General features: G+C 70.6%; 51 protein-coding genes and 1 tRNA gene (1 of these 52 running past the window's edge). 29 read left to right on the forward strand and 23 right to left on the reverse strand.

Translation table 11 applies throughout. The features are described from left to right. Positions 1 to 64: 64 nt before the first annotated feature. Together WME82_RS32695 and WME82_RS32700 are read left to right on the forward strand one after the other, a co-directional pair. Positions 65 to 1,144: a hypothetical protein gene (locus WME82_RS32695; protein WP_438038498.1), complete on the forward strand. Its 1,080-nt coding sequence runs from the start codon at positions 65 to 67 to the stop codon at positions 1,142 to 1,144. Between the two features lie 228 nt (positions 1,145 to 1,372). Next, a complete protein-coding gene (locus WME82_RS32700; protein WP_438038499.1) occupies positions 1,373 to 2,092 on the forward strand; it encodes a hypothetical protein in 720 nt (239 codons plus the stop codon). A gap of 3 nt (positions 2,093 to 2,095) precedes the next feature. Here WME82_RS32700 and WME82_RS32705 read toward each other — a convergent pair whose 3' ends face one another. Then, positions 2,096 to 2,452, reverse strand: a complete 357-nt coding sequence (locus WME82_RS32705) for a Spx/MgsR family RNA polymerase-binding regulatory protein (RefSeq protein WP_438038500.1) — start codon at positions 2,450 to 2,452, stop codon at positions 2,096 to 2,098. Between the two features lie 271 nt (positions 2,453 to 2,723). On the opposite strand from WME82_RS32705, the gene abc-f reads away from it, so the two are divergent. From abc-f to WME82_RS32720, 3 genes are all read left to right on the forward strand, one after another. Next, positions 2,724 to 4,346: a ribosomal protection-like ABC-F family protein gene (abc-f, locus tag WME82_RS32710; protein WP_438038501.1), complete on the forward strand. Its 1,623-nt coding sequence runs from the start codon at positions 2,724 to 2,726 to the stop codon at positions 4,344 to 4,346. Positions 4,347 to 4,481: 135 nt separating this feature from the next. Continuing rightward, positions 4,482 to 7,052 carry an ATP-binding protein gene (locus tag WME82_RS32715; RefSeq protein WP_438038502.1) on the forward strand — a complete coding sequence of 857 codons (2,571 nt, stop codon included), beginning with the start codon at positions 4,482 to 4,484 and terminating at the stop codon, positions 7,050 to 7,052. Between the two features lie 92 nt (positions 7,053 to 7,144). Further along, positions 7,145 to 7,402: a hypothetical protein gene (locus tag WME82_RS32720; RefSeq protein WP_437740417.1), complete on the forward strand. Its 258-nt coding sequence runs from the start codon at positions 7,145 to 7,147 to the stop codon at positions 7,400 to 7,402. Positions 7,403 to 7,524: 122 nt separating this feature from the next. On the opposite strand, the gene WME82_RS32725 is transcribed toward WME82_RS32720, so the two are convergent. Both WME82_RS32725 and WME82_RS32730 read right to left on the reverse strand, forming a co-directional pair. Then, positions 7,525 to 7,908: a hypothetical protein gene (locus WME82_RS32725; protein ID WP_437851417.1), complete on the reverse strand. Its 384-nt coding sequence runs from the start codon at positions 7,906 to 7,908 to the stop codon at positions 7,525 to 7,527. A gap of 164 nt (positions 7,909 to 8,072) precedes the next feature. Then, on the reverse strand, positions 8,073 to 8,708 hold the full coding sequence (locus tag WME82_RS32730) for a hypothetical protein (protein WP_437740419.1): 636 nt from the start codon (positions 8,706 to 8,708) through the stop codon (positions 8,073 to 8,075). A gap of 329 nt (positions 8,709 to 9,037) precedes the next feature. On the opposite strand from WME82_RS32730, the gene WME82_RS32735 reads away from it, so the two are divergent. The 7 genes from WME82_RS32735 to WME82_RS32765 all read left to right on the forward strand — a co-directional run bounded on the left by WME82_RS32735 (position 9,038) and on the right by WME82_RS32765 (position 15,166). Next, the gene (locus tag WME82_RS32735) at positions 9,038 to 9,877 is read left to right on the forward strand and encodes a hypothetical protein (RefSeq protein ID WP_438038503.1); all 840 of its coding nucleotides are present in this window, start codon (positions 9,038 to 9,040) and stop codon (positions 9,875 to 9,877) included. Between the two features lie 176 nt (positions 9,878 to 10,053). Continuing rightward, positions 10,054 to 10,473 carry a hypothetical protein gene (locus WME82_RS32740; protein WP_437851422.1) on the forward strand — a complete coding sequence of 140 codons (420 nt, stop codon included), beginning with the start codon at positions 10,054 to 10,056 and terminating at the stop codon, positions 10,471 to 10,473. A 32-nt stretch (positions 10,474 to 10,505) separates the two neighbouring features. After that, positions 10,506 to 11,387, forward strand: coding sequence for a DUF692 domain-containing protein (locus WME82_RS32745; RefSeq protein WP_438038504.1), 882 nt, complete (start codon positions 10,506 to 10,508; stop codon positions 11,385 to 11,387). After that, positions 11,384 to 12,358: an HvfC/BufC N-terminal domain-containing protein gene (locus tag WME82_RS32750; protein WP_438038505.1), complete on the forward strand. Its 975-nt coding sequence runs from the start codon at positions 11,384 to 11,386 to the stop codon at positions 12,356 to 12,358. The genes WME82_RS32745 and WME82_RS32750 overlap by 4 nt, the downstream gene beginning before the upstream one ends. A gap of 38 nt (positions 12,359 to 12,396) precedes the next feature. Next, positions 12,397 to 13,038 carry an RNA polymerase sigma factor gene (locus tag WME82_RS32755; RefSeq protein ID WP_437740424.1) on the forward strand — a complete coding sequence of 214 codons (642 nt, stop codon included), beginning with the start codon at positions 12,397 to 12,399 and terminating at the stop codon, positions 13,036 to 13,038. Beyond that, positions 13,028 to 13,708: an NrsF family protein gene (locus WME82_RS32760; RefSeq protein ID WP_438038506.1), complete on the forward strand. Its 681-nt coding sequence runs from the start codon at positions 13,028 to 13,030 to the stop codon at positions 13,706 to 13,708. Before WME82_RS32755 ends, WME82_RS32760 begins: the two co-directional genes overlap by 11 nt. 156 nt (positions 13,709 to 13,864) lie before the next feature. Next, entirely contained in the window at positions 13,865 to 15,166 is a 1,302-nt protein-coding gene (locus WME82_RS32765; protein ID WP_438038507.1) for a lactonase family protein, read from the forward strand. On the opposite strand, the gene WME82_RS32770 is transcribed toward WME82_RS32765, so the two are convergent. The 3 genes from WME82_RS32770 to WME82_RS32780 all read right to left on the reverse strand — a co-directional run bounded on the left by WME82_RS32770 (position 15,133) and on the right by WME82_RS32780 (position 17,746). Continuing rightward, a complete protein-coding gene (locus tag WME82_RS32770) occupies positions 15,133 to 16,308 on the reverse strand; it encodes a small-conductance mechanosensitive channel (protein WP_438038508.1) in 1,176 nt (391 codons plus the stop codon). The genes WME82_RS32765 and WME82_RS32770 overlap by 34 nt on opposite strands. Positions 16,309 to 16,469: 161 nt before the next feature. Beyond that, a complete protein-coding gene (rsmG, locus tag WME82_RS32775) occupies positions 16,470 to 17,189 on the reverse strand; it encodes a 16S rRNA (guanine(527)-N(7))-methyltransferase RsmG (protein ID WP_437851438.1) in 720 nt (239 codons plus the stop codon). Between the two features lie 98 nt (positions 17,190 to 17,287). Next, the gene (locus WME82_RS32780) at positions 17,288 to 17,746 is read right to left on the reverse strand and encodes a VOC family protein (protein WP_437740429.1); all 459 of its coding nucleotides are present in this window, start codon (positions 17,744 to 17,746) and stop codon (positions 17,288 to 17,290) included. Positions 17,747 to 18,005: 259 nt separating this feature from the next. Between WME82_RS32780 and WME82_RS32785 the strand changes: the two genes are divergently transcribed. From WME82_RS32785 to WME82_RS32805, 5 genes are all read left to right on the forward strand, one after another. Next, positions 18,006 to 18,383, forward strand: coding sequence for an ArsR/SmtB family transcription factor (locus WME82_RS32785; RefSeq protein WP_438044950.1), 378 nt, complete (start codon positions 18,006 to 18,008; stop codon positions 18,381 to 18,383). Then, positions 18,380 to 18,883, forward strand: coding sequence for an SRPBCC family protein (locus WME82_RS32790; RefSeq protein ID WP_438038509.1), 504 nt, complete (start codon positions 18,380 to 18,382; stop codon positions 18,881 to 18,883). Before WME82_RS32785 ends, WME82_RS32790 begins: the two co-directional genes overlap by 4 nt. 12 nt (positions 18,884 to 18,895) lie before the next feature. Continuing rightward, positions 18,896 to 19,372 (forward strand): AAA family ATPase, encoded by a 477-nt coding sequence (locus WME82_RS32795; protein ID WP_437740432.1) that lies wholly within the window; start codon positions 18,896 to 18,898, stop codon positions 19,370 to 19,372. Further along, the gene (locus WME82_RS32800; RefSeq protein WP_437851444.1) at positions 19,362 to 20,123 is read left to right on the forward strand and encodes a tRNA(His) guanylyltransferase Thg1 family protein; all 762 of its coding nucleotides are present in this window, start codon (positions 19,362 to 19,364) and stop codon (positions 20,121 to 20,123) included. The genes WME82_RS32795 and WME82_RS32800 overlap by 11 nt, the downstream gene beginning before the upstream one ends. Positions 20,124 to 20,304: 181 nt before the next feature. Next, positions 20,305 to 21,255: a DUF1731 domain-containing protein gene (locus WME82_RS32805; protein WP_438038510.1), complete on the forward strand. Its 951-nt coding sequence runs from the start codon at positions 20,305 to 20,307 to the stop codon at positions 21,253 to 21,255. Positions 21,256 to 21,348: 93 nt separating this feature from the next. Here WME82_RS32805 and WME82_RS32810 read toward each other — a convergent pair whose 3' ends face one another. Continuing rightward, complete coding sequence (locus tag WME82_RS32810; RefSeq protein WP_438038511.1) at positions 21,349 to 22,122, reverse strand: SMP-30/gluconolactonase/LRE family protein; 774 nt, start codon at positions 22,120 to 22,122, stop codon at positions 21,349 to 21,351. Here WME82_RS32810 and WME82_RS32815 point away from each other — a divergent pair. Further along, positions 22,103 to 22,516, forward strand: coding sequence for a hypothetical protein (locus tag WME82_RS32815; RefSeq protein ID WP_438038512.1), 414 nt, complete (start codon positions 22,103 to 22,105; stop codon positions 22,514 to 22,516). The genes WME82_RS32810 and WME82_RS32815 overlap by 20 nt on opposite strands. A 4-nt stretch (positions 22,517 to 22,520) precedes the next feature. On the opposite strand, the gene WME82_RS32820 is transcribed toward WME82_RS32815, so the two are convergent. Next, the gene (locus tag WME82_RS32820) at positions 22,521 to 23,519 is read right to left on the reverse strand and encodes a HupE/UreJ family protein (protein WP_438038513.1); all 999 of its coding nucleotides are present in this window, start codon (positions 23,517 to 23,519) and stop codon (positions 22,521 to 22,523) included. Continuing rightward, positions 23,516 to 24,415, reverse strand: a complete 900-nt coding sequence (locus tag WME82_RS32825; protein WP_438038514.1) for a peptidyl-prolyl cis-trans isomerase — start codon at positions 24,413 to 24,415, stop codon at positions 23,516 to 23,518. Before WME82_RS32825 ends, WME82_RS32820 begins: the two co-directional genes overlap by 4 nt. 256 nt (positions 24,416 to 24,671) lie before the next feature. Between WME82_RS32825 and WME82_RS32830 the strand changes: the two genes are divergently transcribed. Next, the gene (locus tag WME82_RS32830; protein WP_438038515.1) at positions 24,672 to 26,879 is read left to right on the forward strand and encodes a metallophosphoesterase; all 2,208 of its coding nucleotides are present in this window, start codon (positions 24,672 to 24,674) and stop codon (positions 26,877 to 26,879) included. A gap of 190 nt (positions 26,880 to 27,069) precedes the next feature. Here WME82_RS32830 and WME82_RS32835 read toward each other — a convergent pair whose 3' ends face one another. Further along, a complete protein-coding gene (locus WME82_RS32835; RefSeq protein WP_438038516.1) occupies positions 27,070 to 28,515 on the reverse strand; it encodes a porin in 1,446 nt (481 codons plus the stop codon). Between the two features lie 495 nt (positions 28,516 to 29,010). Between WME82_RS32835 and WME82_RS32840 the strand changes: the two genes are divergently transcribed. Together WME82_RS32840 and WME82_RS32845 are read left to right on the forward strand one after the other, a co-directional pair. Next, positions 29,011 to 31,212, forward strand: a complete 2,202-nt coding sequence (locus tag WME82_RS32840; protein ID WP_438038517.1) for an SUMF1/EgtB/PvdO family nonheme iron enzyme — start codon at positions 29,011 to 29,013, stop codon at positions 31,210 to 31,212. 2 nt (positions 31,213 to 31,214) lie between these two features. After that, on the forward strand, positions 31,215 to 32,723 hold the full coding sequence (locus WME82_RS32845) for a hypothetical protein (protein WP_438038518.1): 1,509 nt from the start codon (positions 31,215 to 31,217) through the stop codon (positions 32,721 to 32,723). Positions 32,724 to 32,995: 272 nt separating this feature from the next. Here WME82_RS32845 and WME82_RS32850 read toward each other — a convergent pair whose 3' ends face one another. From WME82_RS32850 to WME82_RS32865, 4 genes are all read right to left on the reverse strand, one after another. Beyond that, the gene (locus WME82_RS32850) at positions 32,996 to 33,751 is read right to left on the reverse strand and encodes an SAM-dependent methyltransferase (RefSeq protein WP_438038519.1); all 756 of its coding nucleotides are present in this window, start codon (positions 33,749 to 33,751) and stop codon (positions 32,996 to 32,998) included. Between the two features lie 35 nt (positions 33,752 to 33,786). Then, positions 33,787 to 34,659 carry an STAS domain-containing protein gene (locus WME82_RS32855; RefSeq protein WP_438038520.1) on the reverse strand — a complete coding sequence of 291 codons (873 nt, stop codon included), beginning with the start codon at positions 34,657 to 34,659 and terminating at the stop codon, positions 33,787 to 33,789. 374 nt (positions 34,660 to 35,033) lie between these two features. Further along, complete coding sequence (locus WME82_RS32860; protein ID WP_438038521.1) at positions 35,034 to 35,621, reverse strand: thioredoxin family protein; 588 nt, start codon at positions 35,619 to 35,621, stop codon at positions 35,034 to 35,036. A gap of 207 nt (positions 35,622 to 35,828) precedes the next feature. Beyond that, complete coding sequence (locus WME82_RS32865) at positions 35,829 to 37,064, reverse strand: glycosyl hydrolase family 18 protein (protein ID WP_438038522.1); 1,236 nt, start codon at positions 37,062 to 37,064, stop codon at positions 35,829 to 35,831. 379 nt (positions 37,065 to 37,443) lie between these two features. Between WME82_RS32865 and WME82_RS32870 the strand changes: the two genes are divergently transcribed. Then, on the forward strand, positions 37,444 to 39,300 hold the full coding sequence (locus WME82_RS32870) for a HEAT repeat domain-containing protein (protein WP_438038523.1): 1,857 nt from the start codon (positions 37,444 to 37,446) through the stop codon (positions 39,298 to 39,300). Between the two features lie 581 nt (positions 39,301 to 39,881). On the opposite strand, the gene WME82_RS32875 is transcribed toward WME82_RS32870, so the two are convergent. Continuing rightward, the gene (locus tag WME82_RS32875) at positions 39,882 to 40,799 is read right to left on the reverse strand and encodes a TIGR01777 family oxidoreductase (protein ID WP_438038524.1); all 918 of its coding nucleotides are present in this window, start codon (positions 40,797 to 40,799) and stop codon (positions 39,882 to 39,884) included. A 128-nt stretch (positions 40,800 to 40,927) separates the two neighbouring features. On the opposite strand from WME82_RS32875, the gene WME82_RS32880 reads away from it, so the two are divergent. Next, positions 40,928 to 42,022: a hypothetical protein gene (locus WME82_RS32880; protein ID WP_438038525.1), complete on the forward strand. Its 1,095-nt coding sequence runs from the start codon at positions 40,928 to 40,930 to the stop codon at positions 42,020 to 42,022. 82 nt (positions 42,023 to 42,104) lie between these two features. On the opposite strand, the gene WME82_RS32885 is transcribed toward WME82_RS32880, so the two are convergent. Next, positions 42,105 to 42,878, reverse strand: coding sequence for an acyl-CoA desaturase (locus WME82_RS32885; RefSeq protein ID WP_437740447.1), 774 nt, complete (start codon positions 42,876 to 42,878; stop codon positions 42,105 to 42,107). Positions 42,879 to 43,048: 170 nt separating this feature from the next. On the opposite strand from WME82_RS32885, the gene WME82_RS32890 reads away from it, so the two are divergent. Next, positions 43,049 to 43,825, forward strand: coding sequence for an NTP transferase domain-containing protein (locus WME82_RS32890; RefSeq protein WP_438038526.1), 777 nt, complete (start codon positions 43,049 to 43,051; stop codon positions 43,823 to 43,825). 15 nt (positions 43,826 to 43,840) lie between these two features. Here WME82_RS32890 and WME82_RS32895 read toward each other — a convergent pair whose 3' ends face one another. Then, positions 43,841 to 44,830: a D-cysteine desulfhydrase family protein gene (locus WME82_RS32895; protein WP_438038527.1), complete on the reverse strand. Its 990-nt coding sequence runs from the start codon at positions 44,828 to 44,830 to the stop codon at positions 43,841 to 43,843. Between the two features lie 143 nt (positions 44,831 to 44,973). After that, on the reverse strand, positions 44,974 to 46,746 hold the full coding sequence (locus WME82_RS32900) for a hypothetical protein (protein WP_438038528.1): 1,773 nt from the start codon (positions 46,744 to 46,746) through the stop codon (positions 44,974 to 44,976). Between the two features lie 228 nt (positions 46,747 to 46,974). Here WME82_RS32900 and hutH point away from each other — a divergent pair, with 228 nt between their 5' ends. Further along, the gene (gene hutH, locus WME82_RS32905; protein ID WP_438038529.1) at positions 46,975 to 48,519 is read left to right on the forward strand and encodes a histidine ammonia-lyase; all 1,545 of its coding nucleotides are present in this window, start codon (positions 46,975 to 46,977) and stop codon (positions 48,517 to 48,519) included. Positions 48,520 to 48,626: 107 nt separating this feature from the next. Then, positions 48,627 to 48,974, forward strand: a complete 348-nt coding sequence (locus tag WME82_RS32910; protein WP_231864341.1) for a hypothetical protein — start codon at positions 48,627 to 48,629, stop codon at positions 48,972 to 48,974. Positions 48,975 to 49,210: 236 nt separating this feature from the next. Here the strand turns inward: WME82_RS32910 and WME82_RS32915 are convergent, their stop codons facing one another. Further along, positions 49,211 to 49,411, reverse strand: a complete 201-nt coding sequence (locus WME82_RS32915) for a hypothetical protein (RefSeq protein WP_438038530.1) — start codon at positions 49,409 to 49,411, stop codon at positions 49,211 to 49,213. 436 nt (positions 49,412 to 49,847) lie between these two features. Further along, positions 49,848 to 49,930: transfer RNA gene (locus tag WME82_RS32920), tRNA-Leu, on the reverse strand. Between the two features lie 262 nt (positions 49,931 to 50,192). Here WME82_RS32920 and WME82_RS32925 point away from each other — a divergent pair. Further along, positions 50,193 to 50,537 (forward strand): hypothetical protein, encoded by a 345-nt coding sequence (locus WME82_RS32925; RefSeq protein ID WP_437740451.1) that lies wholly within the window; start codon positions 50,193 to 50,195, stop codon positions 50,535 to 50,537. Between the two features lie 378 nt (positions 50,538 to 50,915). On the opposite strand, the gene WME82_RS32930 is transcribed toward WME82_RS32925, so the two are convergent. Then, complete coding sequence (locus WME82_RS32930; RefSeq protein WP_438038531.1) at positions 50,916 to 51,200, reverse strand: hypothetical protein; 285 nt, start codon at positions 51,198 to 51,200, stop codon at positions 50,916 to 50,918. Positions 51,201 to 51,466: 266 nt separating this feature from the next. Further along, positions 51,467 to 52,381, reverse strand: coding sequence for a LysR substrate-binding domain-containing protein (locus WME82_RS32935; RefSeq protein ID WP_438038532.1), 915 nt, complete (start codon positions 52,379 to 52,381; stop codon positions 51,467 to 51,469). An 88-nt stretch (positions 52,382 to 52,469) separates the two neighbouring features. On the opposite strand from WME82_RS32935, the gene WME82_RS32940 reads away from it, so the two are divergent. After that, a complete protein-coding gene (locus tag WME82_RS32940; protein ID WP_438038533.1) occupies positions 52,470 to 53,561 on the forward strand; it encodes a peroxiredoxin-like family protein in 1,092 nt (363 codons plus the stop codon). A 331-nt stretch (positions 53,562 to 53,892) separates the two neighbouring features. On the opposite strand, the gene WME82_RS32945 is transcribed toward WME82_RS32940, so the two are convergent. Next, positions 53,893 to 54,918 carry a hypothetical protein gene (locus WME82_RS32945; protein ID WP_438038534.1) on the reverse strand — a complete coding sequence of 342 codons (1,026 nt, stop codon included), beginning with the start codon at positions 54,916 to 54,918 and terminating at the stop codon, positions 53,893 to 53,895. Positions 54,919 to 55,920: 1,002 nt separating this feature from the next. On the opposite strand from WME82_RS32945, the gene WME82_RS32950 reads away from it, so the two are divergent. Continuing rightward, positions 55,921 to 56,242: the 5' portion of a hypothetical protein gene (locus WME82_RS32950; RefSeq protein ID WP_438038535.1), read on the forward strand. It continues 212 nt past the right edge of the window; 322 of the gene's 534 nt are visible here — the first part of the coding sequence; the start codon lies at positions 55,921 to 55,923; its stop codon lies beyond the right edge, outside the window.

Here is a 56,242-nt window from a genome sequence, read left to right on the forward strand (position 1 = left end):
GGGGCGGTCCCAAAGGAGGTATCTCATGTTACCTCCGATGCGAACCTTCTGGCCCGGGTCCGTCTTGAGCGGACTACTGTGCATTGCTGTCACCGCGCCGGCGAACGCGCAGCCTGACGCCGTGGCCGTGGCCGAGTCGCTCTTCAACCGCGGCCTCGCGGACATGCTGGCAGGGAAGTTCCAGACCGGATGCCCTGCCCTCACCGAGAGCTACCGGCTCGATCCTCGCGCAGGGCGGCTGTTCACGCTCGCCGAGTGCGAGGCCAAGTGGGGGCGCACCGCGACCGCGGTCGCGCGCTACAACGACTTCCTTTCGCTCTACTCCCGCCTATCCGAGTCCGAGCAGCTCAAGCAGTACGATCGCTACAAGCTCGTGCTCGAGCAGCGCGACGCGCTCGTGCCGCTCGTGCCACAGCTCACGCTGTCGCTGCCGGCCGACGCGCCCGCCGGGACGGTGGTCCAGCGCGACGGCATCACGCTGGAGGGGCCTTCGCTCGGGATCGCGCTCCCCGTCAACCCGGGCGAGCACGTCGTGACGACGAAGGCGCCGGGCGGGCCCACCCACGAGGTGCGGTTCACGATCGAGAAGTCGGAGGAGAAGACGATCGAGCTCGAGGTGAAGCTCCCGGAGGCGCCGCCCCCCGCGACGCCGGCGGATCAGCCGCCCCAGCAGTCCGCCCCGCCGCCGTCGCAGCACGACGAGGGCGCGTCGCGGACGCCGGCGCCGACCGGGACCAGCGGCCGGCGCGTGCTGACGTACGTGACGGGCGGGCTCGCCTTGGGCGGGCTGATCGCCGGGGGAGTGACGGGAGCCATGGCGCTCAGCGAGGGCCGCCACGCGGAGGAGGACTGCGACGACGTCGGCTCCGGCAGGGCGGTATGCAAGACCGCCGAAGGGAAGGCCGCTGGAAAGCGCGCGAAGGACCTGGGGCTGGTGAGCACGATCGGCTTCGGCGCCGGGGCGGCGCTGGCCGGCACCGCGCTCGTGCTCTTCCTGACGGAGCCCTCCTCGTCCGGTTCGCAGGCCAGCGCGACGACCGGCGCGCAGGCCGGCGCCGCGCCCTACCACCCAGCAGGCGCGATGAGCTGGTCGCTGCTCGCGGGACCGACCGGCGGCGGCGTCGTGGTGCGCAGCCAGTGGTGAACCAGCCCGCGCCTGTCGCCGCCTTCGCGCGCGCACGGTAGCGCGGCGCACGCTCACGCCGCCTCGAAGCCGCGTTGCGATGCGACGTCCAAGGGAAATCCACGACCGCCTCGCCGCGCACCGTCGGAACCTTGCGCCTCGTCCTGGGGCGCGGCCGAGCGTAGTATCCCATGGAAAACTACAGGCCGACGCGCCCTGGCGGGTGAGGCGGTGAGGAAAGGGCAACTCATGATCACGAAGACCACGATGGCCATGTTCGGGGTCGCAGCCGCCGGTCTGCTCGCAGGCTGCACGGAGACGCTCGATTCGCAGCAGATCAAGACCGGAGGGATCTCGGCGACCCTGGAGGCGATCGCCGAGAGCGCGTCGTCGACGACCCTGCGGGCCACCCTCAAGGCCGGCGGCGACGAGAGCAACACGTACGTCATCCTGAGCGCGGGAGATCGGATCTCGGCGACCGTGGACGGCGAGGCGGTCGCGATGTCCGCCGAGAGCGATGGGGTCTACGAGGCCGGCGTCGACGTCGGCGCAGGAGGCACCGAGATCAAGGTGCTGCTGGACCGCGACGACGAGGACGACGACGACGCGACGAACAACGTGGGGACGCTCCCCGATCCGTTCGACCTCGAGGCGCTGCCCAGAGAGCCAGTCCCGCGCGGCGAGGACCTCACGATCACCTGGTCGCCGAGCGCGTCCGGGGACGACATGGTGATCGACGTGAAGGGCGACTGCATCTTCTCCAAGACGTTCGATGTGGGGGGCGACCCGGGGACGTACACCATCGACGCGGGCGAGCTGGAGGCGACCAGCTCACAGGAGCCCGAGAGCTGCGACGTGGACGTCGTGATCCGCCGCTCGCGCAGCGGCACGACGGACAACAACCTGGACCCGGAGAGCTCGTTCGAGCTGAGCCAGGTCCGGGGAGGCCGCTTCACCTCGGCCCCCTGAGGCTCAGCCGAACAGCGCGGCGTAGTCGTCCTCGCGGAAGCCCACGAGCACCCGGTTTCCCTTCACCAGCACAGGCCGCTTCACGAGCTTCCCGTCCTCGGTGAGCCACCGCGTGACGTCGTCGTCGCTCGCGGCGTCCACCCGCGCCTTGCCGAGCGCGCGGTAGCTCTGCCCGCTCGTGTTGAGCCACCGGCGCACCGAGAGCCCGCTCGCTGGGATCCACCGGGCGAGCTCTGCGGCCGTCGGCGGCTCATCGACGATGGGGCGCACGGCGACGTCGACGCCGCGCTCGCCGAGCCACTTCAGCGCTCGCTTGCAGGTGCTGCAGCCGGCATAAGAGAGGATCTGGACCTTGCTCATGCCGGGCCTTCTGCCCCCTCGACCGCGCGACATCAAGCGCGGATGAGCGCGAAAAAGGAGATGGAAAGCGCGCGCATAGCAGGAGAGAAAAAAAAGGGCTCCTGTGCAATGCGCCCGGAATGCGCCCGAAGACGAGCAATGCACCGATTGACCGCGGGCGGTTCATGGCGCGCGCCGGCGCCGACGGCGGCGGACGAAATGCCGCATCGCGCGACGGGCCGTCTGGTATAGGGGGCGCGGAAAGGAGCCGCCCCCAGCGGCAGCGCCCCTCGTGATCCGTCTCGATTCCATCAGCAAGCAGCACGGCAAGCAGATCCTCTTCCTCGAGGCCTCCGCGGCGGTGAACCGCGGCGAGAAGGTCGGCCTGGTGGGGCCCAACGGCTCGGGCAAGACGACCATCTTCCGGATGATCACCAAGGAGGAGGCGCCCGACGGCGGCCAGGTCGCCATCGATCGCGGCGTCACCGTCGGCTACTTCAGCCAGGACGTCGGCGAGATGAAGGGCAGGAGCGCCGTCGCCGAGACCATGGACGGCGCCGGCCCGGTCTCCGACGTCGCCGCGGAGCTCCGCGAGCTCGAGGCCGCGCTCGCCGACCCCGAGCGGATGGATGAAATGGAGAGCTTGATCGAGCGCTTCGGGCAGGCCCAGGCCCGCTACGAAGAGCTCGGCGGCTACGCGCTCGACGCCAAGGCGCGCGAGATCCTCGCCGGGCTCGGCTTCAGCCAGGCCGTGATGGACGGCGACGTGGGCGCCCTCTCGGGCGGGTGGAAGATGCGCGTCGCGCTCGCCCGCATCCTCCTCATGAGGCCCGACGCGCTCCTGCTCGATGAGCCGACGAACCACCTCGACATCGAGTCGATCATCTGGCTCGAAGGGTACCTGAAGCAGTATGCCGGGGCGCTCGTCATGACCTCGCACGACCGAGAGTTCATGAACCGCATCGTCACCAAGATCATCGAGATCGACGGCGGCGAGCTCACCAGCTACTCCGGCAACTACGAGTTCTACGAGCAGCAGCGCGCCATCAACGAGCAGCAGGCCGAGGCGCAGTACGAGCGCCAGCAGGCGATGCTCGCGAAGGAGATGCGCTTCATCGAGCGCTTCAAGGCCCAGGCCGCCAAGGCGGCGCAGGTCCAGTCGCGCGTGAAGAAGCTGGAGAAGATCGACAAGGTCGAGCCGCCGAAGCGCAGGAGGACGATCCGCTTCGAGTTCAAGCCCGCGCCGCGCTCGGGCGACGACGTGGCGCGGCTCAGCGGGGTGAAGAAGTCCTTCGGCGGGCGCTCCATCTACGACGGATTCGACCTCCTGATCCGCCGCCGCGAGCGCTGGTGTGTGATGGGCGTAAACGGCGCCGGCAAATCCACCCTTCTCAAGCTCGTCGCGGGGGCATCCGCCCCGGACGCAGGCGGGGTGAACGTCGGCGCGAGTGTGAAGCTGGGGTATTTCGCGCAGCACGCGATGGAGCTCCTCGACCCGACCCGCTCCGTCTGGGAGTCCATCGTGGCGAGCTTCCCGCAGGCCTCGATCGGCTCGCTCCGCACGCTCGCCGGCGCGTTCGGCTTCTCGGGCGACGACATCGACAAGCCCTGTCGCATCCTGTCCGGCGGCGAGAAGGCGCGCCTCGTGCTCGCGATCATGCTCTATGATCCGCCCAACTTCCTCGTGCTCGACGAGCCGACGAACCACCTCGACATGGCGACCAAGGAGATGCTCGTCGCGGCGCTCGCCTCGTTCGAGGGCACCATGCTGTTCGTCTCGCACGATCGCCGCTTCCTCGCCGCGCTGTCCAACCGCGTCCTGGAGCTCCTGCCCGACGGGCCGCGCGTGTATGGCGGGGGATACCTGGAGTATGTCGCCCAGAGCGGACACGAGGCGCCAGGCATCCGGAGCTGACCCGCGCCGACGTGGCGCTCGCGCGGCGTGCGGCGCGCGCGGCGAGCAAGCTCCGCCTGGGAGCGGCGCTCTCTCGTCGATTTCGTCGATTCGAGTCGGTGCTAGGTGAACACGCGCTCAAGGATTCGCGCTATCGTGAGGTCCCCGATGGATCTGCTCGGTAGACCGAACCCAAAGCGGCTCTCCGACTTCATCCAGCGCCACCACGACGCGCTCCTGGATGCCTGGAAGTACCGAGTCCAGGCGCTCAGCCCGGCGCGGCGGCTGCCGGCGCCGAGGCCGACCGATCACCTCCCGGACATCCTCGCCTACATCGCCGAGGGCACGCGCAGCGCGGGCACGGCGGCGGCGGCCTACCGGAAGCACCGGGGGCTCCCCGGGCTCCACGCGTTGAGCCGGCTCGCCCACGGGTACGATCTCGCCGACGTCGTGATGGAGTACGCGGCGCTCCGCGTCGTGATCCTGGAGCTCTGGGAGCGGGACGGCGGCGGGGACGGGGGGCGTGAGGTCATCCAGCTGAACGGGACGATCGACGAGGCGATCGCCGACGCGGTGTCCCGTTACCAGGCGGCGCGCGTGCGCCTGCTCCAGGCGCTCGACGCCATCTCGACGGCCGCGCTCGGAAGCAGCGATCTGGACACCTTCCTGAAGGCGCTGCTCCGTGCCACCCGGGAGGCGGCGGCCGCCGTGGACGTGGCGATCGTCCTGCTCGGGGACGGAGACGCCCTCGAGGTCCACGCGACCGCGGGCATCGACGACGGGCCGCTGCCCGGGCCACCGCTCGAGGCGGCGCGGGAGTTCGCCCGCGCGGTCCTCGCGCTGCGCGGGCCCACGTCGCTCGACGCCGCGGCCGGCGGCTTGCCCGTCACCGCGCGGGAAATCCGGGCGAGGGGGCTGCGCGCCGTCTACGGCGTGCCGCTGATCCACGAGGGGCACTCCATCGGCGTCGCGATCCTCGGCTCCCGCAACGCCGAGGAGTTCTCCGAGGACGACGCGCTGATGCTGCGCACGATGACCAGCCGGGCGACCGGCATCATCGTGCAGGCGCAGCTCGTCGCGAAGGAGCGCGCGGCGCGGCGCCAGGCGGACGACGCCCGCGCCCTGCTCGCGACCGTGGTCGAGCAGATGCCGGCGGGGCTCGTCATCGCCGAGCCGCCGACGGGGCGCGTCCTCCTCTCGAACCCCCAGGCCGGGGCGATCTTCGGGCTGCCGCTCCTGGACATCCACGACATCGATGGATACGCCGTCTGCCGGGGCTTCGACGCTCGGTCGGGCAGGCCGTACGAGGCCCGGGATTGGCCTCTCGCGCGGACGATCACGACCGGCGAGGTCGTGATCGACGAGGAGATCGACATCGTCCGCGACGACGGCGCGCAGGGGCGGATCCTCGTGCGCTCGGCGCCGGTCCGGGATCCGGTCGGGCGCGTGATGGCGGCCGTCGTGACCTTCTTCGACATCACGGAGCGGACGCGCGTCGAGCGGGGAGAGCGCTTCCTGGCCGCCGCGAGCGCCGCCCTCAGCGACACCCTCGACTTCCAGGGCACGCTCGACCGGGTGGGGCACCTGACGGTCCCCGAGCTGGCAGACTGGTGCGTCATCCAGACGCTCCCGGACCTCGAGCAGGCGCGCGGGATCACGGTGACCCACACGCGCCCGGAGGAGCTCCAGCGGGCGCGCGCGCTCTTCCGCGAGCTGGATCCCCCGCCGCCGCTGATGGCGCTGCTGGAGCGGGCCCTCTGCCGCGAGCGCCCGGAGCTCGTCAGGGATCTGTCGCACCCGCTGGTCGCCTCGCTCGACGAGAACGGCGCCCTCCGCCGGTTCGCCCGGGCGCTCGGGATCACGTCGGCCCTGGTGGTCCCGATGGTCGCGCGGGGCCGCACCTTCGGCTGCATCACGCTGGCGACGGCAGGGTCCGGCCGGGTCTACGACGAGGCGGACCTCGCGGTGGCGCACGACCTGGCGCAGCGGGCGGCGCTCGCCGCGGACAACGCCCGCCTGTACGAGGCGGCGCAACGCGCGATCGAGCTCCGGGACAACGTGCTCGCCACGGTGTCCCACGACCTCAGGAACCCCCTGAGCGCGATCCTCACGGCGGCCGCCGTGATGACGAAGCGCGCGGCGACGCGGGGAGAGAAGGGCGACACGAAGGCGATCCAGGCGATCCAGCGCTCGGCGCACCGGATGGATCGGCTGCTCCACGACCTGCTCGACTTCGCGAGCCTGCGCGCCGGCCGGCTGGCGCTGCGCCGGCAGCCGCAGGATCCGCGGGAGATCGGCAGGGAGGCGGTGGAGACGTTCGAGTCGCAGGCCCTGGAGAAGGGGGTCCAGCTAGGGGTCGTGGCGGCCGACGACGTCCCGCTCGTCACGTGTGATCGCGATCGGGTGCTCCAGGTGCTCACCAACCTCCTGAGCAACGCGCTCCAGGTCACGGGCGCCCAGGGGGCGATCACGCTGCGGTGCGAGCGCGGGGAGGAGCACGTCGTCTTCTCGGTGGCCGACACGGGGCCCGGGATCCCGGAGGACGAGCTGCCCCACCTCTTCGAGCGGTTCTGGCGCGGCCAGCGGAACGGCTACAAGGGCACCGGGCTCGGGCTGGCCATCGCCCGGGAGCTCGTGGCGGCCCACGGGGGGACGATCCACGTGGAGAGCCGCGTGGGCGTGGGGACGACGTTCAGGTTCACGATCCCCGTCATGGACGAGGGGTGAGCCGGGGACGGCGGGCAGACGGGACAGCCGCCGCAGGGGAGGAGTGGACGATCGAGCGCGCCGGTCCCAGGAGCCCTCGGGAAGGAGGAGACATGGGAGTCGATACCACGCACGATCCGCCGGGCGACCCGCGCCTCGCACACGAGGTCAGCGAGGAGAAGCGGCCTCTCCCGCAGGCGGATGTCCCGGGCGTCCGCGGGCCGATCACGCCGTCTGGCGAGCTCGAGGACACTCCGCCCGACGAGGTCGATAGCTGGGGCAGCGAAGGCGGCGCCGGCTCGTACGCGGGGGGGCCGATCATCTCGAATACGAAGATCTCCGCGCCGAGGTCGCCCCGCGCGTCGGGGTAGCGGGGAAGTAGGGTTGATCCGTCCGGCCGGCGGGCGCGACACAAGGGCGACCGGTGAGCGCTGCAGACAGCGAGAAGAAGTCAGGTCGACCCCTGAACTTTTAAGACGACGACCGCGCCACCTCACGGCAGCTGCGCGGACCTGGGCGCGCACCGCTGCATGTAGGCCGGCTCGGGGCAGCCGTCGTGCGTCAGGATCTCGCCGTCCAGGCACTTCACGAGCGCCGCCCGGATGTCGAGGCACCTCCCCCGCCCCGCGTCCACACAGCGATGCTCCGTGGTGGTCCCGTTGGCGCAGCCGTCGAGCTGGCCCTCGGGGCACTCGAGGAGCGGCCCAGTCGAACAGCCGTTCTCCCGCTGCTCGCCCGCCGCAACCGTCGACGTCCCCTGGGTCGCCGGCTGCTTGCTGGAGCAAGCCGCGCTCGAGACGAGCGCGAGCCCCGTGAAGAAGAGCCCCGTGAAGAAGAGGCTCAGGCCCCGACGGGGCGAGTCGCTGCGCGTGTTCATACCGTCGTTCTCCGTGGATCAAGCCCGGCCGCGGGACCCCGAAGGCAGGTCGCCGCCCGAGCGGGCGGCAGCGTACTCCACTCCACGTCCACGGGACGACAGGGTCCCGGCCCACGCTCGCCTCGCCCCGCAGGCGCGGCCCAGGTCAAGACCCGATGGCCAGGTCAAAACGCGCCGCCGCCGTGCGCGAGCAGCGCCCACGTGTCGCCGCCCGTCTGGGTCGTCGCGCCGCCGAGGCTCAGGTCGTCGAAGAACGCAGGACGGAAGTTGAACCGAGCGCCCAGCTTGACGTTGCGCGTGACGAGCCGCTCCACGCCCGCGGTGAGCGGCACCGACAGCGCGAACGCGTCGCCGCCGCGGCCCGCCCAGCCCACGTAGCCCACGCCCGCGACAACGAACGGCTGCACGATCGCCTCGTCAGCGCGCAGGATGTTGTAGCGCAGACCCGCGTCGAGCGAGGTCATCACCAGCGATTTCCCCACGATCGCGCGCTCGTTCACCGAGCCGGTGTAGTTGGCCTCGACGGCCACGCGCGGCGACATGCTCCCGGTCACCCGAACGTTCCAGCTCGGCCCGACGCCCGCGGCGCCGCCCAGGAAGCCCAGCACGCCGAGGCCGCCCTCCACAGCGACAGTGGGCTCCGGGATGCGCCGGATGAGCGGTTGATCCGCCGGAGGGAGGTTGCCTGTCGGCCGGACCTGCTGATCCCGGCCCGCCGCGCCCTGCGCCTCCGCCGCGCCGGCGAGCGCCATCATTCCGGCGGCGGTCATGGCGGCCGCCGCGAGTCGTCGCGTGCTCATTGCAGTTGTCTCCGGTTGGCTCGTTCCGTCTTCGACGACCGCCTCGTGCACACCGCAGGCCACACGCGGCTGTGCAGCGCAGGTCCGGCGGGCTCCACCTTGCGCCGCGCAGCCGGGCGCCGCCGAAACCGCGGCGCCACCGAAACCGCGGCGCCGCTCGCACGTATCCCGGACATGGAATTCATGGAACCGAGGCGCAGAGCGGGCGGGCGAGCAATGGCGATGACCCCGATCTCCCTTTCCGGGCGCCGGCCTTCCTGTTCAAGTGGAGACCGCCGCGCGCCCTCGTGCGCGGGCGCGCAACAACCCGAGGGATCCAGGAGGCGAGCGTGAAGACGATCCGGACAAGGACCTTGCTCCTCCTCGCGCTCGCGGCCGCCGGCCTGGGCGCGGCCGCGTGCCAGGGGGAGCAGCCGAGCCTCGCGCCCGCCGCGACCGAGCTCAAGGCGCCGGAGCCGAAGGCGCCCGCCGCGGCGACCTTCGCGATCGACCGCGCGGGCAGCAAGGTCGAGCTCGTGATGGATGCGCCGCAGGAGAAGATCCGCGGGCGGATCGCGGGCGCCGCCGCGGGGACGCTCCAGGTCGACCCCGCCGACATCACGAGGACGACGGGCCTCATCACGGTCGACCTCTCCACGATCGAGCTCTTCCAGACCGCCGTGGGCGACGACGGCAAGCCCGGTGAGGAGAAGAAGAGCGACCTGCAGAACCAGCACGCGCGCACCTGGCTCGAGATCTCGAAGGACACGCCCGACGACGTCCGCGCGAAGAACGAGAAGGCCCAGTTCGCGATCCGGTCGATCTCGACCTCCGGCGAGAAGGACCTCTCGAAGCTGTCCGGCGCGGAGCGGACGGTGACCGTCACGGCGTCGGGCGACCTGCTGCTGCACCAGCGGCAGTCCCCGAGGACCGTGGAGCTCATCGCCACGTTCAGGTACGAGGGCGAAAGGCCCGCGAGCGTCACCGTGAAGACGGCGAAGCCGTTCCCGGTGGGGCTCGCCGAGCACGACGTCCGCCCGCGGGAGGCGTTCGGCAAGCTCGCCCAGAAGACGCTCGAGGTGCTCTCGCCCAAGGTCGCCAAGGAGGCGATGGTGACGCTCGAGCTGACCGCGACCGCCGGCGCGGCCCCCACGGCGCCGGCGGCGGCAGCGGACGGCGGCGCGCGGTGAGCGCGGCGCGCCGCCCGAAAGTGGGCCGTTGCGGCGACGCAGCGGCTCTGAGATGACACGGCGGTCCGGAAGCCGCCGGAAGCCGGATCACGCCTCGCCCGCCGGAGGGCGCAGGCCCGTCGAGACGACAACGGCGGGCGCAGGCCCGTCGAGACGAGAACCAGAGGAGCCACACGATGCTGTCGAAGAAGAGCATTTACGAGACCCTCGCCGCGCTGAGCGCCGGCGCCATGGTGATGAGCGGCTGCGCCGGCGCGCAGGCGCCGGTCAACGCGAGCGAGGTCCCCGCAGAGCAGGCCGCCCCCGCCGCCCCGGCCGAGCCCGCGCCGGCGCCCGCGCCCGCGCCGGCCGAGACCGCCACCGGCGACGCCGCCGCGGGCGCGAACGTCCCCGCCGCCCCGGCCGAGCCCGCGCCGCCGAGCGACGCGCAGTCCGCCGCGACCTCGCCGAAGGTCGCCCCCACGGCCACCCCGGCGGCCACGGCCGCGCCGCCCACGCCGCCCACCGGCGCCCCGGCGAAGCCCGCCGCCAAGAAGACGGGCGCCGCCGCGAAGAAGCCCGGCCACGCGGGCTGCGGCCAGGGCACCTGCGGCTGATCGCGGCCTCCCGCGCCCTTCCCCGTACCCCCATGACCGGCAGCGCGCTCACCGGCGTCGGCCTCGGGCTCCGATGGGAGTTCCTCGACGAGGTGCTCGCGGCGCTCGACGCGCCCGATCACGTCGCGCGCGACGCGGCGCTGCCCGTCCCCTTCTTCGAGCTCTCCCCCGAGAACTACATGCGGCGCGGCGGCTACTTCCCCGCCGCGATCGAGCGCGTCCGGGAGCACCGCCCGATCCTGACGCACGGGCTCACCCTGTCCGTCGGCGGGCTCGATCCGCTCGACGCCGGCTACCTGCGCGCGCTCGGGGGGTTCCTGGCGCGGCTCGATCCCCCCTTCCACAGCGACCACCTCTGCTTCTCCGGGGTCGACGGCGCGTTCCTCCACGACCTCCTGCCGCTCCCGCACACGTCCGCGGCCGCCGCCCACGCCGCGGCCCGCATCCGCGAGGCGGAGGAGCGGCTCGAGCGCCCGATGGCGATCGAGAACATCACCTACTACCTGGTCCCGGGCCGCGCCTCGCTCGACGAGGCCGACTTCCTCGTCGAGGTGCTCGAGCGCGCCGGCTGCCGGCTCCTGCTCGACGTGAACAACGTCTACGTCAACGCCCGGAACCACGGCTTCGACCCGGTCGCGTTCCTGGAGAAGATCCCTCCCGAGCGCGTGGCCGCGATGCACGTCGCGGGGCACGCGTGGCGCGACGACGCGGAGGTCCTCGTCGACACGCACGGCGCGCCGGCGATCGCCCCGGTGCTCGACCTGCTCGCCCGCGCGGTCGCGCGGACCGGGCCGGTGCCGGTCGTGATCGAGCGGGACAACGACGTGCCGCCGCTCGGCGCGTTGCTCGCCGAGCTCGCCGAGGTCGACGCGGCGTACCGGCGCGGGCTCGCCGCGCGGGAGGCGCGAGCGTGAGCGGGGCGCGCGGGGTGGGCGAGGCGGGCGAGACGCGCGAGACGTGCGAGACACGCGAGACGTCGAACACGCCGCCGCCGGAGCTCGCGGCGCTGGCGCGGGCGCTCCAGCGGAGCGTGACCGCGCCGGACGGCGAGGCGATCGCGGCCGATCCGCGCGCGTGGCTCGCCCGCGCCGGGCTCGAGGGGCCGGACCTCGAGGCGATGGCGGCGCTCCCGCCGAAGCGGCTGCTGCTCTACCGGAGCCTCATCCGCCGCGGGCTGACGGGCGCGATCCGCGCCGGGATCCCGCGGACCGCGGCGCGGCTCGGCGCGCGGTTCGAGGCGGACGTGGAGCGCTTCATCGAAGCGGAGCCGCCCCGGTCGCGCTACCTCCGCGACATCGCGTTCGAGTTCGTGGGGTTCGCCGCGCCGCGCTGGGCCGGGGATCCGGAGGTCCCCGCGTACCTCGCGGATCTCGCGCGCCACGAGCTGGCCGCCTTCGCGGCGGCGTGCGCCGAGCAGGACGAGGAGGCCGGCGCGGGCGGGGCGTCAGGGCCGCTCGGCGACGAGGCACCAGCGACACCGGGCAACGAGGCGCCGGGACCGCCGGGCAACGAGGCGCCGGGGCCCCTGGGCGAAGCGCTGTCGCTCGACCGGGGGGCGCGCTTCCAGCGGGCCGCGGCGCTCGTGCGCTACGAGCACGCGGTCCACAGGCTGCAGGGCGACGCGTCGGCGCGCGACGTGCCGGCCCGCGAGCCCACCCGCCTGCTCGTGTACCGCGACGCCGCGCACGACGTGCGCTTCCTCGAGCTCACGCCGCTCGCGGCCGAGATCCTGGGCCGCCTCCTCGCGGGCGCCGCGCTCGGGGAGGCCGTGGTCGCGGGCTGCGCCGCGCTGGGATACCCGGTCGACGGGCCGGTGCTGGAGAGCACCGCGGCCCTGCTGAGCGACCTCGCCGAGCGCGGGGCGCTCCTCGGGCCGTCGCGATGATCGCCGGGGCGCAGACGGTGTATGCCGTCAGGACCGCCATGGATGAGCTCGCCCTGAACGAAGCGATGGACCGGTACGCGTGCGGCGACGCGCGCGCGTTTCCGGAGCTGCACCGCGCGCTCGCGGCGCGCCTCCTCGCGTACCTCACCCGCATGAGCGGCTCGGAGACGCTCGCGGGCGACCTGACGCAGGAGACGTTCCTGCGGATGCACCGCGCCCGATCGAGCTTCGCCCGCGGCGGCGCCGTCGCGCCGTGGGCCTACGCCATCGCGCGCAACGTCTACCTGGATCACGCGCGCGCCCAGAAGCACCGCGGCACCGAGCGCCTCCCGAGCGATCCGGGCGCGGAGCCGCCGGACGCGCGCGGCGCGGACGCCGAGGCGGTCGCGATCGCCTCCGAGACGGCGCGGGCGGTGGAGCGGACGCTGGCGGGCCTGCCGGCCTCGCAGCGCGAGGCGTTCATCCTGATCCGGTACGAGGGGCTCAGCGTACAGGACGCCGCGGCCGTCCTGGGGACGACCGCGAGCGCGGTGAAGCTCCGCGCGTTCCGCGCCTACGAGGCGCTGCGGGCGGCGCTCGATGATCTCAAGCGGCGGCCCGAGGCGGAACCAGGAGGCGCGGAAGAGCGCCGCCGGGGCAAGAGCCAGGGGCGCGTCCGGGGAGGTGCCAATGTCGACTGATCGCGACTTGCTGAGCGAGCTGAAGGACATCCCCGATCCCGCGGCCCACCTCGCCGCCGGCCCGCCGCCGGCCCAGGTCGAGGCGCCGGCCGAGCCGTCGCCGACGCGCCCGGCGCGCGAGCGCCGCGTCGTGGGCGCGATCCTTGCGGGGCTCGCGTGGATCCTGCTCCTGACGTGGTGGGAGGGCTTCCGCGACGACCTCGGGTCGCCCCGGGTCGCCCTCCCGCTCGTCCTCTTGGCGGCGCTCTCCGGCCTCGGCCTGCTGCTCGCGCTCTTGCCGCGCGCCCGGGGCCTGCCGGCCGGCGTGCGGGCGCTCCAGGTGCTCGTCGCCGCGGTGGCGGTCGGGTTCCTGGCCGCGGCGGTCGTCACGTCGCGTGTGGACGACGTGCTGGCGCCCCTGATCGTGCACCTCGAGTGCAGCGCGGTCGCGCTCAGCATGGCGCTCGTGCCGTTCGCGCTGGCGGCGCTCGTGCTGCGCCGCTCGTTCCTCTCGGCCCCGGCGTGGCGGGGCGCCGCGATCGGGGCCCTGTGCGGGCTCGGGGCGGCGCTCGGCATCCACGCGCACTGCTCGCTCGACGAGGTCGTCCACGTCGCCTTCGCCCACGGCGTGCCCATCGCGGCCGGCGCGCTCCTCGGCGCCGCCGCCGGGGCGCTGCGCGGGCGAGCCTGAGGCGCCGCGCGGCGTCGCGCATCCTCCCCGGCCATCACTGCGAGGCGGCGCGACCGCCGCGGACCTGCCGGCGCGCGCCGCGAAGAGGATCGTGCCGTGGCGCTTGCGCCGCGGCGCTGGCCAGGACTAACGCAGGAGGCAGGAGAAACCAGGTCGATGCGGCGCGCGCTCCTCTTTCTGGCGGCGGGACTATGGCTCGGATGCGGCAGCTCCGGCGCCGGAGCCGCGAACAACGGCGCCACGACGGGCGTGACCGCCGGCGGCGGTGAGGGCGCGAGCCAGGGCGACGCCGCGAGCGTCGGCAGCACGAGCGCCAGCAGCACGAGCGGCGGGGGCGCGGGCGGCAACGGCGCGGGCGGCGGCGGCGGCGCGGGCGGCAACGGCGCGGGCGGCGGCGGCTCGCAGGCCGAACGCGCGTTCGCGGTCTATGTCGGTGGTCACGAGGGGCTCTTCGTCTTCCGCCTGGACGACTCCGACGGCGCGCTCTCGGCCGTGCAGGGCCCGCTCGACGCCGAGATGAACCCGACCTTCCTCGCCGTCGACCCCGCGCACCAGCGCCTCTTCGCGGCGAACGAGCTGAACGAGGTGGACGGGGAGCTGTCCGGCGCCGTCAGCGCGTTCCGGATCGATCCTCAGGGCGGGACGCTCGAGCTCATCAACAGGGCTTCTTCGAAGGGCGCGGGCCCCGCCCACCTGTCCACGGATCGCTCCGGGCGCTTCGTCCTCGTCGCCAACTACGGCGGCGGGACGGCGGCGGTGCTCCCCGTGGGCCAGGACGGCGCGCTCGGCCAGGCGGTCGACGAGGAGTCCTACGGGCGCCGGGCGAGGTCGCACCAGGCCGTGACCGACCCGGCGAACCGGTTCGCGTTCGTCAGCAACCTCGGGGTCAACTCGATAGCGCAGTACACCTTCGACGCGGACACGGGCCAGATGGATCCGAACGACCCGCGAAGCCTCTCGTTGCCCACGGCCGGGACGCCTCGGCACCTCGAGTTTCACCCGAATGGCCGGTTCGCGTACCTGATCAACGAGTACGAAGACTCGATCACCACCTTGAGCTACGATCCGTCGCGCGGGACGCTCTCCGCCGTGGCGACGGTGTCGACGTTGCCGGACGGCGCGAGCGCCGAGGGAAACAACGGCGCCGAGGTCCAGGTCTCCCCGTCGGGCAAGTTCGTGTACGGGTCGAACCGCGGCCACGACAGCATCGCCATCTTCGCCGTCGATCCCGAGCGGGGCACGCTCACGCCCGCCGGCCATGCCTCGACGCAGGGCATGACGCCGCGCCATTTCCAGATCTCGCCGACAGGCAAGCTGATGCTCGTCGCGAACCAGGATTCGGGGAACATCGTCGCGTTTCGCGTGGACGAGGCGACGGGCGCCCTCGAGCCGACAGGCCGCGTCACCGAGGTCCCCGAGCCCACCTATGTCGGGATCGTGGCCTTGCCGGACCGCTGAGCGGGGCGCCCTCTCTCGGGCCCTGGCGCTGGGGGACGAGCGAGCGTCGGCCCGGCCCCTGCGACGACGTCGATCGCCGGATCGACGCCGCACAGATGCGCGTGGTGGATCCACCACACCCAGCACAGCATGCCGAACGGCAGATAGCCGAAGTACCCGAGCAACGGCATCTCGAACACGTGCAGCACGTTCACGTAGGGCACGTCGTACTTCCAGAAGTTGGGGTTCTGTGGCGTGCTGTAGAAGTTCCACATCTCGCCGACCAGGTAGTTGAGCGCGCACGCCAGGCCCATCAACACCACCGGCGCCCAGTTGCCGCTGCGGATCGCCGAGAACGGCGTCCACGCGCCCGCGAGCGACACCGCCGCGGTCAGCACCAGCAGCGGGCTCAACCACAGCAGCGGGAACAGCGGCGCGGGCCACAGCACCAGCGCGGCCAGCGACAAGAGGCCGATCCACAACAACCGCCGGACCGCCGCGCGCGACAGCGCGATCTGCGGCCCACGCTCGAAGCGAGCCCGCAGCGGCGCGATCGTCGTCAGCAATTGATAGACCACGAAGGTCGACGGCAACACCGTGGTGAAGGCCAGGCCGAACCACGCCAGGTAGCCGCACCGCGAGAAGATCGCGTCGTTGGGGTAATACCAGTTCGAGCGCGTGAAGTAATTGAGGTACTCGAAGAAGTACCAGGACACGCACGAGGTCGCCGCGATCGCCAGCACCGCCGCCGGCCGCCGCGATACCAGCGAGACCCCACCGGTGCGGCGATAGACAACGCCGTCGAGCGCGAGGATGAAGCCCCACCACTGCGGCACGAAGCTGAACGGCACCAGCGCCGCCGCCTCCAGCGGCTTGCCCCACATCAGCGCCCACGAGGCCACCGCCAGCAGCGCGCCCGGCACGCACCACGGCGGGAACGGGACCGGCCGGACGCCCGCGGGCCGGGTCGCCGCCGGCGCGGCGAACCCGAACCGCTGCGGCGCCCACAAGAAGCCGAGGGTCAGCAGCGCCAGGGCGACGCCGAGGCCGAACACGAACCAGCTGAAGCCCGGTACATCCGGGCTCTTCGGCGGTGGGAACACGCCCCACGTGTCGGGCATGTCGCCGTGGACCAGCAGGCGGGTGGCGAGCGGCGTCGCCACCAAGGCGAGCAGGCCGAGGACGAGCGGAAGCTTGCTGACCTTCGCACGCATCGTCAGTCACGATGTGTATCACAAGCGCCGAACCGGCGTAATCCCTCAGCCATTGAGCCCGACAGGCGTGCGCTCGCGCCGACCCGGCGAGAACCGAACACCGCCGGGGATCACCGCCCGAGATGGCGCTTCGGCTCCTCCCCCGACTTCCGCAGCATCACGATCTTCCCCGTCGGCGTCCCCACGGTCTTCACGAAGGTGGCCCGCTGTCGCCCGAGGACCCAGCTCGCCTCGGCGAGCTCCTCCTCGGCGCGCTGGCCCTTCACCAGCAGCACGAGCCCGTTGGGCCGCACGAAGGGCACCGTCAGGGGGATCAGCATGACCAGGCGCCCCACCGCGCGCGCCGTCACCGCGTCGAACGCGCCGCGGAGATCGCCCTTGCCGAGCTGCTCGGCGCGCTCGGCGCGCACCGACACGTTGGTGAGCCCGAGGCCCGCGGCCACCGCGACGAGGAACGAAGCCTTCTTCTGCGTCGCCTCCACCAGAGTCACCTTCAGATCGGGCCGAGCGATGGCGAGCGGAAGGCCGGGGAGGCCCCCGCCCGAGCCGATGTCGGCGAGGCGCGCCCCCGCGCTCAGCTCCTCCAGAAGCGGCACGAGCGTGAGCGAATCGAGGACGTGTTTCTCCCAGACCTCGACCGGATCCGTGATCGAGGTGAGGTTCATCAGCTCGTTCATCGCGAGCAGGCGCGCGAGGTAATCGCCGAGCTTGGCGATCACCCCGGCGTCGAGGGGGACACCGATCGCCGCGAGGCGCTCCGCGAAGCCCTCCGGAGGCGTGAGCGGAGCGGGAGCCGGCAGCGGGAGAGGAGCGCGTTCGTCAGGGAGCATGGACGTCCGCACACCCTAGCAAGCTCCCCCTCGTGAAGCGCCGCAATTCTCGCGCTCGCCCTCCCCGCCCGCTCCGGGGCCGCCCTTGTGACGGCTCGCTACATCGCCGAGAGGCGCCTCTGCAGCTCTTCGGGAGAGACGTCCTCGATCCGGCTCGCGAAGGACCAGCGATGGCCGAACGGATCGCGGAGCCAGGCCGTCCGGTCTCCGAACGGCTTGTCCTGCGGCGGGCGATCGATGGTCGCGCCTGCCGCCGCGGCCTGCGCGACGAGCGCGTCCACGTCCTCCACGTAGACGACGACGGCCGGGCTGCTGCCTCCCAGCGTCTCGGGGCTGATGGCGCCGAGCTCGGGATACTCGTCCGACAGGAAGAACCGGGCTCGGCCGATGGACAGCTCGGCGTGGCCGATCCGCCCGTCGGGCATCGGGATGCGCGAGTCCTCGCGCGCGCCGAACGCGCGCTTGTAGAACTCGATGGCTTCCGCGGCGCTCCGCGCGCTCAGGTAGGGGAAGCACGTCTGACCATCCGGGACGGGGTGGATCTTGCTCTTCGTCATCGTCGCGCTCCTTCGTGCTCGTATCGGATCATGGCCTTTCCCGGGGGAACGGCGGGAGTTGCCTTGACGGTCGAGCGGCGCGCCTCGCGCGCCCGTGCGCCAGGAGGAAGGCGAGCCTCTCCTGGCGCCCGTCGCCTCGGCGATCCGGGTTGGCGCTCATCCTGGAGCATCGCGCCGACCGCGTATTGGAAGAAATTCACCTGCGCGCTCGGCCGTGCGGCTTGACGAACGCGTAACACATCCGTTACATATCATGCCGATGGACGCTGTTGCCCAGGCGCTGGCGGATCCGATCCGGCGGGAGATCCTGCGAATGCTGCGCGATCGCACCGCCACGGCGGGCGCCATCGCCGGCGCGTTTCCGGTCAGCCGCCCGGCGGTCAGCCGGCACCTGCGCGTGCTGCGCGAGGCGGGCCTGGTGCGCGACGTCCAGTGCGGTCGCGAGCGCGAGTACCGCCTCGAGCTCGGTGCGCTCGCCGAGCTCGAGGCGTTCCTGCGCGAGTTGCACGCGGCGAGCCCGTGGCACCGCCGGTTCGACGCCCTCGAGACCGAGGTGCACCGCGTCGGGCGGGAGCGGCGCATGGCGACCGCCCACCCGTCCCGCAACGAAGCGAAACGAAGGAAGGAGACCGCATGAGCCCCCGACCCACAGGCCGCGTCCGGAGCACGGCGACAGGCGCCGATCTCATCATCACGCGCAGCTTTCGCGCCCCCATCGAGGATGTCTGGCAGAGCGTCACCGCCTCCGAGAGCACGGCGCGCTGGATCGGCCCGTGGGAGGGCGAAGCGGGGCCCGGCAAGACGGTGCGCCTTCAGATGGCGTTCGAGCAGGGGGCACCGTGGTGCGATATGTCGATCGATACATGCGAGCCGCCGCATCGCCTCGCGCTCTCGGCCAAGGACGATCACGGCGCGTGGCGGCTCGAGCTGTCGCTCGCGGCGAAGGGTGAGATCACCGAGCTCACCTTCATCCAGCGCCTCGCCGATCCAGCGCTCGCCGGCGATGTCGGGCCGGGCTGGGAGTATTACCTCGACATGCTCGTCGCCTCCAGGCTCGGCGAGCCGCTGCCCAGCTTCGCCGACTACTATCCGGCGCAGCGCGACTATTACCTCGGCGACGCGCGCACGCCCCGCTGAGGTCGCCAATCGATGGGCTCGCCGGCAGTGATCCTCTTCGTTGGCCTGCCGGCATCGGGCAAGACCACGTTCTTCCGGACCCACTTCTCCGGGACGCACGTGCATGTCAGCAAGGACAATTTTCCCAACGCGAAGAAGCGCGACGTGCGCCAGGCCCGCCTGGTGACCGAGGCCCTCTCGCGAGGGCTCTCTGTCGTCGTCGACAACACCAACCCTTCCCCGGCCGAACGGGCGCCCCTCATCACCATCGCCCGCGCCCATGGAGCGCGCGTCGTGGGGTATTATTTCTCGTCGCGCGTGGCAGACTCGATCGCCCGCAACGCGCTGCGCGAGGGGCGGGCGCGCGTCCCCGACGTGGGGGTGCTGGACGTGGCGAAGAGGCTTCGACGCCCGCATCCGAGCGAAGGCTTCGACGAGCTCTACTACGTGACGATGACGAACGATGGTTTCACGCAGGAGGTCTGGCAGGAGCAGTCGAATGAAGAGTGACGAGATGGATGCGAAGATGCGACTGGGCGAGTGCTTTCACGAGCTGCGCGCGCTGCAGGGCGCGTACATCGTCATTCGGGTGGACGGCCGATCGTTTTCGCGGCTGACGGAGCGCACCTGCGAGAAACCATTCGACACGGGGTTCCATCACAAGATGACGGACGCCGCGAAGGCCGTGCTCACCTCTCTCCACGGCTCTTACGCCCATACGCAAAGCGACGAGATCTCCATCCTGCTCCCCCACGAGACCAACGTCTTCGATCGCCAGGTAGAGAAGCTGGTCTCCATCGCCGCCAGCTCTGCCACCGCCAGCCTCTCGCTCTCGCTCAGCGCGCCGGTGGAGTTCGACGCGCGCCTGTGGCTCGGCGCCCGGCGCGGAGACGTGGTCGACTACTTTCGCTGGCGGCAGGCGGACGCGACGCGATCCGCTCTCAACAATTGGTGCTATTGGACCCTTCGAAAAGAGGGCAAGAGCGTCAAGGAAGCCACCCATGCGATGCTCGGCCTCTCCGTCGCTGGAAAGAACGAGCTGCTCTTCTCTCGTGGGATCAACTTCAACGACGTGCCCGCGTGGCAGCGCCGGGGGTCGGGCGTTTATTGGGAGACGATAGCCAAGGTAGGAAAGAACCCCAGGACCGGAGAGAGCGTCCCGGCCACCCGTCGCAGGCTTCGCGTCGACGACGATCTGCCCATGAAAGAGGCTTACGGGAAGTTCGTGCGTCAATTCCTCAAGGAGCAGGCCGAAGCATGACGAGCGCCCGCCCGCGCGTCGCCGCCTGAGGGGCTGGACGAACAGGCCACCATGCGCTCCCGGGCGCGGTCGCTCCGGCAGCGCGCCCGGGATTGGCGCGCCCTCGCCAGGCGCTGGCGCGGCGAGCTCTCGTGGTCGTGCCGGGCTGTGCATTCGCGGCGGCCCGAGGTAGGCTCGCGGCATGAAGATCATCCTTCCGGGCGGGAGCGGACAGGTAGGTCAGATCCTTGCGCGCGCCTTCGCGGCCGACGGACATGAGGTGATCGTCCTTTGCCGCAGCGCGAGCGTGCCCGCGGGGCGGGTCGTGCCGTGGGATGGACGCACGCTCGGCCCCTGGGCGAGCGAGCTCGACGGCGCCGACGTGGTGTTCAACCTCGCTGGCCGCAGCGTGAACTGCCGTTACACGGACGAGAACCTCCTCGCGATGAGGAGCTCTCGTGTGGACTCGACGCGCGCCGTCGGCGAGGCGATCGCCGCCGCCGCGCGACCGCCGCGCGTATGGCTGCAGATGAGCACGGCCACGATCTACGCGCACCGCCACGACGCGCCCAACGACGAGGCGACCGGGCTCCTCGGCGGCGACGAGCCGGACGTCCCCTCGTACTGGCGCAACAGCGTCGAGATCGCCCGAGCGTGGGAGCAGGCGCTGGACGAGGCCAGGACGCCGCACACGCGCAAGATCGCGATCCGCGCTTCCATGGTGATGAGCCCTGATCGCGGCGGCATCTTCGACGTGCTGCTCGGGCTCACCCGGCGGGGCCTTGGCGGTCCGGCCGGCGGAGGGCAGCAGTTCGTGTCGTGGATCCACGATCGCGACTTCATGCGAGCGACGAGGTTCTTGATCGAGCGGGACGACATCTCCGGGCCGGTCAACCTCGCCTCGCCGGGGCCGCTCCCCTACGGCGATTTCATGCGCGCGCTGCGCGAGGCCTGGGGGATCGGCTTCGGGTTGCCCGCGACGAAATGGATGCTGGAGGTCGGCGCGCTCGTGATGCGCACGGACACCGAGCTCGTGCTGAAGAGCCGGCGCGTCGTCCCCGGACGCCTGCGCGAGGCCGGCTTCACGTTCGCCTTCACCGAGTGGTCGTCGGCGGCGCGCGACCTCGTGGCGCGATGGCGCGCCGAGAGCTGAGGAGGTGAACAGCTCGACGCCCGTGGGGCGTCAGCATTCCATCGTCGCCTCGAGGAGGTCTTTCTCCATCGCGAAGGGTCTTTCGTCCGCAGACTACCTCAGCTCGTAGGCGTCGACCGTGTCCACCATCACATGGGGCACGAGGACGCGTCCACGCTTCGTGTCGTAACCGATGTCCGCGGGCGTCTTCTGCTCGGGAATCGCGACCTCGAAGGTTCCGCCGAGCTTCCCGCGAAGCACCGCCGACGCTTCGTGGCTGGTCACGAGGAGCGAGTCCCCGAGGGAGATCAGGCCGTCGAGGCGGCCGCCGGGCGCCGTGGTGGTCGCGTCCTGCCTGGCGCCCTTCTCGTCGAGGCGGAAGACCTCGGGAGCGCCGCTCGAGCAGACCACGAGCCCCTTGTCGGACCATGCGATGCCGTTCGGCATGCGCAGATCGGTGGTCTTCACCAGCGCCTTGGCCTTGCCCTTCTCGATGACGTACATGGCGTCGCTCGACGTGGCCTCGAGGTTGCCGGTCGCGCCGATCGTGAAGCCGGAGTCGGACACGTAGACCTTGCCGTCCGGAGCCGCCGCGACGTCGTTCAGCAACGTCGTACCGGGGATGGCGATCTCCCCCTTCGGCGCCCCGGTCTTGAGGTCGAACATCCGGACGGTCGTGAGGTCGGCGACGTAGAGCACGCCTTTCGCGATCGCCGATCCTGTCGGCGCGTCGAGCTTGACCTTGGCCTTGCCGCCCTCGATCCACTTCAGGTTCGTCACCTGGCCGTCGGGTGAGAGGACAGAGATGAAGCCGTTGTTGTCCTTGTCGTCCGGATTGCCGTTGATGTTCGAGACGAGGTAGCGGTCGTTGTCCGCGTCGTACAGCACGCTCTCCGGCTTGGCGAAGCCGGTGTACCTGGCGACAGGGCTCGGCGCCGCGAGCCTGGGCGGCTCGGGCGCCGCCGTGGACGCCGCGGGAGCAGCCGGAGCCGCAGGCGGGGGCTCGACGCTGTTCGTCGCGACGGGCGCGGTGGAAGCGGAAGCCGCCGGCGCCAGCGCGGGCGGCGGGGTCTCCCCCCCGCAGGAAAACATCGCGGCCGCAGCGGCGATGGACACGAAAATGTCGCGGGATCGTGCCACGAGAAGACCTCCGGGCGGCGAATCTACCACAATGCCGAGAGCTCTGGTTCTGGAGCCGGAGGTCGAACGCAAGCTGGCCGCCGCGTGGCCTTCCGAGGAGGACCGTGCTGCGGCGCGCGCCGCGCTCAGCCGCTACAGCTAGACGGTCAGACGTCGGGTACGAAAGCGGCGATCCGCTCAAAGAACCAGTACATCGCCAGCGTGCCCATCGCGTAGTAACCGGCGGTCGCGAGGCGGACGCCCGACGCGCGCCCGAGCCTACGCAACGCCCCGCGGAGCGCCAACAAGCCTGCGATGAACACCAGCTGCCCGATCTCCACGCCGACGTTGAAGCAGAGCAGCGCGATCGGGCGATCCGCGTTGGTGAGCTGCAGCTCAGCGAGCGCATTGGCGAAACCAAAGCCGTGCAAGAGGCCGAACGAGAACGCCACGAACCAGGGCCGCTTTCGCGTCAAGCTCGGCCGCTTCGTGCGTGCCTCGCCAGCTATCTCCACGGCGACGAACGCGATGCTGAGCGCGATGACGGCTTCGACGGGGGCGGCAGGCAGGCCGTGCAGCCCGAAGGTCGCCGCTCCCAGCGTCAAGCTATGCGCGACCGTGAACGCTGTGACGGTCTTGATCAGCACGCGCCACGAGTCCAGCAGCCAGAGCAGCCCTACCACGAACAGCAAGTGATCCAGGCCGAGCCAGATGTGCGTAATCCCGATCCAGATGAAGTTGGACACCCCGCGCAACGCCCTGGTATCGAGCCTGGACTCTGACACTCGGACGTGCGGCTGCGCGGCAGTCAGGCTCAGTATCTGTTCACCGCCATCTACCCGCCGGATCTTGATCATGCCGGAGGTAGAGAGATCGCCCAAGCCGTCGAACCCGACGCGACCTGACAGCCCGCGCGCGCCGCAATCGAGGCGCGGCGCCTCGAACCGGCAGTGCTCAGGGAACACGGGCTTGAGCAAGTCGTACGCCGCGCTGACGTCCTGGATGCCCTGCGTGCGCTCCCAGCTGGCGATGAACTCGCCCGGGGAGCGCTCGTCGAGCGCCAGCACGCTCAGCGAGAGCGTGTGGGCGTGCGCAGCCCCTGCGCACAGGGAACACAGGGTGATCCACAGCACCGCCGCCGCACGCAGCCACTTCCCGCTCGTCATGGCCGCTCCGCGATCTGGACGCGCCACTGCGATGTGATGCGGCTGAGCTCCGCTTGAAACGCGCGTGCAGTCCGATCCTTGCGATAGTCCGCGCTCACCTGCTCGCGGATGGTCTCGAACGAGGGCTCCGACGCCGCGGTGCGCTCAGCGACGCGCACGATGTGAACTCCGCGACTGGACCGCAGCTCTCGCCAGCTGCCGCTCGGCAGAATCCAGAGCTCGTGTGCGAGCTCGGGGCCGTACAATGAGGCCAGCTGAGCTTCGGAGCGTTGCGAATAGTCGGTCGGAATGGGCAGCCCCGGCCCGTCGGCCGGCTCTTGTCGTTCCAACAACGACAAGAGCCGCCGCGCGTCGCCGTCGGCGTCCGGCCCGCCGCGAATCAGGTACTCGCGATAGCTGATGGTCTCAGGGACGGCGTAGTCCGAGAGATGCGCTTCATGGTAGGTTTGTAGCTCGATGTCCGTGGGCGGCTTCTGGCTGAGCTCGGCTTGCAGCATGCCGCGCACGCGGGCGATGACCTGCGCACGCAGCATCGGGTCCGTGTGCACGAGGGACAGGCGCAGGCCCTCGCGAAACAGCGCTTCATCTTCGACGTAGCGTCGGATCAGCTGCTCGCGCTCCGTGTCGTTCGGGGCCCTGCCCTGGCGTTGCTCGAACAGCTTGACGAGCTCTCGCTGCTTGGACGCCGACACGTCGAGCGTGGGCACGTCGGACGCGCGGGTCACCAGGAGATGTCCGGCGAACACGAGCGCCCCGAGCAGCGTGAAGTGAACGAAGGGCTCGGAAGCGATGCGCCGCGACAAAGCGACGAGGGTCTTGGCATCTTTGGCCGTGCGGCCCGATGCCCCCTCGAACGCGGTCGGGTCGGCGGCTCCAGGGGCGGCGGTTCGCGTCATGGCTCTCGAGAGTGCAGCGGTTCCGGCTCACGGACTGGCGAGCCCGGCGGAGGCTACCCGTGCTCCGTGGCGTCTCTGTTTCACCAGCGCGACGGCGTCGCGACTTGACGGTGGACGACGAGACCTCGCCGCGCAGCGTATGCCGAGCGGCAACGAGAGGTAACTGGAGCCGCACGGAGTTGCAACCTGCACCGCATACAAGTGCGGCAGCGAACAGAGCCAGGCTCGTCCGTCTTGGCCAGGGGAGCACCCGTACATGACAAAAACCTACCGTTTGATGCTCACTGTAGCCGCCTTCGCGTTGTGGTGTGTAGCGACACGCTCCGCGAGCGCGCAAGCCGCCTTTTCGGTCGTGTTGATCCCCGACACCCAAAACTACAGCGAGTTCTCCTCGTACGAAGTCTACGAACACCAGATGCAGTGGCTCGTCGACAACCGCGCCGCGCGCAACATCAAGTTCGCGGTGCACCTCGGCGACATCACCAATCACGACACCGCGATCGAGTACGACGTGGCGAGCGCCGCGCACACGCTGCTGGACAACGCCGGCGTGCCGTACAGCATGACGATCGGCAACCATGACATCTACCCGAGCAACCAAGCCTACAAGCGCGACTCGCTGTACTCCGATTACTTCGGCCAGCCGCGCTACGAGGGCGCGTCGTTCTACGGCGGTGCTTACGACGCATCGAACATCAACAACTACACGTACTTCGAGGCCGGCGGGCTCAAGTTCATGGTGGTGAGCCTCGAGTTCGCACCGCGCAAGGACGTCGTGACGTGGGCGAATCAGGTCATCGCGAACCACCCGGACCGCCGCGTCATCGTGGCCACGCACTGCCACATGAACAACAACGCTGAGCACGCGAGCGGCTGCGCCGACGGTTACAACCTCGAGGGCCGCGACGGCGTGGACCTCTGGGAAGAGCTGATCCAGCGCCACAGCAACGTGTTCATGTCCGTGAGCGGACACATCCAGGGGGTGTCGTATCGCCGCCGCACCGGCAACAACGGCAACATCGTGCACGAGATCCTGAATGACTTTCAGAGTGAGCCGGTCCTGGGCAACGGCCATGCGCTGGGCAACGGCTGGCTGCGCGTCCTCACGTTCGAGCCGGCGCAGAATCAGATCACGGTGGAGACGCTGAGCGTCGAGGACGGCAACTGCGCGATCTTCGCGAACTGCCAGGCGACGCTGTACCTGAACTACAACAAAGCGTCCAGCCCGACTGCGACCAAGCACAATCAACAGAACTACGCCATCAGCTACGACATGCAGTCTGCGTTGCCCGCGTACGCTTACACAGCCAACGATATCTTGTTCAAGGATCGCATGGCCAACGCGCAGCTGACGGGCAAGCACTTCGATCCCAAGATCGCGACGGCGCCGAGCGGCGACTTCGTGGTGGTCTGGGAAGATGACCACGACGACAACGGCGTCGGTCAGATCTATGCGCGCGGCTTCGACCCGGACGGCAACGCACGGTTCTCGCAGATCGCCGTGAACAGCGTGGATTCAGGTCAGCAGAGGCACCCGAACGTCGCCATCGACGACTCGGGGAGATTCGTGGTGGTGTGGGAAGACGATCAGGACGGGAACGGCGCCTATCAGATCCTGGCGCGCGGCTTCAATGCCAATGGCAGTGAGCGCTTCCACGATCTTACGGTGAACACCGTGTCGGGCGGTCAGCAGTCGAGGCCCGCGGTGGCCTGCGACGGAAGCGGCAATTTCGTCGTCGCGTGGGAAGACGATCAGGACGGGAACGGGTACTATCAGATCTTGGCGCGCGGCTTCACTGCGGCCGGCGTTCAGCGCATCGCGACCTTCACCGTCAACAGCGTCGCCGCGGGTGAGCAGTTCAATCCGGCCATCGCCATGGATTCGGATGGTGACTTCGTCGTCGCCTGGGAAGACGACCAGGACGACGACGCCAACTTCCAGATCTATCACCGAGGTTTCACCGCCACGGGCGGCAACCGCTTCGCGCAGGCAGCGGTCAATACGAACACCGCGGGGCAGCACACCATGCCGTCGATCGGCATGGCGAACAACGGGAACTTCGTGGTGGCCTGGGAGGACGATCAGGACGACAACGGCTACTACCAGATCTACGCGCGCGGGTTCACGATCACCGGCGCGGAGCGGTTCGGGGTGATGGCCGTGAACAGCGTGGCCGATGGTCAACAGCTTGCGCCTAGCGTGGGGATGCGCGGCGACGGTGCTTTTGCGGTGGCTTGGCAGGACGACCAGGACGACAACGGCGTGTATCAGATCCTGGGGCGCGACTTCACCGCCGGCGGCGCGCAGCATCGGGCGGATTTCACCATCAACAGCGACTCGAGCGGCCAGCAACGGTTGCCTGTAACTGCCATGGATGATCAGGGCCGCTTCGTGGTGGCCTGGGAGGACGACATGGACGGGAATGAGAAGGCGCTCATCCTCGTTCGCAATTTCAATTATTGAACTTTGACGCAGCGGCCTGGCAGTGCGAGGTCCCCGACGACTTCACCGCCGTGCAGCGCGCTTCGCCGGGCCGCGAACAGGCGCGCCGCTATCGCGCCGATCTCGATGCTTGCTCCCACCAGCTCGCAGAAAGCCCTAGCCTAGCCGCATCTATCTGGAGGGCGCGCTCCCCGAGCGCGGCCCTCCTCCTTCAGAACGACGCATCCAGCTGGAGCCGGCCGACGTGGCGCGCGTCCGAGCCTTCCTTGCCGAAGATGTAGAAATAATCGCCCTGGATCTTCAGCGCATATCCGTTCAGGTAAACATTGAGCCCGCCGCCGACCTGCTTGCCCTGCGCGTCGACGAGATCGACGAGCTTCGGATCGGTGCCGCGCTCCGCGAAGATCTGGTCCCAGCGCGCGGCGACCTCGACCCGCTCGGTCAGCAGGAAGCCCGACTGGACGAAGTAGCCGTAACCCGACCGGGTCCACTCCCGCACGGGCGCGCCGTCGACCTCGCCCTCGAAGGAATCCCGCTCGGCGTGGCGCACCACGGCCTCGGCCGAGAGCGAGAAGCCGGCATATTTGAAGACGAGATCCGCCGCGCCGTGCAGGTAGTCGGCCGCGCCGTGCGCGAGCGTCGTGCCATAGGTGCTGTTCTGGCGGTTGGTCTGGTGGTTGTAGCCGCCCGCGACGCCCACCGCGAGCCGGGGCTTCGCCTCGCGAGAGAGGTCGCCCTCCTGGTCGTCGTCGAACGCGCCGAACGGGCGGACCGCGAGCCGCGCCACCGCGAGCGGGCCGTGCTTCTGGCCACCGAAGCGATTGCGCCCCTCGCCGCCGCCCACGAAGAGGTTGTACGACAGCTTGCCTCCCAGGCCGAAGAGATCGGGCGATGAGAGCATCAGCCCGACGTCGCGATCGAGCGTGAACTCGCGGACGGCGATCTGGCGATCGACCAGCTGGAGGGTGAACTCGCGCGTGGTCCGCGCCCGGTCGAACGGGACGAAGAACTGGCCGACACGCACGTTGAGATCGCGGATCCCGGTGTACTCGAGGAAGGCGTCGAAGACGGGAGAGGGGCTGTCCTTCTCGAAGTCGTTGCCGCCGAAGGCGAGCTGCGCGTTGTACTTGAGATCGGGCGAGAGGACATGGCCGCTCGTCGTGAGGCGCACCGTCTTCACGTTGATCTCGTTCGTGTCGTCCTCTCCCGTGTGCGTGATGGTCTCGCGGAGCTGCACGCGGGCCCGGATCGTGGACGAGAACTTGTCGTCCGCCGTCTTGACGGTGAAGCCCTTTCCAGGAGCCGCCGTCACCTTGACGCCGCTTCCCTTGTCCTTCGCCGCCTCGGCCTGCTGCTTCGCCGCGCTGGCCCGCTCCTCGGCGGCCGCCTTGCGCTCGGCCTCGAGGCGCTCGATCAGCGCGCGCTGCTGCTGCTCGAGCTCCGCGACCCGGCGGCTCAGCGGCTCGACGCCGGCCGCCGCCCCGGTCTCCTGCGGCGCCGGGGCCGGAAGCGGCGCCGGGGCCTGGGGCGGCGCCGGGGCCTGGGGCGGCGCCGCGGGCTGCTGAGCGGACGCCAGGGAGGGGAGCGCGGCGGCGACGAGCGAGAGCGCCGCTGCCGCGCGGACCGTGTGCGACTTCTTTCCGTTGATCGATTTCAAGCGCGTTGTTCCTCGGATCAAACCAGCTGCTGACGACGCACGGCGCACGGCGCACGACGCGCCGCGCGCACGGCCGGCACCAGCCGACGGCGCGAACGCGCACCGCGCCCTCGCAGGCGGCGGACCATCGCTCCCCGGCCTGCGCTCCGCGCGCCACGCACGACGCGCAGGCGAGAGGCCGCCGTCAGGAGCACCCGGCTGGGCAGCAGCGACGCCAGCAGGGAACCACCGAATGTGTCATCCAATATAACGGATGAAGATCTCTGTCAAGAGATGGATCCTGCCCACAAGAATCCCTGAATGCGGGCTCGCTCACCATCCAACGGGCCTTGGAACATCCGCCATATCGGACGCCCGGAGCGGGCAGCGCCTCCGGATCGGCGAGGGCGCCGGATCGCGCGAAAGGGTTCCAACCGACGGCGAGACAACTAAGATGGCCCCGACGCACGCGCGAGGCGCTCCGATCGGGGCCCCGCCGCGGTGCGTAGGGATCTCATGAGCCAGAACCCGGACCGCAGCGATCCGCTCAACATCGCCGGCAGCCTGATCGCCGACAAGTACAGGATCGATCACGCCGTGGGCGAAGGCGGCTTCAGCGTCGTCTACAGGGCCGAGCACGTCATCTGGAAGCAGCCCGTCGCCGTCAAGTGCTTCACCCTCCTCGGGGGCGCGCCGGCCGAGCAGCGGGAGCAGCTGCTCCAGGCGTTCATCCAGGAGGGCAAGCTCATGACCGAGCTGTCCAGCCGCTCGGCCGCGATCGTCCAGGCCCGCGACATCGGCACGTTCAACGCGCCGGACGGCCAGTGGCTGCCCTACATGGTCCTCGAGTGGCTCGACGGCAGGCCGCTCGATCAGGCCCTCTTCGACGAGACGAGCGAGGGCGCGCCGCCGCGCGACCTGCGCGCGACGATGGCGCTGCTCGAGTCGGCCGCGATCGCGCTCGATCTCGTGCACTCGCGGAACATCGCGCACCGCGACATCAAGCCGGCGAACCTGTTCGTCATCGGCCAGCCGCGCGACGCCTCGACGTTCGTGAAGGTGCTCGATTTCGGCATCGCCAAGGTGATGGCCGATCACGCGGCGGCCGCGACGGCGCTCGCCCACACGGGCAAGGACATCACCGCGTTCACGCCGAGCTACGGCGCCCCCGAGCAGTTCAGCCGCACCCACGGCGCGACCGGGCCCTGGACCGACGTCTTCGCGATGGCGCTCATCATGATCGAGGTGATGCTCGGCGGAGCGCCGGCGCTGCAAGGCGACGACTACCTCCAGCTCGCGGTCGCGAGCCGCGATCCGTCGCGCCGGCCGACCCCGCGGACGCTCGGCCTCACGGTCAGCGACGAGGTCGAGGCGGTCTTCGCGAAGGCGCTCGCCGTCGCGCCGGCGGACCGCTTCCCCACCATGGGCCGCTTCTGGTCGGCGCTGCACCGGGCGGTCTTCCCCGAGGCCCCGGCCTGGGCGCTCTCGACGGGCGGCAGCTCGCTCGCGCCCCCGTCCGGCGCGCCGTCGCCCCGCGCGTCCTCGCCGCGGCTCCCGTCCTCGCCGCGGATCTCGCTGCAGGCGCAGACCGCGCCGACGATGGCGGCGCCCTCCACGGCCCCGGGGCCGCTGCCCGCGCTGACGTCGCAGCCGGTCGCCGTGGCCGGCTCGAGCGCCGCGAGCGACGCGGCGGCGCCGAAATCGAAGGGCCCGCTGCTCTTCGGCGGCGTCGCGCTCGCGCTCGCGGCCGGCGGCGCGATCACCTGGAGCCTGCTGCGCGGCGCGCCGCCTGCGGAAGACGCGTCGCGGAGCGCGCCGGTCGCCACCGCGTCCGCCACCGCGGCGGCGCCGACGGCGAGCGCCACCGCCGTGGCGGCCGCGCTCCCCGAGCGGCGGACCGAGTGCCCTGCAGGCATGGTGCTCGTCCCCGGCGGCAAGTTCTTCATGGGCTCCGACGAGCCGGAGTTCAAGCTGTGGCAGCCCGCGCACAAGGTGACGATCGACACGTTCTGCATCGACGTCCACGAGGTGACCGCGGGCGACTACAAGGCGTGCTCGGACAAGGGAGAGTGCAAGCGGCCCCCGGCCGCGCCCGACTTCCCGAACGCGAGCGGCGCGCCCGCCGCCGCGCACCAGAAGACGCTGACGGCCCTCGCCGAGCAGTGCACCTTCGGCAAGCCCGAGCTCGCGAAGCACCCGATCAACTGCTTGCCGTGGAGCCTCGCGAACGCCTACTGCGAGGTCCACGGCAAGCGCCTGCCGACCGAGGCGGAGTGGGAGTACGCGGCGCGCGGCTCCGACGGGCGCAAGTTCCCCTGGGGCGACAAGCCCGGCGACCAGACCTTCATGAACGCGTGCGGCACCGAGTGCACGGCGTGGGAGAAGGCGCGCGGGCTCACGCCGAGCGAGCGCATGTACGAGGCCGACGACGGCTTCTCCGGCACGTCGCCGGTCGGCTCGTTCCCGAACGGCAAGACGAGGTTCGGGGCCGACGACGTGGTCGGCAACGTGTGGGAGTGGACCGCGGACTGGTTCGAGACCTACAAGGACGAGGAGCAGGTGAACCCGAAGGGGGCGCCGGCCGGCGATCGCAAGGCGATCCGGGGCGGCGCCTACAACGGCGGCTTCGCGCTCTGGCTCAACCCGGCGTTCCGCTACCACCAGCTCGCGACGGCGAGCGCGCCGGGCATCGGCTTCCGCTGCGCCGCGCGCCTGTAGCCGTGCCGGTCCCCACGTCGCAGCTCGCGAACCCCTCCATCGCCGGCCCGCTCGGCACGCTGGCGTTCTCGCAGGTGCGCCCGCTGAGCTCGTCGCTCGCGCTGCGCGCGATCCGGTGGCACCAGAGCCTGGAGCGGCTCGGGGTGGTCCTGCCCTTCGCGCTGGTGCACGACGCGGGCCTGCTCTTCTCGACGCCGCGCGAGCAGCTGGAGCTCGGCCCGCGCTGCGACCCGAGGGAGCTCGCGGGCCGGCTCCGGGACGCGGAGCGCATCGTGGAGGGGTACCGGGCGGTGCTCCGGGAGCTCGCCGAGAGCGAGGCCGCGCGATGCGCGGCGCAGCTCCGGATGAGCGACGACCTGATCACGGTCGTGCTGTCGCGCCTCTTCGGCGCGGTCGCGGCGCGGACCCACACGCCGCCGGCCTACCGCGCGATGCTGCCCGCGGACGCGGCGCTCTTCGAGAGGATCGAGCCGCAGCTCCGCGGGCTGTTCCTGTCGGCGCGCCGCGAGTTCGAGCAGCGGGCGCTGGAGGCGCTCGACGTCTCCCGGCTGTACGTGCTCACGATGTCGGACGCGCTCGACATCGAGACGCTGCGCCTGTTCGGCATGCTGGGCTCGGAGGCGTCGGCCGGGGCGCTCGCCCAGGTCGATCTGCTCGCGGCGCTCTCGTCGCCGGAGGCGAACGACATCGTGAATTTCTCGCTGGAGATCCTGCCGAGCGTGCTCGAGACGAAGACGCGCCCGGCCGCGGGCACGACGGCGGCGCACGGCTACTCGGGGCTGGGCACGCGCGGCTCGATCGACAGCATGGTGCTGACGGAGCTCGCGTGGGACGACATGGAGCTGGCGCGCCGCATCGCGGACAACGAGGTGCTGTATTTCGCGCGCGAGCAGAGCCGGGACGAGCAGCGGCGCATCCACTACCTGCTCATCGACGCGTCGGCGTCGATGCGCGGCGATCGCCAGACGTTCGCCCGGGGGATGGCGATCGCGACGGGCAAGCGGCTGTTGCTGGAGGGCGAGGACGTGGCGTTCCGCTTCTTCGACGCGCGGCTGTACGAGCTCTACCGGGCGAAGAACGGGCAGCTGCCGACGGCGCACCTCTTGTCGTTCAAGGGGGAGCGGGGCAGGAACCCGGCGCGCGTGTTCGCGGAGCTCGCGACGGATCTCGACCTGACACGGCACCACGACCCGCGCACGCCGGTGGTGCACCTCTTCACGCACGCGGCGCTCTACATCCCGCGGGAGATGGTGCAGGCGGTGCAGAGCCACGCGCACATCTCGGCGGTGTTCATGCTGCCGTCGGGGGGGGAGCTGGACCTCGACTACCTGGATCTGCTGGACGCGCACTGGGTGGTCGACCACGCGACGGTGGCGAGCGGGGCCGCTCGGGCTAGCGCGGCCAAGGCGATCCTTGGAGAGAAAGACCGGCAAGACCGGCAGGACCGGCCCGAGGAGGGAGGTTCCGCCGCACGACGCCTGGGGGCCCCGCCGAACTCGCACGTGGCCTGAGCCTTGCCCGCTGGGCAAGGCTCAGGCCACGTGCTCAGACATCGGCCCATCCCCCAGGCGTCGTGCGGCGGAACCTCCCTCCTCGGGCCTACCGAATTGATGGGGAGATGGGGAGCGGGCCATCCCCCAGGCGCCGTACAGCGGGACCTCCCTCCTCGGGCCTACCGAATTGATGGGGAGATGGGGAGCGGGCCATCCCCCAGGCGCCGTACAGCGGGACCTCCCTCCTCGGGCCTACCGAATTGATGGGGAGATGGGGAGCGGCCTTTCCTTCAGTGATGCGCGATCAAGCCGCGCATCTCGAACGGGTTCACCTCGTACTCCTCCTCGGTAATGAAGTCGTCGATGCCGAGCCACTCCGCCAGAGGCCGGCATTCATCCGCCTTCCATGGGGCCACGAGCGCCGCGATCTCCTCGGGCGTGCGCGGGTAGACCTTGACCCCGGCGAGGGAGCCGGCGCTGCTCAGCTGGCCCGCCGCCGCGGCGCCGCGCGACATGATGAAGCTGAGCGCCAGCACGCTGCCAGGGGCACAGAACGCGTGCAGCTTCCGCAGGATGTCGCGCGAGCTCTCATCGTCCATCATGTAGAGGATGCCGATGCCGCCAACCGCGATGCGGCGTTCTGCGCCGAAGAACTGCGCCGCCGCCGCGAGCAACGGCGATGGGTCTCGCAGATCGGCCTGGATGTAGCGCATGTTCGGCTTGTCAGCCAAGATCTGCTCGCCGTAGATCACGCTGACCGGGTCGACGTCCGAAAACAGGATGCGCGCATCAGGCAGGTAGTCGTTGAGATGGCCCTGCGTCGGTAGCCCCGAGGCGAGATCAAGCACGTTCGTGATACCCGCCTCGGACCATTGCTGCCCCACGAGCTGGATGAACCAGCGGTTGAGCTTCGCATATTTCGGATAAGTGGGTACGAGCTTCATGATCGCCGTGGCAGCGACGCGATCCACCTCGTAGTTGTGGTGTCCTCCGAGAACGTAGTCGTACACCCGACCGACGTGCGGCTTGGTCGTGTCAATCTCCATGGTTTCCTCCCTAGAGTGAGTTCACTGCGCGCTCGTCAACGGCCGCGATACAACCCAGCAGCCCCTCGCTGCGGGCGCGAACTGCCACACACATCGAGCCCTTCCCGCCGCAGCGCATAGAGGATACCGCTCTGAAGATTGGCCAGGACCACGATGCCCGCGAGGTGGGCGTCCTGATCGCTCAGCGCGCGGGCGGCCTCGGGGCGGATGCCGACCAGCACCGGGTGGGTGCCGAGGAGGTCGAGCGCGCGCGCGGTGCGCACGAGCGCGTCGACGGCCTCCGCGTCCATCGCCGGCACGCCGGTCACATCGATGATCGCGGTGCGCGCTTGCCGGTCCACCACCTCCCGCAACAGGCACTCGGTGATCCTCCCCGCTCGCTCGGTATCGAGCTTTCCAATGAGCGGCAGCACCAAGATATGATCGTACACGGGCATGATCGGCGTCGAGAGCTCGATGATCACCCGGCGCAGCTCGCGCTCGCGGTTATGGATGGCGCGCTCGAGCGCGAGCTGCATCTCGTCGCGCTGGACGCCGACCTCGCGCTTCTCCTGCTCTGCCACCGCGTCCACGAGCAGCGTCAGGTAGTCGTTCACGAGCGTCACCGCCTCCCGCGCTTCGGGCGTACTTCCGGGCAGACGCGCCAGCACCTCGCGCAAGAGGACGCGGCTCAGTCCGAGGAGGGCCCGCAGCCCGAGCCCCTGCTGCCCGAGCTTTTGCCCGAGCGACATGACGGGCGCCGTGTCGCCGGCAGAGGAGAAATGGAACAGCTCGTCGAGGATCTGCTGCGCGACCTGCGGCAATCGAAAGGGTGGGAGACCGCTGCGGTTGTGTAGGGCGTTGTCCTTGAGCACCTTCGCCGCGCTCTTCGCCAGCGCCTGGCGCTCCGGGCCGATCCAGCTCTGCATAGGAGGTCCACTTCCTTGGCCTTGGCCGTGTTATGTCGTATGGGTGCTCACGAAGTAGGAGAATAGACCGCCTTCGGATCGGGTTTGTTGATCTGAGAGCCAGGCTGGAGTGGACCTCGGCCCCATGCCGCAATCCGCTCACCATGAAGGCGAATGTATGGCTTCGCGAGGAACGCGCCCCCGAGATGCGGTCTCACTCCCCCCCATGCTGTGTATCTATCGTATCAGTGTCCTGACTGTCTATGTTCCATGACAAAAGCGGCCTGCAGCGGCGCGACCACCGCACAAGGTGTGGCCCGCGCCCCTTCAGAGCCAGTTCTGCCCAGAGCGGCGCCCGACGGGAGGGCGACCGCGCCTCGTACGCCTCGGGATCGTTACGGTGTTCTGCCGTGATACGCCGGCTCGTTGCCGGGCTTCCACTTGATGTTGCAGCCGATGCTCGGGCGCTGCTCCGAGGGGACGGGGGCCGAGGAGAGCACCGCGTCGATGGCGGCGCGGAGATCGCGGCCCGTCACGGGGACGTCGTTGCCAGGGCGGCTGTCGTCGAGCTGACCACGGTAGACCAGCCGGCGATCCGGGCCGAAGAGGTAGAAATCCGGCGTGCACGCGGCCCGGTAGGCCCTGGCGACCTGCTGCGCCTCGTCGAGGAGGTAAGGGAACGTGTAGCCGACCTCGCGCGCCTCCCTCGCCATCGCCTCGGCGTTGTCCGCTGGATACGCGACGATATCGTTCGAGTTGATGGCCACGATGGCCACGTCGTCAGCACCATAATCGCGCCTCAGCCGGGCGAGCTCGTGGCGGATGTGCTTGACGAACGGACAATGATTGCAGATGAACATCACGAGGAGCGCCCGCTGCCTTTTGAAATCCGACAGCGCGACCTGCTTTCCGGTGAAGTCGGGCAGCCTGAAGTCGGGCGCCGGGGTGCCCAGCTCAAGCATCGTGGACGGGGTGCGTGCCATGACAGGATTCTCCTCTCGCTGTGACGGCGCGCACCCTACCACGCCGCGGCCCTCGCCGCTGAACACCTCCCCCGCCTCCGCGCCCGCGGCGGCCGTCCTCTGGCTCGCGCGGCTCGCGCTCCCCTGCCCTCTCCGCCGCCGAGGCACCTCCCTCGAGGTCTGAGCGCTGTCCCGACAGGGGGCCGAGGCGGCCGCAGGGCGCGGCGATCACCTCGGGAAGTGGCGCTCGATCATCGAGAAGAACGCCGCCCCGCCCGGCTCGCCGCCGATGCTCCAGTACGTCACCCCGCCGAGCCCGCCCTGCTCGGCAACGGCGACCTTCTCCTCGAGCGACGCGAGGTCCTCGAAGAAGAGGCGCTCCCCGCTCGAGAGAAGCCGGTTCGGCGCCCTCCCCGCGGCGAGCCGCCCTCCCTCGTCGTCCGGGCACCGGCTCATGTGCTCGGTGCTCGTCTCGTAGCCGTCGCCCGCAAGATCCAGGCACTTGCTGAGCGGCTCGCACCCCACCACGGCGCCCCCGCTCCCCGGCGCCTCCGGCCCGAGAAGACCGTAGTTCGGCAGCCCGAAGATGAACTTCTCGCGGCGCGCGCCGCCGTCGAGCGACCCGATGTACGAGACGGTCTCCTTCAGCCAACCGAGCGGCGCGACCGGGCCCACGTGCGCTCCGCCGTGCCAGTGGTAGTCGTAGCTCATCACGTGCACGTGATCCGCCGAGGCGCTCAGCGCCTCGTAGTCGAATACGCCGTTCGCGGACGCGACCGCCGGCACCGCGAGCGAGAGCTCCTTTCCACGCGCGTGGAGGGCGCGCGCGAGCTCGTCGACGAACGCCGAGAAGGCGGCCCGCTCGGCCCGGACGGTCTCGCCCGGCCCGAGGACGGACGAGAGGTGCTCGTAATCGATGTCGATCCCGTCGTAACCGTTCTCCATCACGAGCGCGACGACGCCCTCCACGTGCCTCGCGCGGAGCACAGGGTCGTGGAGCATGGCGTGCACCGCGACGACGTCGGGCCGGTCGATGGCGGCGATGAGGGGGATGAGCCGGGTCCGCGCGCCGCCGGCCGTCGTGCGGTCGAGGACGCGCCGGTCGTGAAAGCCGGCGAACGGCGCCTCCCGGCCGCGCGGGTGGTTCTCGAACGTGGTCGGCGAGGCGACGCGCCACCACTTCGGGTGCACGGCGTCGAACGCCCCGGCGTGGGCCGCGAAGGTGTCATATCCGAGCTCCGTCGACTCGGGATCTCCAAGGAACTCGTGCAGCCACCCGCAGAAGCGGTGATCGCCCGGCGCGGGCGTCGCCTGGCTCGCGCGCTGCGCCCCGGGCGCGGCCGACGCGGAGAGCTCGGCGCTCCCCACCTCGTCGAGCGACGGCGCGCGCTCGGCCGCGCCACCGCAAGAGATGGAGAACGCGGCGGAGCAGGCGAGCATCAGAGTCTGGTGAAACAGCTTCATACCGGCCGCGCTCTAGCAGCCCGCCGCCGCATCGACAGCCCGGTTCTGACGCTTCCGCGGGCCGCCTCACGCCGAGCCCGCGATGCACCATTTGACGGCTACTCCATCCCCGCGCCCCCGAGGAATCCCCTCATTTTGCAGCCATTTTCAGCGGAAAAATTGAACAAGGAGGCGGGGAGACAGGGAGTATTTTGAAATTCCCTCCCCGCCTCCCCGTCTCCTTGTAAATTTTCCGAAGAATTTGAGGGGATGCCTCAGCCCTCGCCCCACGCGCCACGCCCTCGCGCCCCGCGCCGCCGGCGGCCGGGCCGGCGACGTCGCCCGCGCACGCGCCGGCCGCTCCCTCGGCCAGGGCCGGTGTACTACGCTCGCTCCCGGCATGACCCAAGGCGTCCGCCCCCTGCACGAGCTCCGCGACGAGGCCCGCTCCGCGCTGGCCAGGAGCGATCTCACGCGCGCGCGCGACGCGCTCTTCAGCGCCCTCCAGCACACCATCGCCCGCGAGGAGGAGTACGTCGCCATGACGGACGAGCTCCGCGACGTGCTGGTCCGGCTGGGCGACGCGCGGAGCGCGCTCACCGTCTCCTGGTACGGCGGCAACGAGCAGAGCCAGCGCCCGCTCATCGCCAAGGTCCCGCCCATCGACCGCGCGCGCACCGTGCTCGCCTGGGCCGAGCGCGAGCAGGATCCCGAGCGGCAGAAGCGGCTCTACGGCCGCGCCGCCGACGAGTACGAGGCCGCCGGCCTCGTCGCGCAGGCCGCCATCGCCCGCGAGCGCGGCCAGGACTTCGCCCGCGCCCGCGCCCTCTGGTCGCGCCTCGCCCAGCTGCTCTCCTCGTCGGGCAGCGACCTCTACGCCGCCGGCCTCGCCCGCTTCAACCTCGCCCGCACCTCGCTCCGCACGGGCGACGCCGCGGCGGCGCGCGAGGCCGTCTTCGCCTCCGTCCACCTGCTCGAGGAGGCCGCCGACAGGTACGAGACCATCGGCCAGCGCGAGCGCGCCTTCGACTGCTACCAGGTCCTCATCGCCGTCGGGCGCGAGAGCCGCGCCTTCGAGCACGTCCTCGAGGGCTACGTGAACGTCATTCGCATCCTGCGCGAGGACCACCTGCGCTACTACGCGCTCCAGTCCTACGAGGAGGCCGTCGCCGCGGCCGAGAAGCAGGGCGAGATCTCCGCCGCCGCCACGCTCGCCCGCGAGATGGCCGCGTACGCCCGGAAAGAGGGGCTCGTCGCCGTCGCCAACTTCGCCGTGCTCGCGCAGGCCCGCCTGTGGCAAGAGGTGTCCGCCGTCTCGCAGAAGCGCGCCGCCCCCCCCGAGATCGCCGAGAACGCGCTGCTCGCCGCCGTGATCGCGCTCGGCGAAGCGGGGCAGTACAGCAAGGTGGGCGGCGTCTACCGCGCGCTCACGCAGCTGCCGCTCGAGGAGACCCGGAAGAAGCACTACGCCCGCGCCGGCCGCCGCTACGTGAACGCGCAGGACCTGCCGATCGACGCCGCTCCGCTGCCGGCGCACCTCCGCCACGAGCTCGGCTTCCCCGACGTCTGGCACATCGACCTCGTCGAGTGGGAGCAAGCCGGCAGCGCCGCCCAGGCGTGCGGCGACATCGTGCTCGACCCGGCGCAGTGGTCCGAGGTCACCCGCCGCCGCGCCATGCTCGCCCGGCTCACCGCGCTCGCCGTCGAGGGCGCGACGCCCGAGGCCACCCCCGCGCAGCAGCTCATCAGCCTCGCGGAGCAGCTCGCGACGGTCGAGCTCTACACGATCCTCTCGCCGCTCGAGCGCCTGTTCCGCCGCGCCGAGCCGAAGATCCGGGTGGCCGTCGTCCGCGCGCTCTCCCACTTCCTCTACAAGCGCACGTTCATCACCATCCGCGACGCGCTCGTGGATCCCGACCCCACCGTGGTCCACGAGGCCGCCCGCGCGCTGGAAGAGCTGCGCTTCGCCCACGCCTTCGATCCGCTCGCCCGCATCTACCGCGAGTCGCAGGCCGCCGCCGTGCGCGCCAGCGCCGTGCGGGCGATCGCGAAGATCGACACCCTCGAGGCCGGCGAGATGCTCCTCGGCATCCTCCAGCACGAGGGCGCCGAGGAGCGCGCCGTGGCCGTCGAGGCGCTCAAGCGCGTGCGCGGCATGAAGTTCGTGGAGCTCGCCCGCGGCTCGCTCTCCGAGCTGACAGGCTCCGCGCAGGCGGTGGTGCGAGAGATCCTCCAGAGTCGTGGCCTCAGCCCCTGAGCGCGCCTGCACGACCACGCGCCTGCACGACCGCGCGCCCGCTAGCCGCGGCGAGGCCCACGACGAACCACAACGGAGCAGCTCGGGGGTGATCCACTGTCCGGGCAGCGAGCGCAGACTGCGCCTGCCTCCTCCTTTCTCTCACGCACCGGAAACCGCGCCTCGGACGAGCCTCAGACGAGCAACCCCGCGATTGTGCGCTGCGGCAAAGGGATTCCCCTAACGAGTTTGGTTCTCGCGGCGCTTCTGGAGGGTGCACGTCGACAACCAGTCGGGATACCCTGCACGCGCCAATCCAACTCATCCCGAGAGATTCTCGGAGCGCGATGACGTAAGCATGGAAGCGGACGGAGCGCTTGGGGGAGCGCTGGGAAACCGCCGTCCGGGCTCCCGATGGTGCGCTGCTCGACAGAGGTCGACTTCTCAGCGCGCCACCGGCGGCTCTTGTCTCGTGTGAGCAGCAGCTGGGCGCCGTACCGCGGCGCCCAGCTGCCCGCCTCGAGCGGGCCGCTCCGACGGCGGCCGGAGGCACGGCCGCGCCCTGGCGCAGGGCGGCCAGCGCTCGGCCCGCGCGCGGGCGCTCAGCTGCGGAGGATCGACTCGAGCGCGGGCACGATGCGGGCGTAGCGGAACTGGTATCCGAGCTCTTCCGCCCGCCTGGGGTAGACGCGCTGCCCGGTGGTGACGATCTCGGCCGCGTCGCCCATCCCCAGCTTCACCACGGCCTCGGGCACGCGGAGCCACGACGGCCGGTGGAGCACCGCGCCGATCGCCTGCGCGACCTCGTCGCCGGTCTGCGCGTGCGGCGCGGTCATGTTGAAGGGGCCGCGCACCACGTCGTTGTCCAGGGCGAGCAGGGTCATCCCCACGACGTCGTCGCGGTGGATCCACGAGATGACCTGCTTGCCGTCGCCGACGGGCCCGCCCAGGAAGAACCGGAAGGGGGCGATCATCTTGTCGAGCGCGCCGCCGCCCTCGCCGATCACGACGCCGATGCGCAGCTGCACCGAGCGGACGCCGTGCTGCTCCTCGACGGCGCGGGCCGCCTCTTCCCAGCGGACGACGACGTCGGCGAGGAAGCCCTCGCCGGGCGCCGCGTCCTCGTCGAGCACCTTGTCGCCCGGCTGCGGGCCGTAGTAGCCCACGGCGGACGCGCAGAGGAACGCGCTGGGCTTGCGCTTGGCCTTGCCGATCGCCTCGCCCATGAGGCGGGTCGTGTCGACGCGGCTCCTCAGGATCTCGCGCCGCGCCTCCTCGGTCCACCGCTTGACGATGGTCTCGCCCGCGAGGTGAACGACCGCGTCCACGCCGTCGACCTCCTCGAACCACGGCCCCGGGGCGTCCGAGCTCCACGACACCACGCGCGCCCCGGGCAGCGCCGCCTGCGTCCGCGCCACGTCGCGCGTCAGCACCGTCACCCGATCACCCCGCGCGAGCAGATCCTTCACGAGACCGCGCCCGATAAACCCGCTGCCGCCAGTGACAAGAACCGTCTTCACGCGATCTATCTATCACGGCTCGGACGGAGGCGGGGCTTCCCTTCGAGCGCCGCCCAGGGAGCGCTCGGACGGCCTGCAGCTGTCCAGTCGTGACGCCGAGCGCTGGAGACGGTAAGACCCCGGACGTGATGGATGACCTAGAGACCTTCAAGAAGCTTCCTCTCGGCGGCCTCGATCGCCGCGCGCTCGTGGGCTCGCTGGCCGAGCACGGCGCGCGCGTGGCGACCGAGCAGCTCGCGGCGCACCGCGCCCGTATCAGCCCGGCGGGCGCGCGCATCGCGCCGGACACGGCGGTGCTGATCCTGGGCGGCTCGAACGGCATGACCCGGGCGCTCGCCCTGCAGCTGCTCTTCGGGGAGCGGGCCGCGGTCTTCGCCGTGCACTTCGACAGCGAGAAGATGCAGATCGGCCCGCACCACGTGAAGGCGATCTCGGACGCGGCGGAGGCCGAGGGGCTCACCGCGCGCTTCTGGAACAACGACGCCACGAGGCCGCAGGTGATCGACGAGGTCGTCGCCGCGCTGAAGGAGCGGTATCGGGCGGTGCACCTCGTGAACGGCATCGCGGCCGGCGCGATGAAGCGGTACGCGGAGCACGGGCCGACGAAGGTGAAGGACCTCGACGTCGCGTTCGATCCGGTGCTCCAGATCCCTGATTTCTCGCGCGCGGAGAACATCCGCAAGCTCGGCCTCGTCGAGGTGGACGTCGCGAACGAGGCGGACATCGAGCGGACCAACAAGTTCATGGGCACGTCGTCGCTCTTGTGGGTCGAGCCGCTCGCCGCGGCGGGGCTCATCGCGAAGGGCGAGAGCGTGGTGTCCTTCTGCGACTACGACTACCCGAGCGACGATCCGGTCTACGCGATGGGCCCGCTCGCCGGCGCGAAGATCCTCCAGCGCAAGACGATGGCGGAGATCCGGGAGCGGTTCGGGGCGAAGACGGCGCGCATCTGCTATCCGGCCCTGGCCACGACGGCGCTCGGGGCGATCCCCGGCGGGCTGCTGATGTACGGGCTCAGCACGCAGATCTTGAAGGAGCGCGGGCAGTTCAAGGACGTCATCGATCTCGCGGGCGAGACGATGGAGATCTGGCGTCCGAGCTGGGACGGGAGCGATCTGCGGGTGGACGCGGCCTACCAGGCGTGTCTGCCGGAGTTCAACAAGCGCAAGGAGCAGATCGGTCCGAAGGACGTCCCCGGCGCGTTCCGGCAGCTGTTCGCGTGAGCCGTTGCGCGCGGGGCCTCGGCTCCGGGCGCCGCGCTCCACGGCCGGCCGCGCGAGCAGCGCGGCCGGCGGCCAGTCATCCCTACCCTTCGGCCTGCGCGACCTCGGGCTCCAGCCGGGCGACCTGGCGCTTGTCGGACATCCTGATGATCCCCACCCAGGCAAGCACGCGGATGACCTGATACGCGGGGTCGATCTCGAACCATCGCACCGCGAAGTTCGGGCTCATCGCGTACTTGTGGTGGTTGTTCTGGAAGAGCTCGCCGAGCGTCACGAAGTCGAGGACCAGCGTGTTGCGGGAGTCGTCGTCGCTGTTGAAGTTGCGGTAGCCGTAGCGGTGGCCGCACCAGTTCACGATCGCCCCGTGCAGCGGGCCCATGGTCCAGTGGAGCGGGAGGAACAGGAACTGCCACCAGTGCGAGGCGAAGGCCACGTAGAAGAGCACGTAGCCGGTGCCCCACGCGAGCCGGCCGATCCACGCGTTGCCGATGCGGTCGAGCGTGGGCCACTCGGGGTAGCCGCCGAGGAAGCGCGGCTCCACGTCGGCCGTGCGGTCGTAGATCGCGTCGTAGCGGTGCGCGGTGTCCAGCATCATCCGGACAACATTCGAGTAGTACCGCGGCGAGTGCGGATCCTTCGGCGTGTCGCTGTACGCGTGGTGCATGCGGTGCAAGATCGCGTAAACCCAGGGCACGAGGTACGACGAGCCCTGCGTGAGGTACGTGAGGAAGTGGAAAATCCGCTCCCATGGCTTCGACATCGTGAACATCCGATGCGAGGCGTACCGGTGCAGGAAGAAGGTCTGGAAAAAGACCGAGAGCGTAGAGTGGGCGATGAGGACGATCGCGATCTCCATGTTCGCGTCCTAACCCGGTGACGCGCGGCAGGGGGTCAGCTCACGGTCACGATTCCGTAACGGGCGCCGGGTCCGCGCGGCCTCGGGTCGCTTCTATGTCCGCGGGATTCCCCGTGATTCTCTGTGATTGTCCGTGATTGATCGAGTCCGTTCATGGTAACAGCGGTGTCGTGAAGGCCGTGATCATCGGGGCGGGCCGGGGCAGCCGGCTGCGTCACCTGACCGAAGAGATGCCGAAGACGCTGGTCCCGATCCTTGGGCGCCCGATGCTCGACGGCATCCTCGAGGCGCTCGCCGCGGGCGGCTTCAGGCGGTCGGATATCGTGTTCGTCTGCGGCTACAAGGCCGACGTCATCCGGGCCGCCTACCCGGATCTGACGTACGTCGAGAACCGCGACTGGGAGCAGAACAACATCCTTCTCTCGCTCCTCTGCGCGCGCGAGCACCTCGAGGGCGGCTTCGTCTCGACGTACGCCGACATCGTCTACCGGCCCGAGATCGTGGCGGGGCTGGTCCGCTCTCCGCACGACATCGCGCTCGCCTGCGACACGGACTGGCGGCGCCGCTACGTGGGCCGCTCGCAGCACCCCGAGACCGACGCCGAGAAGCTCCGCGCCGGCGGCGCCGGGGGGGATCGCGTCCTTCAGATCTCGCGCCGCATCCCTCCGGAGTCCGCGACCGGCGAGTTCATCGGGGTGATGAAGCTCTCGGCGCGGGGCGCCGGGCAGTTCCTGGCCGCCTTCGACGCCGCGCGCGACGCCTTCTCGGAGCGGCCGGAGTTCCGCGAGGGCCGCACGTTCCAGCGGGCCTACCTCATCGATCTGCTCCAGCACATGATCGAGTCCGGCGCCGACCTCCACAAGCTCGACACCCACGGCGGCTACATGGAGATCGACACCCTGGAAGACGCGTCGATGGCCGACGCGTGGTGGCGCGGCGCGCCCTGAGGGCTCTGATCTGTTCTAGAACGCGTCGGCGAAGGTAGCGCCCTGGGCGAGGAGGCCGGGGAGACCGCCGGTGTGCAGGAACAGCACCCGCTTGCCCGAGAGCTCGCCTCGCTCGGCCAGGTCCCAGAGCCCGGAGAACGCCTTGCCCGTGTACACGGGGTCGAGGACGAGACCCGACAGCCGCGCCACCTGGAGGATCCGCGCTCGCTGCTCCGGCGTGGACACCCCGTAGGCAGGGCCCTTCGCCGAGTCGTCGATCACGAGGTGGGCGGGCGAGCCGAGGCGCGGCTCGAGCGCGCGCGCGTCGTCCATGATCCCGACCACGATCCGCGCGAACGTCGCCCTGTCCTCGCAGACCGCCATCGAGCGCACCTCGCCGGCGACCTCGTAGCGGGCCGCGCCGAGCGCCGTGCCCGCCGCCGTCCCGCCCGAGCCGCACGCGTGCACGATGACGTCGAACGGCTTGCCCCCCGCGAGGCCGAGATCGAGCTGCTTCCGGATCTCCTCCATCGCGCGCACGTAGCCGAGCGCGCCGAGGCCGTTCGAGCCGCCCTCGGGGATCACGTACGGCCGGCCGCCCGCCGCGCGGATCTCGGCGGCCGCCTCGGCCATCAGGGCGCCGCGGTCCCTGTACGCCTCGGGCGAGATCAGCCGGATCTCCGCGCCGGCGAGCCGGTCGAGCAGCACGTTGCCCTCGAGCGGCGCGGCCGCCGACGGATCGCTCGTGCGCAGGAACAGCACCGAGCGCAGGCCGAGCGAGGCGCTCACCAGCGCGGTCGCGCGCGCGTGGTTCGACTGGAGGCCGCCGCAGGTGATCACGCAGCCTGCGCCCTCCTCCCGCGCGGCGGCGAGCAGGTACTCGAGCTTGCGGATCTTGTTGCCGGCCTCCGCGCCCGCCGTCATGTCGTCGCGCTTCACGTAGAGGTCGACGCCGAGCGCCTCGGCGAGCCGCTGCGGGCGCTGGATCGGTGTCGGAAGGTGGCTCAGCGCGAGTCGTTTGCGCATCGTTTCTCCCTGCTGTCTGCCAGGGGCGCCCGCTGCTGCGCGCGGGCGGGCGGCCCTCGCAACCGCCCTCTAGCACCCTGGGCGGCCCTCGTCTGCTGTGTCCCGCGCGAGCTCGACCGAGGGCCCGGCGCGCCCTGGCCAGCTCAGTGGATCACGCCCAGCTTGAGCGTGAGCAGGTACTGATCGGGGAGCTCGGCGCCCGCGGCGTCGTCGAAGGCGCCACCAGGGAACAGGACCCCGGCCTCGGTGCCGAACTGGAGGGTGACGAGCCTGCCCATCGCGATGCGCGCGTCGACGCCGAGGTCCAGCTCGACGCCGAGATCGCGGCGGCGGCTGTCGCCGCCGTCGTAGTTGGCCAGGCTGCCGCCCGCCCGCGGGGCGCCGTAAGGATCGACCAGATCCGAGGTCGCCTCGGCGATGACCGCGCCCGCCTTGAGGTCGAGCCAGCGCGCCGGCCGCACGAGGATGCGCGGGTTCACGTAGGCGGCGCCGGGCACGCCTCCCTTGGACGGCAGCGACCTGATGCCTGGCTCGGGGGACGCGGCGAAGAGCTCCCGCTCGGCGATCGTGGCGGCGCGCGCGGTCTTCCAGGCGAGCACCTCGTCGAACAGGAGGAGCCCGACGTTGTGGCTCGGGTCGAAGGTGAAGCGCCGCGACACGCCGTCCGTCGGGTCGTCGTCGCCCGAGGCGTAGCCGGCCTCGATCTCCGTGACGACGCGCCCCCACCGCCCGCCTGGCCGCCCCCCGCGGCCCGCGACATGCACCGCGCCGAGCGTCGCTGCGCCGCCGACCGAGCGCACCGCCACGGGCGAGCGCCCGAACCCGTGGCCGGAAGGCGGCGGGGGCCCGCTCGGGGCGAACGACGCCGACCCGAGGATCACCGCGGCCTCGAGCTCGCCGTAGATGTGGGCGCCGCCCCCCGGCACCGGCGCGTTGAATTTGCCTGACACGTCGAGGATGCCGGCCGTGAGCACCTCGCTGAACCAGGCCGAGCTCGTCTTCGCGCGGCGCTCGCGCGCCTGCCGCCGCATGGCGCCGTAGATCCCGATCTCGCCGCGCCGCTCTCGCCAGAGCGCGGACACGACCGCCTGGACGGCGCGATCGCCCTCGCCTTCGTCCTGCCCCTCGACGTCGTTTCCGAGCAGGTCGGCCGCGTTGTCCTCGAACACGAGGTCGGCCGCGACGGTCACGTGGAGCGGCCCGTCCTTCCCCATCGGCGTGGCCGCGAAGAGGACGCGTTCCATGAGCGATCCGCGCTCGTGGTCGCCGAAGACGCTCGCGCGCTCGCCGTCGTTGACGACGAGCCCCATCCCCCAGTGCGCGCTCTGCTGGCCCACCCGGACGACGCCGAGCGCCCACGGCAGCTCCAGGTAGAGGGTGCGCGGGTGCACCTCGTACCACGCGAGGGCGGCGCGCGCGTCGCGCACCTGCTCGACGTCACGCGTGGTGTCCCCGGCGATGAGCCCCCGGACGACGTCGATCTGCGCCACGATCGAGGCCTTGTCCTTGAAGTGGAAGCGCGGCGAGAGGCGCAGCCAGTGGGCGATGTACTGGCTCTGCCCGAGCGTCGCCGCGCCCGGCGCCGACAGGGGCGGCGCCCGGAGCGGCAGATCGCTCATGGCGCGGTAGCGGAGCTGGTACTCGCCCTGCAGCGAGAACGTCGACCGGGTGGGATCCGGCGGGGGCGGCGGCTTGCGGCCGGTGTCGAGCACGAGCCGCTCCTCGAAGTCGTCGATGGCCGGCGCGGCCGGCGCGACCGGCGGAGAGCCTCGCCCTGCGCTCTCCCCCTCGGCGGGCTGAGCGGCGCTCGGCGAGGCTTGCCCGGAGCTCGCTCCTTCGACGGGCTGAGCGGCGCTCGGCGAGGCGAGCGCGACAGCAAACGCAAGGGGGGCGAGGGTGACAAAGGCGAAGCGCATCGGAAGCAAGCAGCCGCTCACCAGCGCCCGGCCGGGAACGCGCGCCCGAAGGATAGGCGGATCGATCCCCGCGGGGCACTGGATTCTTCCGCCAACGGCGAGCAGCTGGCTTTTCGCGGGGCATCCGCCGCTCTAGCGTGCGCCTTCGTGACCCTTTCCACGCCGAGCGCCGCCGCTGGTTCTCCTTCTTCGCCGCCTTCGTCACCTCCGTCAGATCCGTCACGTCCGTTGTTCCTCGGCCGATCGCTCTCGCTCGCGGATCTCGAGGAGGTCGCGCGGCGCGGTCGTCCGGTGGCGATCTGCGCCGAGGCGCGCGAGCGGGCGGCGGCCTCGCGCCGGGCGATCGACGCGATCGCGGCGGCGGGCGACGCTGCGCCGGCGGTGTACGGGATCAACACCGGCTTCGGCGCGCTCGCGGAGACGCGCATCGCGGATCACGACATCCGGGCGCTCCAGCGCAACCTCGTGCGGAGCCACGCCTGCGGGGTCGGGCCGGAGCTCGGCGAGGCCGAGGTGCGCGCCATGATCGTCCTGCGCGCGCAGGTGATCGCGCTGGGGCACTCGGGGGTGCGCACGGAGGTGCTCGATCTGCTCGCCTCCCTGCTCGAGCGCCGCGTGAGCCCGCGCATCCCAGCGCAGGGGTCGGTCGGCGCGTCGGGCGATCTGGCGCCGCTCGCGCACCTCGCGCTGACGCTCATCGGCGAGGGGGAGGCGCGCTTCGAGGGGCAGCTCCTGCCGAGCGCGGTGGCGCTCGCGAAGGCCGGCCTCGCGCCGATCGAGCTGGCGGCGAAGGAGGGGCTCGCGCTGATCAACGGGACCCAGTACATGACCGCGCTCGGCGCGCTGGCGCTGCGGGACGCGGCCGCGCTGTGCACGGTCGCGGACATCGCCGGCGCGGTGAGCCTCGAGGCGCTGATGGGCTCGAAGCGCCCGTTCGACGAGCGGCTGATGCGCGTCCGCCCGCACCCGGGTCAGGCCGGCACGGCCGGCAACCTGCGCGCGCTGCTCGGGGGCAGCGAGATCATGCAGAGCCACGCGGACTGCCCCAGGGTGCAGGACGCCTACTCGCTCCGCTGCATGCCCCAGGTCCACGGCGCGACGCGCGACGCGGTCGCCTGGGCCGCCGAGGTGCTGACCCGCGAGGTCAACAGCGTCACGGACAACCCCACGGTGTTCCTCGGGGACGGGCCGGATGGCGGCGCCGAGCTGATCTCGGGCGGCAACTTCCACGGGCAGCCGGTCGCGCTCGCCCTGGATCTCGCCGCGATGGCGGCGGCGGAGCTCGCGAACATCAGCGAGCGGCGGGTGGAGCAGCTGGTCAACCCCGCGCTCTCGACCGGGCTCACGCCGTTCCTGGCGCCGCACAGCGGGCTGCACTCGGGGTTCATGATCGCCCAGGTGGCGAGCGCCTCGCTGGTGAGCGAGAACAAGGTGCTCTGCCACCCGGCGAGCGTCGACTCGATCCCCTCGAGCGCCGGCCGCGAGGACCACGTGAGCATGGGCAGCATCAGCGCCCGAAAGCTCGCGCAGGTGATCGAGAACGTCCGGAGCTCGCTGGCGATCGAGCTCATCACGGCGGCCCAGGGCGTGGACCAGCGGCTCCCGCTCCGCCCCAGCGCGGGCGTCGCAGCCGCCCACGCCGCCATCCGCCGCGTGGTGCCCGGGCTCACCGAGGACCGCCCCCTCTACCGCGACATCGCGGCGGCCGCGGAGCTCATCCAGAGCGGTGCGCTCATCGCCGCGGTGGAGGAGGCGGTGGGGCCGCTCAACTGATTATTTCTGTTACTAAAGTTACATCTGAGACGATTTAGAGGAAATCTTACGCGAGATAAGGGAATGCGATCGGTCCATTGCGGGGCGAGTTGCTGTACATTGGCTCAGTGCCGATTCCGGTCAGCGTCCCGCCGTTTCCCTTCGATGCCGTGCGGGATCTGCTCGGGGTGGTGCGGACGATCTACGCGGCGGCGAAGGAGGGGGGGTCGTCGCGGGAGGAGCTCGCTCGCATCGCGCAGGTGGGCAAGGAGCTGAGCCGGGCGCTGGATCTGGCCGGGTCGCCCCAGCAGGGGGCGTCGGGGCTGTCGGCGGCGTGGAAGGTGGCGGACAGGGCGATGCTCCAGGTGAACGACCTGGTGGATCCGCTCACACCCGCGGCGCCGCTCCTGATGGCGGCACGGAGCCGGGTGACCGGGAGCCGGCTGACCCTGAGGAGCAAGCCGCAGGGGCGGTAGGCGCTGGGGGAGGCGGTGGCCGCGGGGCAGTGGCCGCGGGGTGGAGGGGCCGACGGGAGGCCGCTGGAGGGTGATAGGCCGCTGGGGGGCGGCTTTCCTGGAGGATCAACCCTCGGAGCGCGATTCTCGGATCGGTGCGGAGAACTGCCGTCTTGCCAGGAGCGGGAGAGGGCAGGAGCGGGAGAGGGACAGTGTCGGCCAGCGTCCTTCCGTGGCCTACTGTAGGGCTGGAATCGTCAGCTGCGACCGAAGAACCTGCGGCTACGCGACCGCTCGGCGTCGCGCCGGATGCCCTGCATCACCACGCGGATGAGCTCACGGTTGTAAGCGCGCTTGTCGTGGCGCTTGTGCTCGGGAAGCTTGACGCCCAGAGCGTGAGCAAGACGTTCTACGTTCTCTACCTTCGCCTCACGCAAACAGTCGATGTCCAGATCCATGGAGTGGCGCTCCCATTACTCGAATCCACTCGGCTTGTCGAGCCCAGAGGACACGAGCGTGGCCGCGCGCCGTTTCCCATCGGGTTCCCGCCGGACCATCGCAGGCTCCCATCAGACCGTGACGGGCATGCGGCGTCCCGGGCACGTCGACGCCACGAGGCGCGGCGCGCGCCCTGCGCGACCTGGTCCCGTTCGAGGCGGCCAGCGGCTCAGGTGAGCCGCCGCCGGGCGCGAGGTCGACCCGACGCTACCGCCCGGTTCCCCACACCACGAAGCGCGCTGCGCAACGTCGGGCAACTGTGGAGGGTGTGAGGTGCCGGGGTGCCGGTGCGGTGCGGGTTGAAGCTCAATCGAGCTGGCGGCTCCTGGTCGATGGGGGTACGGCGGCTCCAGATCGCGTCATCGCCCGCCAGCTCGGCGCGCCGCACTTACGAGGTAGCCCCGCCCGGACTCGAACCGGGACGCCCGCGAGGGCCGCGGATTTTAAATCCACCGCGTCTGCCATTTCGCCACGGGGCCAAGACGTTGATATTACTTTGATTTTTACTTTTTGGGACCCGCGTTCTCCCTCTTCTGTGCGGTTTCCTGTGCCGTTTCCGGCGAGCTCGGGGATCGCCTGGGCGAGGGAAGCTAGCTCGCCAAGGCCCAGTTCTGCAAACGTCCTGGCGGCTCGGCGGTATCTCTGGATCATCACGCTCGATCGATGGCCAGTTCTGTCGGCCACCCAGGTCTCGCTGCGGCCGTTCGCCAGGGCGACCGTGATGAAGGTTGAGCGCGTGTCGTGGGCGCGGACCTGCGGTGCCCAAGCGCGCGGGTCGTTCGTCTTGTTCTTCTCGAGGCGCAGCGCGCCGCGGTCGCGGTCGACGTCCTGCACCTGGAGGCGCGCTGCCTCGCTGATGCGCGGGCCCTGGCGGTTCAGAAAGCCCCAGAGGACGCGCCAGCACAGCGGGATCGCGGAGCACGCCAGCAGGCGCGCGTCCCCGTCGGGGTAGAGACAGGCCTTCGCCTTCGCGGGGCCGAGCTTCGGGAGGAAGCCGCGGGGGAGCGGGTTGGTCGCGAGGAGACGGCACGGGAAGACGGCCATCGCCATGAGCCGGTGGAGAAGCTGCGCGATGTGGCGGCGTGACGCGGGGGACATCGGCGGGAGTGCACGCATGACGCGCTCGGCGTCATCAAGCGTGAAGGCCGCGACGGGGACGTGGCCGGCGATCGGGTAGATGTGGCGGTCGACCGACGTTCGACGAGGATACGCTGGCGCGCGTCGTTCGCGCACTCGGAGGCGTGCGATGATCCCGGGCCGCGTCTCGATCTACGTCGCCACCGGAGACACTCGACTTGCGCCGCCCGCCTCGGGCTCTCTCCGCCGCCTGCCTCGGCGGCGCGCGCTTTTTACTGCGTGGTGGAGACGGATGGAGTCCTCCACAACGAGGAGTTGATAGACGCGCTTGCGACGATTCGCGTGCTCCTTGAGCCGCCGATGACTCCATGGGGCATCGCTGCTCATTCAGCAGGGGAGCGTGAGGCATTGCCACAAGGCGGTTCCCGTCTCCGGATTCAGCGCGCACGTGCAGCGCACGGAGGTGCAGCCGGGCGCCTTGGGGCACTCGAGGCCGACGTGCTCCGGGCACGCCGTGCCGTCCAGCATGAGCAGCTCCTCGCTGTCCGTAGGGCACACGAGGGGCTGACACGCGGCCGGCGTCGTGCAGGACCACGCGCCGCCCGCGCTGCCGGAACCACCCGCCGCGCCCGCGCCGCCCGACCCGCCGGCGCCGCTGGAGCTGGGCGTCATGCCCGCACCGCTGGAACCCCCCGCCGCGCCCGCGCCGCCCGCCGCGCCCGCGCCGTCGGAGCCGCCCGCTGCGCCAGAGCCGCTTGTCGTTTCACCGCTGAGATTCGAGGATCCGCAGGCCGCTGAAACACTCAACGCAAGGAGGAGGAGCCAGGAGCGCATGCCCTAGTGTAGCAAGCGGAGCGCTCTTCTCCGAATGCAGCGAGCGTTGCTACCCAGACGACCCAGGTCGCCGAACCGCGCTCACCGCTCACCAGGTCGCCGGATCATCGCGTAGAGCGCCGCTTCGCCGCGCCGTCGGGCGCGAGGGCGCGGCGGAGGTGATCGGTGAAAGCGCGCACCTTCGGCACGACGTGGCGGGTCGGGAGCGATACGACCGAGATCGCGACCGCATCGCACGCGGTGTCCGGGAGCACTTCGACGAGCTTCCGCGCCTTGCCCGCGCGCGCCAGCATGAAGTCGCAGAGCCACGCGAGGCCTGCGCCCTCGATCGCCAGCTCGATCAGCGCCTCGCCGCCGTCGACGACGATGCGCCGCGTGGGCGCGATCTCGCGCACCTTCACGCCGTCGCGGAGGCGCCACGGGATGAGCCGGCCGTGCAGCGCGTACCCGAGGCGCACGTGGCGCTCGAGGTCGTCGACCGTGCGAGGCCGGCCGTGCTCGCGCAGGTAGCCGGGCGCGCCGCAGACGAGCATCCGAGAGCGGCCGACCGGGCGTGCGATCAGACCCGAGTCCGGCAGCACGCCCAGCCGGACCGCGACGTCGATCCGCTCCGACGCGAGATCGGCCGGGTCGTCGCGCAGCACGAGCTCGACGTCGACGTCGGGGTAGCGCTCGGCGAAGCGCGCGAGCACCGGCACGATCACGTGACGGCCGATCACCGTCGGCGCCTCCACGCGGAGGAGCCCGGCCGGTCGATCGCGCAGACCCGAGGTGGCGCGCTGCGCGTCGTCGAGCTCGCGCAGCGCGGCGCGGGCGCGCTCGAAGAACGCGCGCCCTTCGTCGGAGAGCGTCACCGCGCGCGTGGTGCGGTGGAAGAGCCGCACGCCGACCTCGCCCTCGAGCTGCGTGATGCGGCGGCTGACCGCGGACGGCGTGACGCGCAGCCGGCGCGCGGCGAGCGTGAAGCTCCCGAGCTCCGCGGCCTCGACGAACGCTTCGATCGCTGCGAGCCGGTCCATGTCGCACCTCGATTGATGCGTATCATGCACGAAAGTTGTTCGCCTTCGGCGATGGTTTGCGCCGCGCGCACGAGCCACGGTGCCCTGCATGAGCACCGTGAACGTCGACGCCACCTCTCCCAGCCCGCGCGCCCGGGCGGTCATCATCGGAGCGATCACGACGCTCGTCGCGACCGCGATCCACCACGTCTACGGCGGCGTTCGGTACGCGACGCCGTGGCGCCTCCACGGCGCCGCCGTCGCGCTCGCGCTCTGCGTCCCCATCGCGCTGGCGTACGCGGGGTACCGGCGGAGCCCGGGCACGCGCGCCGGCCGCATCTCCGGGGGCTCGCTCGCGGCGCTCGCCCTCGCGTTCCCGGTGACGTCGATCGGGCTCTTCGAGGGCGCATACAACCACCTCGCGAAGAACGTCCTCTTCTTCGCGGGCGCGCCTCGCGACCTGCTCCTCCGGATGTTCCCGCCGCCCACCTACGAGCTCCCCAACGATGCCTTCTTCGAGATCACCGGCGTCGGGCAGATTGTCCCCGCGGCGATCACCGCAATCGCAGCCCTCGGCCTGATCGGCGACCTGCGCCGCCGTGTCATGAGGCTCGCGCCCGGGGCCGTGCTCGGCGCGCGCGAGCTCGTGGGCGTCCACGGCGAGCGGATCCGCATCCCCGATCCCGCGCGGATCGTGCACCTCCAGCTCCGTCGCTTCGCGGGCTGTCCGGTGTGCAACCTCCACCTCCGCTCGATCACCGTCCGTCACGACGAGATCGCAGCGGCCGGGATCCGCGAGGTGGTCGTGTTCCACTCGAGCGCCGACGAGCTCCGGCTCCACGCCGACGGGCTCCCCTTCGCGGTGGTGCCCGATCCCGAGAAGCGGCTATACGCGGAGCTCGGCGCCGAGCCGTCGCTCCTCTCGGTGTTCGATCCGCGCGTGTGGCCCACCATCGTCCGCTCGGTGGCGCGGAGCGCGATCGCGATCCTGCGCGGACGCGAGCGGCCGCCCGCGCTGATCCCGACCGGCGGTCGCTTCGGGCTCCCGGCCGACTTCCTCGTCGCGCCCGACGGCTGCGTGCTCGCGAGCAAGTACGGCGAGCACGCGGGCGATCAGTGGTCGGTCGACGAGGTCCTCGCGCTGACGCGTGCGCCTGCGGTGTCGAGCGCGCGCGCGGCCGCCGAGGTGTGCGCGCGGTGATGGAGCACCCGAGGGCTCGGCCAACGACAACCTCGGCGGTCTGCTCGAAGTCACAGCCAGGAAGACGAGCCGCTCCCGCCCTCATCGTCCCATCTCTCGATCCGTACCGCAGCTTGCACATTGAACCCGTCGAACTCCGCCACGAGCGGTCCCCTCCGCTTCGCCTCGAACCTGGCCTCGCCGGCGCCGTCGCCCCGGACGTGACCGCGGCTATTCGGCTTCGGCGAAGCGTCTCGTGGGCCTCGCCGCTCGGCCCTCTAGCTGACCACTTGGTTGACGAACACTCAACCTGAGGAGCGTTCCGTTGTCAGCGGACGGCGCAGACTGGCCATCACAACGGAACTAGCCGTCCATCATCGAGCACCACCCATGGAGATGACGTCGAATACGCCTCGGTCCCTGCAATCGGCAGGCTTGGTGCATCCGCGAGCCGATCGAGTCCTTCTCGGAGCTTCATGCCACGATCGGTGAGCCGATAGACCAGCGATAGCATCGGGTAGCCATCAGCCGGCTTCGGTCCCGTCGCCCGCTCCACAACCGCACTCGAATCGTGATCTGCCCATTGCTCCAGTCGGCGTGGTAGGAACAGATCGCCCGTGCAGTCGAGGAACTCCCACAACTCGGCGCCCAATTGCGATTTTTGGCCGCACACGGCCAACGGAGTCTGCCACTCCGTCGACAGAAGAGCCAAGATGAGCTCGTCGAATCGACTGAGGCGTATGGCTCCTCTCGTGGTCCTTCTTGGAAAGAAGGAAGAGAGAAGCGCCCACAAGGGAGCGAGCTCTGGGAACCCTTTGACGCCACGTGTGCACCTTTCGACGAAAGGCAATGGATTCGTATCGACGTACCTCTCCCAGAGGCGGACGGCACGATCGTAGCGTTCCCGTGGCCAGGGGCGCGCCTTGTCGAGGCGCTCCAGAAGAACCTCGTCAGGATGATCAGACACCGATGCGGAGCAGTCGAACGGAGGCAGCGGTTCCTCGGGGATCCTTGAGCGGTGTACTGGATCAAAATCGACGATAAAGACATTGTGACGCGCGATCCCTAGGTGACGCAACCAGCTACAGGCCCTCCAGAGGTTAACTCGCTCGTGGAGACTCGGTGACACCCACAGGACAACGGGCAGATCCCAGCGGATATCCGATGAATAGAGCCGGTCCCACTCTTCGGACGAAGACCACCATGCCTCACGCGCCCGGGCATGCTCCATGGCATCCATTCGACTCGGCCCGATAATAAGGCAGTCGGACGCACGCACCGTATTACCCGCGCCGAGTCGTACCAGGCGCTCTGTTGTCGGTGTGTCGAAGGCAACATGCGTTGCGTCCCGAATGGACTTCTGGATCGTCGTGTTCATTCAAACCCACACCGATAGCACTCGTCGTACGTGTATCTTTTTTTGAGCTGACAGTCGCGCCGACAGACTGCGCAAAGAGATTTGCCGCCATCGACAATTCGGTTACACGGATAGCCTTTGTCCTGACAGTCGACGTACATGTCTGTGCATGACCTATCCGGAGTGCAACCAGCCATCTCTTCAGTGGCGCCGCTCCCCACATCGCCACCGTTCCCGAACCAGTCCCCCGTAGCTGCTGACCCCGGTGGGTATGGTTCTCCGGCCCCTGTGCCTTCCGTCCCCCTAAGATAGCACTCGCCCACGTCGTAGTTGCATGCCCACACCGTGAGACCGAGAGGAATAAGAACAGGGATCGCCTTCAATTTCAGCCTGTGGCGCATGCTCCCCCTCCAAGTTTTTCCAGATGCGTGTGCGGAGGGGCGGCGTCAACTGTGATTCAGGGCATGGATTGCGTCCCTGCGGCTACGGCTTGTCAACTTCGCCCCGGTCCGAAGCCGAGCTCGAGCTGAGCGCAGCGGGTTGCACATCGTCGCGGCCGAGCTCGGCGCGGACCATCGGAGGTCGAGGCGCACGTCGGCGCGGCCTTGAGCCTGCTCGGTGCGTTGTGACGCCCGGGGCGGGAGGTCTCGAGCGTGAGCGCGGCGCAGCCTCCACGGCCGGATGCGGAGGTCGAGGCGGACGGACATCGGCGAGCGCGACGCGATCTCCGTCCACCTGGTCGAGTTCGGGCGCGGCGCCACCGACGAGCAGCTCGAGCGCGAGTTCGGTGCAGCCCCCCGGCGGGGCCCGGCGGTCGAGGCGGACGCCGACGACGGCTGGCGACGAGGAGCGCGGGCGCGAGCGCTACATAGCCCTTCGCCGCGGCGGTGCGGCCGTCCGGGACGCGTCGACCCCAGAGACTCGGGCTCTGCTCGCCGAATTTCTCTTTGACGCCCACGTCATGCCCAGAAAGATCGTGCGCGCTCTCATAACGCCTGTCGCGACTCGGCCAGGGCTTCCACCATGTCCATGCGCTTACTCGGCAAGATCGGCTTGCTCTACGTCGGTGCGCTCGTCGTGGTTCCGGCGCCGGCCCAGGCACTCGAGTTCCACGGCGGCGTGAGCGTGGGCGGGATCCAGATCGGGACCGAACCCAGGCTTGCCGTGAGCCCATTCGCCGGCTGGCTCTGGCGCAACGAAGGGGACTTCCGGCTCGAAGTCCACAACATGTTCAGCATCGTTCCAGGGGCAGGTATCGGGGTCTACGATCGAACGGCCGTCACTCTTGGGTATGCCACGAAGACAACCACCGTCAGTCTCGGTCCGTCCCTGGCGATCTACTCGA

This window comes from Sorangium sp. So ce128, from assembly GCF_051525245.1.
In the GTDB taxonomy this organism is placed as follows: Bacteria; Myxococcota_A; Polyangia; order Polyangiales; family Polyangiaceae; genus Sorangium; species Sorangium cellulosum_B.

Excerpts from the sequence above, each read along its gene's own strand:
- WME82_RS32700 (WP_438038499.1), top strand. The coding sequence starts at position 1,373 with ATGATCACGAAGACCACGATGGCCATGTTCGGGGTCGCAGCCGCCGGT.
- WME82_RS32705 (WP_438038500.1), bottom strand. The coding sequence starts at position 2,452 with ATGAGCAAGGTCCAGATCCTCTCTTATGCCGGCTGCAGCACCTGCAAG.
- WME82_RS32720 (WP_437740417.1), top strand. The coding sequence starts at position 7,145 with ATGGGAGTCGATACCACGCACGATCCGCCGGGCGACCCGCGCCTCGCA.
- WME82_RS32725 (WP_437851417.1), bottom strand. The coding sequence starts at position 7,908 with ATGAACACGCGCAGCGACTCGCCCCGTCGGGGCCTGAGCCTCTTCTTC.
- WME82_RS32730 (WP_437740419.1), bottom strand. The coding sequence starts at position 8,708 with ATGAGCACGCGACGACTCGCGGCGGCCGCCATGACCGCCGCCGGAATG.
- WME82_RS32740 (WP_437851422.1), top strand. The coding sequence starts at position 10,054 with ATGCTGTCGAAGAAGAGCATTTACGAGACCCTCGCCGCGCTGAGCGCC.
- WME82_RS32745 (WP_438038504.1), top strand. The coding sequence starts at position 10,506 with ATGACCGGCAGCGCGCTCACCGGCGTCGGCCTCGGGCTCCGATGGGAG.
- WME82_RS32755 (WP_437740424.1), top strand. The coding sequence starts at position 12,397 with ATGGATGAGCTCGCCCTGAACGAAGCGATGGACCGGTACGCGTGCGGC.
- WME82_RS32760 (WP_438038506.1), top strand. The coding sequence starts at position 13,028 with ATGTCGACTGATCGCGACTTGCTGAGCGAGCTGAAGGACATCCCCGAT.
- WME82_RS32765 (WP_438038507.1), top strand. The coding sequence starts at position 13,865 with ATGCGGCGCGCGCTCCTCTTTCTGGCGGCGGGACTATGGCTCGGATGC.
- rsmG (WP_437851438.1), bottom strand. The coding sequence starts at position 17,189 with ATGCTCCCTGACGAACGCGCTCCTCTCCCGCTGCCGGCTCCCGCTCCG.
- WME82_RS32780 (WP_437740429.1), bottom strand. The coding sequence starts at position 17,746 with ATGACGAAGAGCAAGATCCACCCCGTCCCGGATGGTCAGACGTGCTTC.
- WME82_RS32785 (WP_438044950.1), top strand. The coding sequence starts at position 18,006 with ATGGACGCTGTTGCCCAGGCGCTGGCGGATCCGATCCGGCGGGAGATC.
- WME82_RS32790 (WP_438038509.1), top strand. The coding sequence starts at position 18,380 with ATGAGCCCCCGACCCACAGGCCGCGTCCGGAGCACGGCGACAGGCGCC.
- WME82_RS32795 (WP_437740432.1), top strand. The coding sequence starts at position 18,896 with ATGGGCTCGCCGGCAGTGATCCTCTTCGTTGGCCTGCCGGCATCGGGC.
- WME82_RS32800 (WP_437851444.1), top strand. The coding sequence starts at position 19,362 with ATGAAGAGTGACGAGATGGATGCGAAGATGCGACTGGGCGAGTGCTTT.
- WME82_RS32805 (WP_438038510.1), top strand. The coding sequence starts at position 20,305 with ATGAAGATCATCCTTCCGGGCGGGAGCGGACAGGTAGGTCAGATCCTT.
- WME82_RS32820 (WP_438038513.1), bottom strand. The coding sequence starts at position 23,519 with ATGACGAGCGGGAAGTGGCTGCGTGCGGCGGCGGTGCTGTGGATCACC.
- WME82_RS32825 (WP_438038514.1), bottom strand. The coding sequence starts at position 24,415 with ATGACGCGAACCGCCGCCCCTGGAGCCGCCGACCCGACCGCGTTCGAG.
- WME82_RS32830 (WP_438038515.1), top strand. The coding sequence starts at position 24,672 with ATGACAAAAACCTACCGTTTGATGCTCACTGTAGCCGCCTTCGCGTTG.
- WME82_RS32840 (WP_438038517.1), top strand. The coding sequence starts at position 29,011 with ATGAGCCAGAACCCGGACCGCAGCGATCCGCTCAACATCGCCGGCAGC.
- WME82_RS32850 (WP_438038519.1), bottom strand. The coding sequence starts at position 33,751 with ATGGAGATTGACACGACCAAGCCGCACGTCGGTCGGGTGTACGACTAC.
- WME82_RS32855 (WP_438038520.1), bottom strand. The coding sequence starts at position 34,659 with ATGCAGAGCTGGATCGGCCCGGAGCGCCAGGCGCTGGCGAAGAGCGCG.
- WME82_RS32860 (WP_438038521.1), bottom strand. The coding sequence starts at position 35,621 with ATGGCACGCACCCCGTCCACGATGCTTGAGCTGGGCACCCCGGCGCCC.
- WME82_RS32865 (WP_438038522.1), bottom strand. The coding sequence starts at position 37,064 with ATGAAGCTGTTTCACCAGACTCTGATGCTCGCCTGCTCCGCCGCGTTC.
- WME82_RS32870 (WP_438038523.1), top strand. The coding sequence starts at position 37,444 with ATGACCCAAGGCGTCCGCCCCCTGCACGAGCTCCGCGACGAGGCCCGC.
- WME82_RS32880 (WP_438038525.1), top strand. The coding sequence starts at position 40,928 with ATGGATGACCTAGAGACCTTCAAGAAGCTTCCTCTCGGCGGCCTCGAT.
- WME82_RS32885 (WP_437740447.1), bottom strand. The coding sequence starts at position 42,878 with ATGGAGATCGCGATCGTCCTCATCGCCCACTCTACGCTCTCGGTCTTT.
- WME82_RS32895 (WP_438038527.1), bottom strand. The coding sequence starts at position 44,830 with ATGCGCAAACGACTCGCGCTGAGCCACCTTCCGACACCGATCCAGCGC.
- WME82_RS32900 (WP_438038528.1), bottom strand. The coding sequence starts at position 46,746 with ATGCGCTTCGCCTTTGTCACCCTCGCCCCCCTTGCGTTTGCTGTCGCG.
- WME82_RS32915 (WP_438038530.1), bottom strand. The coding sequence starts at position 49,411 with ATGGATCTGGACATCGACTGTTTGCGTGAGGCGAAGGTAGAGAACGTA.
- WME82_RS32930 (WP_438038531.1), bottom strand. The coding sequence starts at position 51,200 with ATGACGCCCAGCTCCAGCGGCGCCGGCGGGTCGGGCGGCGCGGGCGCG.
- WME82_RS32935 (WP_438038532.1), bottom strand. The coding sequence starts at position 52,381 with ATGGACCGGCTCGCAGCGATCGAAGCGTTCGTCGAGGCCGCGGAGCTC.
- WME82_RS32940 (WP_438038533.1), top strand. The coding sequence starts at position 52,470 with ATGAGCACCGTGAACGTCGACGCCACCTCTCCCAGCCCGCGCGCCCGG.
- WME82_RS32945 (WP_438038534.1), bottom strand. The coding sequence starts at position 54,918 with ATGAACACGACGATCCAGAAGTCCATTCGGGACGCAACGCATGTTGCC.